The following is a 46,093-nucleotide window of genomic DNA, read 5'->3' as shown; positions in this document are numbered from 1 at the left end:
ATAAAAAATCGATCGCAACCATCTTAAATGGTTTCAAACTAAGAACATACCCAAGACAATTTATTAAAAATTAGTTTTCACACAGTCTGGGCACTCTTCAGCCACTCGACAATATAAAATGTGATAATAATTGGCAAGGTATTTTACTCTGTCGGATGGCGCTTCGCTTATCCGACCTACACTTAAACAAGCCGCTTATTTGGTTTCAGCCCTGCCTAAAACAAAAAGTCTTTACATTTTGCTTGTCTCTCTAAATTACAAAAGCTGACCAACTCTTTAATTTGCATTGGAAATTATAGGCCACTTATCAACTAAGAGGCTATTACCACAATCGTTGTCAGCATTTATTAAATTAGGTTTTAGATTAATTAATTGTGGGAACGAAATGGTGTAATTAACACTATAACCGCAAGAGCCAAAAGCAGAGTATAAGCGCAGAGACTTTAATTCATTCCCTATTTCGGTAATTTCAATACTGCCGGTAAGTAAATTAGTTCGCTTTAGCTCCCACTTATTATCAATAAAAGTAGGTTCTGACCAAGTTATGGGGTAAGCCATGTTAGTTAACGTCTTGACATAATAGGTCAAATAGCTATCTTGATATGCTCCAGTGTTGCAAGCTAATGCAAGCAGTTTATCGCCCGAACTTAGCTTAAAAACTGAGACAAATCGATTGTTATGATGTTCGTCTTTGATAGAACAGTCGTCGTTTTTATTTAGTGAGCCAAGAAGCTTTTTTTGAGTTAATAGTTCAAAATTTAGAGGCAATTTTAGACCAGTTGGTATCTGCATTTTTAAGGGTTTATTATTTTTAATATCTGCAGTGGTCGTCGCAGCACTACTATGGGTGCAGAACAAAAATATTAGAATGATGAACATATGCATGTTTTTCAAAAAATACTTACTCAACATCTATACCTTGCTTTAAAAGGTACTTCACTGCTGCATTAGTATGGGGTTTAAACGCCTTCCAACGGCCGATTGCTTTGCTATTTAATGGTTGGCGTACTTGTACTTTACTAGCCGTAGAGACCGGAGCGGTGTTTAAGTGAAAGTCTATACACTGTGCTTGCCACTCTAAATTACAAAAGCTGACTAACTCTTTAATTTGCTGCTCGGGCTGGGCGACTAGCTCTTCGTATTTTACTAATTTTATATTGCTGTGCAGGGCGCCAAAGTGCTGCATGAGTTTGTAAAAGCGGCTATAAAATTTGGCTGTGTCGAGTAAATCGAGCGAGTATGCGTAGTAGGGGTTATTTATCGTAAATAGCTGGCGGTAGTTACCAATACAGGTGTCCATTGGGTTGCGCAGCATGCAAATAATTTTAGCGTTTGGCAGTGCTTTAGTTATTAAGTCGATATAAAAAAAGTTAAATGGGAGCTTATCTATAAAGTGCTTATGGCTGCCGGTGGTTACGCGAGTGGCGTTTAAATACGTTGTCCCAAGCTGAATAAAATCAAGGTCATACGCTTGAGTGAGTGTTTGAGTATCGAGTACATGCGGTGTTTGGGTTTGGCTTAACTTTTTAACGCTTAGGCCAAAGTCTTGTAATTCTCCGGCTGATTGTACGTCGCTGTGGCTCGATAAAATACGCTCAACCAATGTGGTGCCAGAGCGTGGCATACCTAATACAAAAATAGGTTCGGCTGTTTGGTTACCTTGTGTTAGCGCTTGTGCGTGCTGCTTACTTAGATATTTAATATGTTCAAATAGCTCAGTTGAGCTTTTATGATCAAATGGCTGCATAGCACGTTTTGCTACTTTACCTTGCTCTAACGCGTTAAAAGCCTGAGTAAACTCACCAAGGTCTTGGTACTCTTTTGCTAAGGCATGGCCTATATGTAGTTTTGCATCGGGGTGAGTGATTTGCTCAAACACGTTTTTTAAGCGTTCAATATGGTTATTTTGCAGCGACGCTTTGGTTAAATCGCTTAATGCAAAATGGCTCTGATGATGTAGTGGGTTTAGAGTAATGGCGTTTTCAAAGGCATTTTTGGCTTGTTCAAATTGGCCTAAAAATTTAGCGCTTACCCCTAAATTATAATAAAACTGAGGTTGCGGTTTATTTGCATGGTTAGCCAGTTCAATTGCGCAGTTAAAATAGTTTAGTGCCTCTTTGTGCAGGCCTGCTTGTGTAAGCGCTACACCTAGGGTATCGGCATCAAGACTCTTTTGTATTTGCTGAACCGGTATCGCTAAAGCGGTGTTTTTGGCTTTGGTAAGCTCACCTGTTAATGCGTAACACTTTGCAAGCTGCGCGCTGTATTCAATGCTTTTACCAAGGCTAAGGGCTTTTTCTATTAGCTTTATGGCTTTGTGAATTTGCCCTACGCGTAAATTTACCATGGCCAGTAAAAAGTAGCCATCGGCAAAGTCGCTTTTTTGAGTCACTAATTCAACGAGGGCTTTATGGGCACTTTGTATATTACCTTGGTTTAAATACTCAATGGCGCTTTGATGGAGGTGCTTTAAGTTTGGCTGCATGATGGTTGTTTTATTTATGTGTTAATAAAGAAAAAAGGCTCAAATAAATTTGAGCCTTAAAACATTGTTTAAAAGTAACTATAAATTATATTTCAAATTTGTAGTTAAATTTAACGCCTACCGTAAGTGGGCGATTTATATAGTGGCCGTAGTTACGTTGTATGTCGGCACCGTTTGCAGTTGTTATATCGGCATCTGAACGACGTACTGATGTAACGGCGTATTTATTAAATACGTTATCAATGTATAAAGTAGTAGACCACTCATCAGCCGTTAGCTTAGCAGAAATATTACTTAAGCTGTAACCTGGCAGGGTTTCGCCATTGTCATGCAAACCTACTTTTGAAATTACATCACTTTGTGCGGTTAAACCGTAGTTAATATCAAGGGTTTTGTCGTTAAACACATCTGTTTGATAGTTTACACCCATTGAGAACTGATGCTCTGGCGAGCCCGGTAAACGGTCGCCGTCTTCTGCGCCATCGGTGCCATCAGCATTAAACAAAAATGGTGCGTCTGATGTTAGCTCTGCTTTGGTGTATGCGTAAGTTGCATAAACCGAGAATGAGTCAGATAAAATCGCACGGGAAGAAATTTCAATCCCTTTTGCATTTGCGCTGCCTGCGTTTGAAAGATACGTTAATTGGCCTACATCTGTAGCGCCTGTAATTTGTGCATCATCCCAATCTATGTTGAATAACGCGGCGTTAAAGTGTAGTTGGCTTCTAAACCAGGTACTTTTAAAGCCTAACTCGTAGTTTGTAGTAGTATCTGCATCAAAAAGCCTTTCGTCAGCGTTACCACATCCTGTTTGCTGGTTTTCAGGGATAGGATCAGGGCAAACAGCTAGAAGGTTGGAACCGCCAATTCTAAAGCCTTCACTTACTGTTACATAACCCATTACTGAATTAGTAAACTGGTATTTAGCATTAAATTTGAATAAGTTACCGTTATCGCCTGCTTCGTCTTTTTCGTAAGCAACGGTGATTGCATCAGGGTCTGCATCGCCATAAAGTGTATTTGCAAGCGGGAAGTCAAATGCTGCTTGCGCCTCTACATCGTATTCGTAAAAACGTGCACCAATGGTAATATCTAATTTTTCGGTAACTTGGTAGCCAACTTCGCCGAATAGCGCAGACTCAGTGACTTTACTTTTTGTAAGCTCTAAGTATTCTAATGAGTCAGGTCTTAGCTGAGCGCCACCAAAGTTATCGATAGCGAATTGGTCAAACCCAGGCGTAAACTCTCTACTTGATGCTTCGGTTTCTGTTTTGTTGTAAAAGCCACCCACAATCCAGTTAAAGTCGCTGTCGCTTTGAGACACTAAGCGAATTTCTTGAGTGAAGGTGTCTTCTTCTTCAATTTCACGCGTGAAAGATGAAAACGCTGGAAATTCTTCGTAGCCGTAATCAAGACGAATAAGCAAATCGGTTTGGTCGCGTTGGCCGTCGGCATCAAAGCTTGAAATACCCGTAGCCGATACTAGCTCTGCAAAACCTAGGTCTGCTTTTAGCTCGAGGCTTAGTAATTGATCTTCTTTTTCGCGCGGTTCTTCATAACGATAAGCAGACTCGTATTTACCTACAATATCGCTTAAGCCATTATCATCGTTTAAACTGTTGTAATGAACAATCGAGCGGCCTTCGCTGTCTTGGTTTTGGTAAAAGTAATTAAGTGTCCCTTCAAATGTTTCGCTTGGTTTCCAACGTACAGAAATACGCCCTGTGGTAGTTGTTTCGCCGTTAGCATCTTCAACATTTTTAATATTGTTGTTTACTTCGTCGGCGTTGCTCCAATCAGGGTCCGGTAGAGATACACCTGGCTCACGCACTGTGTAAGCATAATCAATAAAGCCTGGGTCTTCGTATACGTTTAAGCTTGCACGCACTGCAAGTTCATCTTCGATAATAGGAAGGTTAACAATAAACCCGCCTTCGCCACCTAAAGAGTCACTTTCTTGGGTTTGAAACATATCGCCGTAAACTTCAAGCGATGTAAAATCAAGCTCAGGCTCTTTAAGCATGTAACGAATTGCGCCGCCTAATGTGCCCGCACCATAAAGGGTGCCTTGTGGCCCAATTAATACTTCAACGCGCTCTATATCTACCAAGCGCATATCAACCGAAACCGGAATTTCGTTAATGTAAGTTGATACTGTACCGCCATCTGATGATGGGCCAGACGAGTTAGTGTTTAAACCACGAACAATGATAGGAGAGCCTGAGCGGCCACCTTGATCGGTAATTGTTAAACCAGGTACCCAGCGTGCTACATCCGCAAGCTCACTGATATTTTGATCTTTCATAATATCGGCATCGAGCGCTGTAATATTTAGCGGTGCATTTTGCACAGAGCCACTGCGCCTTGTTGCTGTAACTTCGATTACTTCGAGCGATTTGTTGTTAGCTGCAACTTCTTCTTGAGCAAGTGCGGCATTAGGAAATAAAAATACGCCAGATACAGCGCTCGAAATAGCCAAGGTTAACAAGCTTGGTTTAAACATAAAAAGTGATCCCCAGTTCAAATGTTTTACATTAGTAAATTAAGTGAACAGTTTATCAGGGAGTTAAGGGGCAGGGAATAATAAAGTTGAATTTTAATTCACTTTTTTGGAATAAATAGCGCGTTAAAATAAACTTTAACTCATGTAAATACATCTTGCATCCAATGTTTTTAGTAAATTAGGTACATGTTACATACAGCTAGCATGATTGTTTAAAAGTAAATAGCCATTCACGTTTTTAAAATTGCATTAATTGTTGTGTTTGTTAATGCTTCTTAAGCCCTGATAAAAAAACGTTTGAGGTAGCTTTTTTAGTAATGACTTATTCTATTTTTTGCACTGTAAAAATTAAGTTTGATCCCCATTATCGTTAGTTATCGTAAGCTATTTCAATTCGCACATGTGTGCGCGCATCAAGGAGCAAACAATGAGTCAGTTATTCTCGGAGTTAAACATAGGGCAACTCACATTAAACAACCGAATTATTATTGCACCTATGTGCCAGTATTCAGCAAATAATGGTGCAGCTAGTGATTGGCATACCATTCATTTAGGGCAGTTAAGCTTAAGCGGGGCAGGGTTACTTATTTTAGAGGCCACAGCGGTTAATCCTGAGGGGCGTATTAGTTATGGCGATTTAGGGCTTTGGAATAATGAAACCCAGCAAGCATTAGATAAAAGTTTAAAAGCGGTTAGACAATATAGCTCTATGCCTATTGGTATTCAGCTAGCACATGCTGGGCGTAAAGCATCTACAGAAAAGCCATGGGATGGGGGTGGTGCATTAAGCCCAACGGATGAAAACGGCTGGCAAACGCTTGCGCCTTCAGCAGTCGCGTACGACGAAAATAGCCCAGAGCCAAAAGCCATGAGCCAATCCGACATAGACTCATTAATTAAAGACTTTGTAAGCGCCGCTAAACGCGCTGACGAGCTAGGCCTTGATTTAATAGAGTTACATGGGGCGCATGGGTATTTGTTGCATCAGTTTTTATCACCTTTAAGTAACAAGCGCGATGATGAATATGGAGGCAGTTTGCAAAACCGTATGCGTATTGTGCTTGAAGTATTTAAAGCTGTGCGCGCAGAATTTAACAGTAACAAACCCGTGGGTATTCGTATTTCTGCGACTGATTGGGTAGAAGGGGGTTGGGATTTAGAACAATCAGTAGCGCTTGCTAAAGCCCTTGATGAGCTCGGCTGTGATTTTATTCATGTAAGTACAGCGGGTTTAAGCCCTGATCAACAAATACCTGTTAAACCTAACTTTCAGGTGCCATTTGCAACAGCTATTAAAGAGGCTGTGAATATGCCTGTTATAGCCGTGGGTTTAATTACCGAGCCACAACAAGCCGAAGATATTATTAGCGAGCAGCAAGCCGATGGCGTGGCACTTGCGCGTGGTATTTTATATGACCCGCACTGGCCTTGGCATGCAGCAGCAGAGCTTGGCGCTACTGTAACTGCACCTAAACAGTATTTACGCTCAAGCCCGCATGGTAAGCCATCACCAATAAAGTAAGCAAAGTACGAGGTTATAACCCAATGGGCTTTGTACCCATTGGGTTTTATTATTTTTAAACTGTACAAAACAGAGAAATACATGACTCAAACAGGCATTTCACCGCAGCCACTTAGCAATACACTTGTTAGCATTATTGCTTTATGTTGCGGACTTATTGTTGCCAACATTTACTACGCTCAACCCATTATTGAGTTATTAGCACCCGAGGTGGGGTTGAGCCCGCATAGTGCTAGTTTTATTGTGTCGCTTACGCAAATTGGCTATGCCCTTGGGCTATTTTTTTTAGTGCCATTAGCTGATCTCGTCGAAAATAAGCGCTTAATGCTTATAACGCTTGGAGTATCGTTTTTGAGCTTAATAGGCACAGCCCTTGCCGATACACCAAATGTAATGCTTATTTTATGTTTAATGATAGGTATTAGCTCGGTGTCTGTTCAGGTGCTTATTCCGCTTGCGGCGCATTTATCGTCTGACGAAAAGCGTGGCCAAGTGCTGGGTAATATTATGGCAGGTTTATTATTAGGTATTTTACTCGCAAGGCCTATATCGAGCCTAATTGCCGATCACTTTGGTTGGCGTGCGGTATTTTATTTTGCAGCCGGCTGTATGGTGTTTATTGCAAGCGTAATTTATTTTGCCATTCCGCACAGGCATCCAAATCAAAAAACGTCCTATTTTAAATTATTAAAATCGCTTAAGCAGTTAATGATAAGCCAACCTGTTCTGCGACAACGAGCTCTTTTTCAGGCATTAATGTTTGCCTCTTTTAGCTTATTTTGGACAAGCGCCCCCATTGTACTTGCGCGAGAATATGGCTTATCGCAATCACAAATAGCGCTATTTGCTTTAGTTGGCGCAGCAGGCGCTATTGCAGCACCTATTGTTGGGCGCTTAGCCGATAAAGGTTACACACATCAGTTATCGTTATTAGCAAAAGTGATTGCCGCAGTGTGCTTTGTACCTAGTTTATTTGAGTTACCCAACGGGATAATAATTTTAGCTTTAACAGGTGTGTTTATTGACTTTGCTGTGCAAGCAAACATGGTACTTGGCCAGCGGGCTGTGTATTCATTAGAGCCGCAAAGCCGTGCGCGACTAAACGCGATTTACATGACGAGTATTTTTGTAGGTGGGGCTGTAGGCTCACTTATAGCCAGCCCGCTTTATGAGGCCGGAGGCTGGACAAGCGTTGCGTTAGTAGCCGCTGGTATGCCGCTTATTTCATTAATTGGGTATTTGCTAACAAACAGCAAAAGCGCTAAATCGGTTAGTTAATAGATATTATTAAGCACGTAGCCATCGTAATTTATACGATGGCTATTTTGTTTTAACTTGTTAGGTCTAAGATGTTTTTTTGTTTTTTTTGTTTTTTAACACTTGAAAATGAGCTACCAACAGAGGCTATAATCACTAATAAAATAGCCAACCACTGCCACAATGTAAGTAACTCTCCAAGTATTATAAAGCCTGCAAGGGCTGCAAATGCAGGCTCTAAGCTAAGCATAATGCTAAACCCTTGTGCGGGCATATTGCGCAAAGCGACCATTTCAAGTGTATAGGGCAGGGCGCTTGATAAAATGGCAATGCCAATGCCGAGCGGTATAATTCCCCATGTAAATGCACTGCTTTGCGATATGCCACCATAAGGTACAAGTACTAGCGCAGCAATGGTCATACCTAAAGCAACCGTTGCACCACCTGAGCTTTGAGAGCCGGTTTTTTTACCAAATAAAATATACGCCGCCCAGCAAGCTCCTGCTGCAAGGGCAAGTATGACACCTATAGGGTCTAGGCTATCTTGGCTGCTCATATCGGGTAGTAACAGTAAAATACCAGCAATGGCACAGGCTACCCAAAATAAATCGCGCTTGCGGCGAGAGCTAAATAGCGCCACAGCTAAAGGGCCGGTAAATTCAAGCGCAACACCTATACCCAGCGGAATACGCTCTATAGCGTAATAAAATAAAATATTCATACCGCCAAGGCTTAAACCATAAACAATAATAGAGGTGCGATTACCCTGCGTGGGTAAGTGTTTCCAAGGTTTAAAGATTAAACATAAAATAAGCGCAGAAAAACCAAGCCTTAGTGCAGTAGTGCCCTCGGGGCCAACAATAGGAAATAATTGCTTAGCAATAGAGGCACCAGATTGAATGGTGATCATAGCTAAAATTACACAAATAATGGCGAGTAAAAAATCTTTAGTGGATGATTGCATTGAATTCCTTACTTACAATCGGCTGGTTTTGCGCAGTGTATCTTTTTTTAATTACTAGCGAAACATCAATACTCAGTAATTAATACATCTTGAAGCATTGCTTAAAAATAATTAAACCCTTAATACGTTTTAAAGCAAGCTAAATGTATAGCTGCTAGAAAAAGCGTGTTGTTTACTCAAATAGAATAGCTATACCAAGGTGATAAGCAAAAAAATAGCGAGCAAGTAAGACTTGTTCGCTATTTTTCAGTATAAGTAATTAATAAGGGTATTAGTTTGCGCTTTTAACCAAACCGTCTAAAGAGTAAAGTCCTCTTTTCTCATCATTTTTACGTTTAATTTCTTCAAGTGCACGTGATTCTACTGCATCAAATAAAGCATTAATTAAGCGATTAAAATGTTTATGCATTGCTGTGCGTGCGGCACTTGCATCATGAGACTTAAGCGCTTTGTAAATAGCGGTATGTTCGTCCATTACGCAGTCGTTATTGTTTTTACATACGCTGCCATAATCGGTAACAATTTGAGCGTTGTTAAGACGTAAATCCCATAAATTAGATACAGCATATTCAAGCGCTTTATTACGAGTAGCGCGGGCTATAATTTCGTGAAACTCACGGTCAGCCTGCTCAACATAAAGGCCTTTTTCCATAGCGATTAGCGTTTTATTTAATTGCTCTAACTCTTCATCGGTAATAGTTTGAGCTGCCAGTGCTGCAATTTCGCCTTCAATTAAAGCACGCGCTTGAGTAAGTTCAAATGCACTAATTTCTTTAGATTTAATTGGTTTTTCTAGCTGCTCAACAACATAAACACCTGAGCCAGTTTTAACTTCAACTCGGCCGCGCACTTCTAATGCGATAATTGCTTCTCTGATAGTAGGGCGACTTACGTCAAACATTTCAGCAAGTTCACGCTCTGGTGGTAAACGACTTCCAGCAGAAAACTCACCTTGATTTATCAAAGACTCAACTTTATCAACAATGCGCCAAAATAAGCGACGATTACCCATACTTTACCTTCATTACCTTAAGGAATAATGGCCTCTGGGGCCTAATAGTCAAAAACAACAGTTAATACCAGAGGTTACCCCAAAATTCACTATTATGTCAAAATTCTAACGCGATGTTACGCTTGCAAACCACTATACACCAATGGTTGCGTTTATGTATTACCAATTTAGTTTAAAATAATGCAATTGGCCAGCTTGATTGGTAATGTTTTTATGTGTTAGGTTAGTTTTAAGGTTGCAAATATAGATGCATTGGTAATAAGTCAAAGTTGCACTGTAAGTGTTATTTGTTGCAAATTAAGAATTTTATAGTTGATAACTCAAATTGATTGCCCACGGATGGGGGTCGTTATTGTAATAAAAAGTGTAGTCTTAGTTAGTTGTTTTAACTTCCCTTTGGGCGTTAACTGTCGTTGGTTAACGCCCATATATATTTTATTATTTATCGCTTGGGTATATAACACCAAGTTGTATACGCGCATCATCTAGTACGCTCATTACATTAGATGCTAATTGGTGGGTATTAACAGGCGATTCAAGCACGTTTTGCTCAACCAACTCGATAAAGTGAGCTACTTCGTATTTCATAAAATGCTCATCAAACTTACCTGAAATAACTTCTGTTTCACCGTTATTTGCAATAAATTCAATCTGTTTAAGCTGTGATACGGCTTCTATACGCATGCGGCCAAGTTCACCTTGTATCTCGGTTATATTGTCGCCTTGCGAAATTTTTGAATAACTAATAACAGCTTGTTTATCTGCGTAGTTTAGTAATACATCGCCCGCGCCATCCACACCTGTATCAAGTAATACGCCACTGGCACTCACACTGTTTGGCGCTCCCCACAGTGCAATTAATAAATACAATGGGTAAATACCTAAGTCGACCAAGGCACCGTTAGCAAACTCAGGTAAAAATGTATTTGGGCGCTCACCATTTTTGTATTTATCATAGCGAGAAGAGTACTGACTGTATTGACCAATAAATTTACGCGGTGTACCAATTTTAGCCAGAGCACTTTTAAGGTTGGTAAAGTTTGGCAAGTGTGTGGTCATCATAGCTTCCATGTAGAGACGCTGATGTTTTTTTGCCGCTGTTAAAATAGCATTTAGTTCGTTAGTATTAGCTGCTGATGGTTTTTCACCTAATACATGTTTGCCTGCTTTAAGGCACATTACTGCGTAATGTTTATGCAGACTATTTGGCGCTGCAATGTATACGGCATCAACGTTTTGATCTTGGCATACTTGCTCAATTGAAGTGAAAATTTTTGCGTTCGAATTTTGAGGGTGTTTTGTTAAAAATGCTTCCCCACTTGAGACTGCGCGCGAACACACGCCATATAAATTAAAATTGGCTAATGTATTTGCCGCATTGAGTAAGGTGTCGCTAATAAAATTAGTGCCAACAATAACAAAGTTCATGCTCACTCCTTAGCTTTAATAAAAATAATAAGAGCGTTTAGTTTAACATTCTTTTTGCCCTGTATGCGCGTGGAGAATACCCAAACCAGCGTTTAACACTTGCGCATAAGGTTGCCTGTTCGTGATAGCCTAAAAGCATTGAAATAGTACTGATAGAGTATTGTTTTTGAAGCAAGTAATGCGCTGCCAGCGCCCTACGTGTGGTGTCTTTCAGTTTTACAAAGCTGGTGTTATGTTTAGCCAATTCACGGTGCAAGGTACGCTGGTGCATATTAAGTGCCTCGGCAATAGTTTGGTTTGAACACTGATAAATAGGCAGCATTGGCCTTATGAGTGAGCTTACTTGGGCAGGTAATGACTGACTGTGTTCGTTGCGTTTAGCTAAAAAATTAAAGGCCGCGTCGGTTTTATTAAGGTTATTGTGGTTAAGCTTTATCGATAAGTCGGCTTTGTTTATTACAATGCCCGCACTGTTGCGGTGCTCTATTACTTTACAGCCAAAATAGGTTTTGTATGCGAGTGTATTAGTTGTCAGCTTTTGCGGTAAAAACACAGTGCGAGGCTTGCACTGATTATTACTTAATTTTTTAATTATGCTCATGGCTAAGCCAAGCGTGAGCTCTATGGCTTGGTTTATTTGTGGTAGGGGCTTTAGGTTAAATTCAAACGATAAAAATAAGCTCTCGTCATTATCTAATGAGTGCGTTGTTAAGCACAATGCGGGGCTGTGTAAGTGTAAATATTTAACCACCCAGCTAAGCGCTTCTTCTAAATTAGTGCCACTTTTTGCCGCAATAGCAATGTGCCCCAAAATATCAAAATTTTGTTTATTCGCTAATTTAAGCCCAAAGCATGGGCAGTTAAACGTATGGCTACAATACTCTAATAAAAAAGCATAAGTACGATAGGGTAAATATTGATCTTCAAGATTGGTAAAATCTACTTCCACATTGCACGTTTTCATAACACGTAGAGCATTCCCGCCTAGCTCTTCTATAAGCGCATTAATACCTTGTAACGATGTGGCTCTAATTAAATTGCTCAAAACATTGCCAATAGTGAAGTGAGTAGTGGTGTCTAAAAATATCAAGTTTTGAAGGTTTTTTCTATGCACTATAGTGTTAATCACTCTTAAATTAGCTTTAGTAAGGCCTTAATATGAACAACCAATCTTTTGATTATATAGTAATTGGCGCTGGTAGCGCGGGTTGTGTGCTAGCTGCTCGTTTATCAGAAGATAAAAATGTAAGTGTGTGCCTTATTGAATCCGGTGGCAGCGATAAAAGTGCATTTGTGCAAATGCCGGCGGGAATAGCAGCAAGCGTGCCGTATGGCATAAATAGCTGGCATTACAACACGGTGCCACAAAAAGAGCTTAATAATCGCTGTGGTTTTGTGCCGCGTGGTAAAGTGCTTGGTGGCTCAAGCTCTACTAATGCGATGGTGTACATTAGAGGGAATAAATATGACTACGATAATTGGGCGCATCTTGGTAATGAAGGGTGGGACTTTAACAGTTTATTACCGTACTTTATTAAATCTGAAAATAACAAAACCTTTATAGATAATAACTTACATGGCACTAATGGCCCTTTGCATGTTCAAGAGCTTAATAATCCGAGTGTTATAAACCAATGCTTTTTAAATGCATGTGTTGAGCAAGGCGTAAATTTAAATGACGATATAAATGGAGAAAAACAGCCTGGTGCGCGTCTTTCACAAGTTACCCAACATAATGGTGAGCGCTGCAGCGTAGCTAAGGCGTATTTAACTCCCAATTTAAATAGAGCTAACTTAACAGTACTTACAAATTGCCACGTTAATAAAATAAATATTAAAGAAAAAACAGCGCAAGGGGTAGAACTTGTTAAAAACAATAAAGTAACTAGTTTAATCGCAAATAAAGACGTTATTTTGAGTGCGGGTGCTATTAACTCTCCGCAGGTATTAATGCTTTCAGGTATTGGCCCTAAAGCACATTTAACAGCACACAATATTAAAGTAGAGCACGCTCTAGAGGGCGTAGGTGCTAATTTACAAGATCACTTAACCGTAGTGCCGCTTTATAAATCAAAAACAAGTAAAGGTACGTTTGGTATTAGCCCCTTGGGCATTGCAAGTATTTTTAAAGGCTATGTTAACTGGTTTAGTGAGCGAAAAGGGCGATTAATCACTAACTTTGCAGAGTCGCATGCCTTTATTAAATTATTTGAAGACTCAAAAGAGGCAGATGTACAGCTTGAGTTTGTTATAGGGCTTGTGGATGATCATAGCCGTAAGCTACATGTAGGCCATGGTTATAGTATTCATAGCAGTATTATGCGCCCAAAAAGCCGTGGCAGTATTACGCTTAAAAATAGCGACCCGCGCAGTGCCCCCCTAATTGATCCTAACTATTTAAGCCACCCGGATGATTTAAAAATTATGCTAGCAGGACTTAAAAAGACGCTTAGCATAATGCAAAGCCCTGCTTTTGATAAAATACGCGGTAAAATGGTGTATCCACTTGATATTAATAACGATGAGCAACTTATAGAGTTTATCAGGCAAACGGCCGATACCGAGTATCATCCTGTAGGGACTTGTAAAATGGGGCAAGATGAAATGGCAGTCGTGAATACCAATTTACAGGTACATGGTGTGAGTAAGTTACGCGTAGTTGATGCGTCTATTATGCCTACAATAATTACCGGCAACACGAATGCACCGGTAATAGCGATTGCCGAAAAAGCATCAGATTTAATTAAACAAAGTCATAAATCAGGGCTGTGAATGTGTGCTATAAAACTGAGTAAGCCAAGCTTGCCAATCGCTTTCTAGGCGAAGCATTTGCTGATGTTTTTTAGCATTTAAATGCTTTGTTTCATCCTCAAGCGCTATATATGGACCAACACGACACAGCGAGCAATGATTAGGTGTTAAGTAGGTAGGTTTTGAAAGGTATGGGCTTAATTCAAAGACCAACTCAGGACTTGTTTTAGGGCTAAACACATAGGTAATACCACTGGTATCTTTTACATGTTTATCACGGTCTACGTTTCTAATTTTATAGCCTTCAAAGTGGCTAATATCAAATGGCATTTGGCCTAAATATTCAGCCTGTAAGCCTTTGTTTAAAGTGCCTTCAATATTCCACTCTCTGTAGGGCTTTACATCTTTAGAGGTAATATAACAAAGCATGGGGCCGTTAGGGTTTAGCGCAAATTCGTTAGCGTACTTCATAAATTGATGAAGCAAAGCACGGTTAAGTACGTTCATGCTTGATTGGCGGGTATTACTTTCATAGGCTTCGCGGCCAACAAATGCAGGTATAAGCGGAAACTGAAATATAACCACATCAAAGCTGTGCTGGTTTTGACCTAATGCTTGCCAACAGACAGGATTTGTTACATCAAAACTATTAAGTACATCTACGTTATGTGCTTTTAGGGGGCTTAGCGCATTATTTTCGTATTTTTGCTCAATAGTGGCTGCACTATCATAAGTTGAAGCCACTAATTTTGAAGGTTTTATGTGAGTATACAGGGCATTTGAAAACGATAAATCGCCATCACCTACGGTAAGTATTCGCCAATCAGCATTTAAATACATAAATTAAGCGGACTTACTCGGTGTTTGCTCATCATTACTGGCAATGTTTTGAGAGTGAGCTGCGTGTAAACGATGAAATGCAAGGCGGGTTTTAAGCCCTTCAATGGCTATTTGTTTTAAAATTAAATTAAAGGTAATTAAAATAGCAAACACTATATGAATAGGGCCATGAGAAAACCCAGCTTCTGGGTTGTAAAGTGTTAAGCCAAATAGCATGAATAGTACAACTAAAAATATTTCAATTAGTTGGTTTGAATAAAAGCTTAAACGGCCTTCATTTTTGTGATCTTTTTTAATGCTTATAGCGCAAAAAAATGGAATAACTTTAATTTTAAACGCAGCGTTTTTTTCTACGTAGTTTTCGCCAAGTTCATTTAGTTGTTGGCGTAATGTATCAATCATGGTGCGTCCTCAAATATCAGTGCGCGGATGTTACACCATTACGCTCGTTAGGTTAAGTAGCTCGAGGTTATTTAGGGTAAAGGCTCATACCTATGGTAAGTATGTGGCACACAAACACGACAGAGGTAAGCACAAATCGCATTTTTTGATAATCTTTATGGTAGGTTTTCCATTGCGCTGTGGCTTTTTCAAATATAAGTACCAACCAAAAACAGGCTCCTAACCAGGCAAGTGCCCACTCAACAGGCAGAAAAGATAAAAATGGCACCGGGATTACAGGTAAAACTGCTTTTATCGCATCGCTATAGCTTTGCATTCCAGCGCGCCATAAATTACCAGCCATAAAGGCAAGTATGGCAATGCTATAAAAAGTAAAAAACTCTAAGTTTACACTGTTACTTCCAAACACAAGCGGCCATGCTACGCAGCCTAAAAATGGCAATAACCCTAAATAGCCAAGTTGAATGTGATTAATAAATTTTTCCATTGCTGCATGCCTTATGTATAAGTGTTTTTAAGCTCGGTTATTGTAGCAGTATTCTTAAAAGATAAATAAATTAACCACTAATAAATCAGTTACGAAAAATGCTTATGAATAGTTTAATCTTAAAAATCGATTGTTTTAATCTAAACAATCAATTTTATTTAATTTGTCGATGGGCTTATTGTATTAATCAAGCCAACGCGAAAGGCCACACATTTTGGCTGCGTTGAGTAACTTAAAAACACTTTAAATACAAATGAGGAATACTATGAGCACTTCATTAATCAACACAAAAATTCAACCTTTCAACACAACTGCATACCACAATGGTGACTTTGTAGAAGTGTCTGAAAAAGACGTACTAGGTAAGTGGTCAATCTTCTTCTTTTACCCTGCAGATTTCACGTTTGTATGTCCTACTGAGCTTGGCGATGTTGCTGATTACTACGAGCAGCTACAAGAAATGGGTGTAGAAGTTTACTCAGTATCAACTGATACTCACTTCACGCATAAAGCATGGCATGACACGTCAGACACTATTGGTAAAATTAAATTTCCAATGATTGGCGACCCAACTGGCCGTATTACTCGCAGCTTTGGCGTTATGATTGAAGATGACGGCCTTGCACTTCGCGGTACTTTTGTAATGAACCCAGAGGGCGAAATCAAAGTAATCGAAACGCATGACCTAGGTATTGGCCGTAGCGCTAAAGAGTTAGTACGTAAAGTACAAGCTGCACAATACATTGCAACTCACGACGGTGAAGTTTGCCCTGCATCTTGGCAGCCAGGTGAAGACACACTTGCTCCTTCACTAGACCTAGTTGGTAAAATCTAAGTACAGGTTTACCCACTTTTATGAGGGCAGGTAACTGCCCTTAAACCAACATCATTTCGTTTGTTGGTGCCTCCTATCTCAACTCGGACTCATTAGCACATGCATTAGTTGGCATGGGAGGCTTGCTGTTTAAATTTTCCTAAAAAGGGTTAAGCCATGTTAGATAACAACATTAAAAATCAATTAAAAAGCCATTTTGAATCGCTTACTCAACCTGTTGAGCTGCTTATTGCCTTGGATGACAGCAAAAAATCAGCAGAAGTAGAAAGCTTAGCAAACGATTTAGCCTCGCTAAGCGATAAGTTTACGGTAGTGAGCAACCCTGATTCGAGCGCACGTCGCCCATCTATGGTTGTGCATTCACCTGAAAAAAACACCCACATTACGTTTGCTGGCGTACCTATGGGTCACGAATTTACAAGTTTAGTGTTAGCGCTTTTACACACTGGCGGACACGCAAGTAAAGCAAAAAGCGAAGACATTGAACAAATAGAATCACTCAATCAAGAACTTAATTTTGAAGTATACATAAGCTTAAGTTGCCAAACATGCCCGCAAGTAGTGCAGGCGCTAAATACAATGGCAGCAACAAACAGCAAAATTAAAGCAACAATGATTGACGGCGCACTCTTTCAAGACGAAGTAGAAGAGCGCAATATTTTAGCAGTACCAGCTGTGTACTTAAATGGCGAACCATTTAGCCAAGGTGCATTAAGCCTTACCGACATTTTAAATAAAGTAGACACTAAAGGCGCGGCTAAACAAGCTGCAGCATTAAGCGAAAAAGACGAGTTTGATGTATTAGTAGTCGGTGGCGGACCTGCGGGTGCCTCAGCCGCTATTTACTCTGCTCGTAAAGGGTTAAACACCGGTATAGTCGCCGATAGATTTGGTGGCCAAGTTGCCGATACGTTGGCTATCGAAAACTTTATTTCGATTAAAGCCACAGAAGGCCCAAAGCTTGTTGCTCAGCTTGAAGAGCATGTTAAAGAATACGATGTAGATGTAATGCATAACCAACGCGCAGCAGGGCTTGGTCGCGGTAGTAATGGTTATGAAATTACCCTTGAAAACGGGGCTACTTTAAAAGCTAAATCGCTTGTTTTAGCAACCGGTGCACGCTGGCGTGAAATGAACGTACCTGGTGAGCAAGAATATCGCGGCCATGGCGTAGCTTACTGCCCACACTGTGATGGTCCGCTATTTAAGGGTAAGCCTGTTGCCGTTATTGGTGGTGGTAACTCGGGTATAGAGGCGGCTATCGACTTAGCTAACATTGTAGAGCATGTAACTGTGCTTGAGTTTGCTGATACGCTGCGCGCTGACGAAGTCCTTATTCGTAAAGCGAATAGCTTAAGCAACATCACTATTATTAAAAATGCGCAAACCACTGAAGTAGTAGGCGATGGTAAAAAAGTAACCGGACTTAATTACACTGACCGTGTAACAGGTGAGGAAAAATCATTAGCACTTGCAGGTATTTTTGTACAAATAGGTTTGATCCCTAATACCGAATGGTTAAAAGAGAGCGACCTTACACTAAGCAAGTTTGGCGAGATAGAAATTGACGCTAAAGGCGCAACCTCATTACCGGGCGTTTACGGTGCGGGTGACGCGACAAATACGCCGTTTAAGCAAATCATTATTGCAATGGGTAGTGGTGCAACAGCAAGCTTAGGGGCGTTTGATTACTTAATTCGCCATAGCGAGCAAAGCAACCAAGACCAAAATGCAGCTTAATAGGCAAACCTTCTCTTGATGTAACAGCAATAGGTACACCCAAAAGCTGTTTGTTAACCCAAGCCGCCCTCTCCAAAGGCGGCTTTTTTTTAATGTTTATAACAATATCTCTATCAATCACAGCCACCAGAATCCCCACCGCAATCATTATTAGAGTGTGAGTTATTACTAGCATAAATTGAAGAGTCAGTGCTTGTATAAGTTGAACGGCCTTGTGATGCCTTACCACTGATAAACGTAACTAATAGCAATATGCTTGATACAATAACAACGATTATTGATGAACCCCATTGCTCAGTGGAAATGCCTTTAAATATGGCTAACAACAGTACAGTAAAAAGTAATGTTCTTATTATATTTCTCATAGTATGTCCTTACTAAATTAAAGCGAATTTACTTTAGCTGTATGTTCTAAGGCATTAGAAAGCGCTTTTTCTATGTGCGGAAGCTTAAACGGCTTAGAGACAAACATATCCATGCCTGCTTGCTGGCAAGCTAGCTTATCTTGCGACGATGTATTAGCAGTTAGCGCTACAATGTAGGTGCTTTCGCTAGGGCAAATACGTTGCGCTCTCAGCGTTTTAGTGGCTTCAAAACCATCCAGGATTGGCATAATGCAATCCATAAAAATAAGGTCGTAATGCTTTTGCTTACACTTAAAAATAGCGTCTTGGCCATCAATGGCGCAGTCGGCTTTTACGTTTAACTTATCAAGAGAGGCATCAAGCACACGGCGGTTTATATCGTTGTCATCAACAATAAGTACACTGAGCGAATGGCTGTTTAACTCAATTTTTGATTTAATATCGTCTATTATTTGCTCTTTACCAAGCTCTAGCGGAATATTAATGCTAAACGTTGAGCCTTTTTGTAGCTCACTTGTCACCTTTATTGTGCCGCCCATGTATTCTACAAGCTCTTTTATAATTGCTAGGCCAAGCCCTGTGCCCCCTTTATTATTTTTAGCGTCAACCTCTTGTGTAAATGGCGAAAATAAAGACTCTAAAAAGGCAGGGGTCATCCCGCGACCAGTGTCAGAAACTGTGATACCAAGAGATAACGCATCGTTATTATTTATGAGCTGTGTTTTAAGTTTTACATGGCCTTGCTCGGTAAATTTTAATGCGTTACTTAATAAGTTAGAGGTAATTTGGCTCAGGCGTGTACTGTCGCAAAAGGCCCAGCAGCTATCATCAATTGTATTTTCTATGATTAATTCAACATGGGTTTCTTTAAATAACGGGGTATATAAAGAGGCTAAATCACTAAATATGGTTTTAAGCAGTACATCGGTTGGCTCTAGTTTTAATTCACCATGATTAATTTTAGAAAAATCGAGTACTTCGTTGATAATATTTAGTAAAATATCAGCGCTGCGTAGCGCTATTTTTATTTTTTCGTCTCGTTTTTCAGTGTCTTTTTCATCTATTAAGGTGGTGAGCATGCCAGTTATGCCATTTAGCGGGGTGCGTAACTCGTGGCTAATTTTAGCAAATAGCATACTTCTATCTTCTAACATATGCTCTGCTTCGGCTTTTTTCTTTTTTAGCGCTTCTCTAAGTAAGATTGATTCGGTAATGTCTTGAAATGTACCAAATAGCCTTATGCAATTACCTTCGTGAAACTCGGCTTCGCCAAAAGTCGAAATCCAAATTTCTTGGTTTTGTGCTGTGATAACCTCAAGTTCTAAATCCCATTTTTCACCTTTGTTTATAGCGTTTTCTACCGCTTTATTTATGGCTTCTCTGCTGGGGCCCTCTTTGTAAAACTCAATTGCGTTATCAACTATTGGCTGATAGTCATCGGCTACCTGATGAATGCGTTTAGTTTGCTTACTCCAATAAACTTTGTTCTCGATTAAATCGACCTCCCAAGTGCCGATATTCGCGATGTTTTCGAGCTTTGACAGGGTGTAGCTATTTTTTAAAAGTTGCTCTTTAGTGTCTATTTTTGCAAATTCAGATCCTAACCACTGAGCAAATAGCTCAATGTAATCGTAGGCTTCGTCGCTAAATGCAGTTGACTCGTTAGGCGATGAAAAGTTAACCGTGCCAAAAGTTTTATCGGCTACTTTTATAGGTGCGCCAATGTAGGACTCAAGTTGAAAATTTATGTAACAAGGGTGAGTTGCAATCGTACTTTGTGAGGCTTTATGAAACGATAGCGCCGAGCCCGCAGATAACGTATGGACGCAATAGGTGCCATCTAGCTCAAATTGTGTACCGGGTAATAAGGCGTTATCGGGTGTTATAGCATGTAATACTGTGTACGTATTAGCATCAATTTTACTAATTATTGCTACATCAAGGCTGAACACTTCTAGGCCAAACGCGAGTAGGTTTTTAATTTTAGAATTAAAATCCAGAGTTTGGTCTGAGACTATATCGTGAAAACGCCTTAAAAAGTTCACCGCAATTACCTTAATTGTATTTTATATCGTTATGCGTATCGGCAGATAGGCACATTTATTTATATGTTTTTAACAGTTTATACCAACAGGCGTAAACCGTTGAGCAATATATTGAGTAATGGGTGTTAGGCTATCAACACGCGAACTTAATTGTTTTGCTCAATTAGCAAACTTTTCCGATTAATAGGTAGAATTAGGCGTGTATTCTGGGTTTATGTCGCCGCCTACTTCTTCTGGGTCTACATCGTTTATAAGTAACACTTCGCGCACGGCTTCAATATGATCAAGCACTGTTTGATAGCGCTCGCCATATTCGTACTTTGTTACTTCAATTGCTTGCGGCATGTAAGTAAATGCAATTTTTAGTGCGTGTAACGCCTCTGGATTGATTTTATCGCTCATAAATTTCTCTCATTTTATCAATGTATAGTGCTTTGTTTTACAGCTGCTAAAAGAGCCTGCCTAGGGGCAATTAGCTTTTTGCATATGCCCTAACAAAATAACAATAATTATAGAGTTTGTTGACTGTTAAAGTTAAAAATTTGCCTGTTTAGCCGTTATTTTAATTCACTAAGCAGTTAATCACTGATCAGCATGATAACGCAGTTGTTTTGGGATTATTTAAAAACATTTTTAGCTCATCATATTTGCCTACCTAAATACCAAGTATGCTCAAAAAATGTAATTTTATAAATAAACAGGCATTGATTATGCGAATAAAAGGGAGCTTGTTAGCTTATTAAGTAACGATAATATGTTGCATAAATTTACAAATGCGCAATATAATGCAAATAGTTGTTATTTGCATGTGCAGGTGTGCGCGCCTGCTATTTATTAAATGAGCTAAAAATGAATAATAAAAAAACCTTTAGCGCTACAAAGCGTCGCCATTTAATGGCGTGCGTATTGGCATTGGTAACCGCTACGGTGATGATAACCGGGATGACTACCTATTTGCCCTTACAAATGAGTGAACAAATTTTACTGCCTATTTTACTGTTTCCAATTATTTGGGTTGGGCTTTTTATATATGCCTACATTAGCGAAAAAGCATGGCAGCCATTTTTACTCATGATCACTTTGTGTTTAGTGCATGGAATTTTAAGTTATTTTGCATTAATGCAGGGGCAAGGATGAAATCAATTACTTTAAAAAAGCTATTTTTATTACATAGTTGGGTGGGCGTAGTAACCGCCGTTTTATTGTTTGTTGTGGCATTTACCGGCGCGTTAGCAGTACTTGCAAGGCCTGAGCTAAAAATTTGGGCCAACCAATCACTGCAGCAAACTCAACATATTCCTAATAGTGAAATAAGCACATTAGTTAATACATACCACGCTCAAGTGCCCAAAGAGTTTGGTGAAAACATTCATGTGTTTATGCCAACAGGGCATAATTTTCACTTACTGGCTTTAGTATTTGAATCACACCATGGTGATGAAAATTACCAGCAAGAAGTACTTCGGGCATTTGAATTTGACCCAGCAAGCTTAGCATTGGTAAATACCTACTATGGCCCAAGTAAGCAATATTATGCCAATAGAAAAACAGATGCAGCCAGCTACATTGGTGAGTTTCACGCTGACTTACATTTAGGGCGACCTATAGGGCTTATTTTAACTGGGTTTTTAGGTTTAACATTATTAGTAAGTACGGTAACTGGCTTATTTATACATCGTAAATTAATTAAAGAGCTGTTCACCTTAAGGTGGCTTAAAGGCTTTGATGTAACCATAAGTGACGGCCACAAAGTAATGGGCATTTGGGGCAGTATTTTTAATATTGTAATTGGCTTTAGCGGCGCATTTTTGGGGCTCGCAACCGTAATTTTACTACCTGCAGCAGCCTTTGTTAGCTTTGGAGGCGACCAAGATAAGTTGATAGAAACTTTTACAGCTATTCCTGAGCCAATAATTAGTTATGTAAATCAGCCAACTAACATAACCGCTATTTTAAGTGATGCGCAGCAACGCTACCCACATGCAGTTATTTTAGATGCCACGGTAATGGCGCATAACGATGCTAACGCACAAGTGTATTTACGCCTTTTAGGAGGCGAAGCCGTGGCTTCTCAGTTATTGCATTACAATGGGCAAGGGGAGTACATCACTTCAATGAGTAGTTTTGGCGATATAGCTGGGGTATCAATTAAAATTATTGAAATACTCTTCCCACTCCATTTTGGTAATTTTGCTGGCTTATTTGTGAAGTTACTTTGGGTAATGCTTGGCTTAGCATGTGCCTTAATGCCACTTTCTGGCATGATGATGTGGTTAGCAAAGCGTACCAGAGGCAGCACACCAACGCTTAGCGCTGACGCGTATGCAAGGTGGAACCGCTTTATTATAGGCAGTTGCGGTGGTTTAGTGCTTGCTTGTTGTGTGTTATTCCCTGTGCAAGTACTTTTAAACTATGCCGTGGCTGGTGTTGAGCACAATGCATACTTTGGGCCGGTTTTTTTTTATGCGTGGTTAGTATGGCTAGTAATTGCAGCATTTTGGCAAAACTATAAAAACTACTTTAGAGCAACCTTGTTGCTTTGCGCCTTATTCTTAATAAGTGTTTTACCACTTAATAGTATATTGGGCGTTAATAATATTATTAACGCAAACAGTACCCTAGTGGCATTTACAGATATTAGCTTTTTAATTGTTGGACTGGCGTTTTTATGGGGATACTTAAAAACAAAACCTGATGCCATAGCACTTGCAGAGGTAAAAGCAGCATGAACACTGTTATGATAGTTATTGCACTAGGGTGTTTACTGGCCGCTTTATTATTAATGAGAAGTAAGCTCTTCAAAGTAGCCTATAAATGGCTGTATTGTAGTGCTTTAATAGCTATTGCCTTAGCGTTTTTTATACATGTTTACGCTGTGCTAGCGGGCATTGTATGCACCATTGCAGCGTTTACTGTAATGGGCATACTGGTTGCGCTATCTAAAGGGAAACAACACACTTAGCTTAAAAAGGCTTTGGCTGTATCAATTCCCATTTTGTACCCATCGTTAAGGCGTTTAACATTTTTGGTTGTACGGCCCACTCTAAATTGAGGCGGTGGAGCAATAATATTGATTTTGCAATCTTCAGGCGGATTATTAATAAAATCTATGCTGCTGTTATAAACATGCGCTCTGTTAATCGTGCTTTTTACTAAAGCAGGGTAGTTTTTATAAAGTTTTTTAGTTAACCACTGCGATTTACTTGGCTTTTTTCTATAGCCTAGTGGCTGCGAAAGCACCACGGTTATTTCTTGAGCGCCCATTTCGTATGCTTTTATTACGGGAATAGAGTCTGCTACGCCGCCATCGGTCATCGCAATATCATTAATTATAGGGTAGTTACGATACGCAATTGGTATCGCGCACGATGCCTTAAGTTGCTCTACCATCGCATCACTACTTGCTTTGAGGTAATGGGGCTGCCCTGTGGTGATAGCTGTAGAGACGATATAAAATTCGTGAGCCGCCTTTGCAAAGGCTTCTGTATTGAGGGGGATCTCTTTAATGGTTGCTTGCCACAGCCAATCTAAATCAAATAAGTGGCCGCCTTTGATAAAGCGCGCTAAGTTAATAAATTCAGGCCGACACGAAAAATCGGTAATAACATGGTAGTTACGTTTAGGTTGTTGGCATAAATAAGCGGCTATATTGGTAGCGCCAGCAGAAACCCCAAAGTAATTAGTAAAAGGTTGATAGCGCTGCGCTAAAAACTCATCCAGCACTCCGGCGGCAAAAATACCGCGCATTGCACCTCCCTCAACCACTAAAGAATGTTTATTGTTATTATTAATCATACTATTACCTCCCTTTTGATGATATTACCAACTAACCATGTAAAGCGCGATAAAATGCTGAAATAATTATACCCATTTGCCACATTACTTAATTCACTTAAGGGATTAAACTTGGCGCTAACGGCGCTAAAAATTTTGATATAAACAGAGCAATAACGAAGCTTTTATCCTGTAATCAACATGGTTTAGTATTTAAAACTAAATCACTTAATTAAGCTATTTGGTATTAGTGCACTGTTTGGCTTAGCAAAAGCATTTAGCTGCTAATATGCTTTGTTTAATCGTAAGTGTTGGGTATTTCTGATAAAGTATTTATTAATACAAGGCTTTGTTAATATTAAAGAATCGTTATTTATGACTGACTCAAGTGTGACCGTATTTAGTAACATGCAAAATAAGTTAGGTGAAGGCCCGCTTTGGCACCCTTTGCTTGAAACGCTATTTTGGGTAGATATAGAAAAAAACCTGCTGCTAAGTAAGTGTTTAACAAAGCCTGACTCACTAACACAAGTTGAAATGCAAGATACGGTTTCGGCTTTAGCGTGGCTTGATAAAGCACATCTTATTATTGGCACCAGTACGGGTATATATAAATACCATATAGCTTCTGGGGTGCGCCAAACGCTCACATTTTTAGAAAATACCCAGTCCACACGGCGCTCTAACGATGGTCGGGCAGACCCTTGGGGTGGTTTTTGGCTAAGCACTATGGATACAAACGCCCGCTCAGGCGAGGGTAAAATTTACCGTTTTTATCGAAATTCGCTTAATTGCGTGGTGCAAGGTTTAACCATTCCCAACGGGTTATGTTTTGATAAAGCGCGCTCACGTGCTTATTACTGCGACTCAAAAGCCAGCTGTATTTTTACTTTAAATGTAAACCCAGACAGCGGCGAGCCTATATTACCCGCCCAAGTTTTTTATCAATTTAAAAATACCCAAGTAGACCCAGATGGCTGTGTGATTGATGCCCTTGGCAACTTATGGCTTGCGGTATGGGATATGGGCTGCGTTATGTGTTTATCGCCAGATGGGGAGGTTTTAAACACACTGCCACTTGCTGCAACAAAACCTACAAGCGTTGCGTTTGGTGGCAATAACGCACAGTGGCTATTTGTAACTTCTGCAGATGACAGTAATGTAAAAACTAACCAGTCATTACAAGGTAATGTATTTAAAATATCAGGTATAAAAAACGGGCAGCTAGAGCCGCCCGTTACTTTATAATAGATTTAGTTATGTAAATTGGCACACCTTATTACGGCCTGTTTCTTTTGCGGTATAGAGTGCTTGATCGGCTTTGCTTATAAAGCACTGTGGCGTGCTATTTCTATCAGGTGTGGCTGAATAAAAACCGATACTTAATGTTAAGTACTCACTTACGGTTGAATTATTGTGTTTTATGCCTGCCGCGTTAATTGCTTGTTGAATTAAGCGGGTAAATTGTTGGCAGTCTTGCTCACTAGTTGCCGGTAAAATGACCGCAAATTCTTCACCGCCATAGCGCGCGGCTAAATCGCCTTCGCGTTGGCATTGCGACTTAAGCGCAGCTGCCACCTTAACTAAGGCTTCATCGCCTTGTTGATGGCCGTAGCTGTCGTTGTAATTTTTAAAAAAATCTATATCGCACATAATTAAGCTAACGGGTTGCTTAGCACGTGCGCAGCGTTTAATTTCGCTCTCTAGTGCTTTGTCAAAACAACGTCTGTTTGCAATTGCGGTTAGGCTGTCGGTATTTACAAGTTGGTTAAGCTTTTTATTTGCGGTAATTAGCTGTTGTTGAATATGCTGAAGCTCTTGCTTGTAGTTTAAGTTTTTAAACGCATTAGCGATTATTTCACCTACTAGTTTTAACCTAATTAAGTCTAAGTCTGTCCACTCACGTTTTTGCTTTACACAATCACAACCAATAAAGCCTACTAGCCCCTTATCGTAGCGAAGGCCAATACACAGTACAGATTGAATACTTTCACGCTCGAGTTCTTGTTTTTCTTTAGCCGCTTTTTCTGGGAGGCTGGCAACATCATTTACTTTAAATAAATGTGTTGTGCCCATTAAATTAGCAAAGTAGGGGAGAGAGTTTTTTGGTATGTGCTGTAGTTGATCTTTAAATGGCTGAATCCCTTGGTTAACCCACTCATGGGTGTTACGCATTGACTTACCATCGTCAGAAAATTTAAATAAGTAGCTCCTATCGGCATGGCATACAGTGCCAATGGCTTTAAGCGCAAACTCTATATGAGTATCAATATCGTCAATTTGAATATCTATTAAGTCGGTAGAAATTTTTGAAATAATTTTATCAAAGTTATATTGCGCATCTTCGTTGTGTTCAATTATCTCAAACGTAGCAATGTATAAGTGACTATTTAGCGAGGCAAGTTTGGCGTTTAGTAATAGGCCGTGCGTTTGTTTTTGTAAAAATACGTGGCAGTTAGTATTTATAACTAAGTATTTTTCAAACAATTGAGCAACAGTAAATTGTTTTTTACTTTCTGGACTACTTAACGTGAGGTGCTTAAAGTCTGCATCTTTTAAAGTTGGCTGTGAGGGTAAATCAAATATACTCTGCGCTTGAGTGTTTGCATTATAGGCTTGTGTTTTAGCATCATAAAGTACAACGGCAAACGGAATAAGCTTTATAGTACTCCACATATCTTCGATTGGTTTTAAGCCCACTCATTGCTCCAGTTGATTTTACATACAATTTAATTGTTCCTACTATGTTATTTAGTACAACTTTAGCTATTTTGCTAAGTTTTTAGTGCGTTTAAGAGGGCTTCGTATTACAATTGCTACTGTATATCATTACCCTTTTCTACTCTAAGCCACCTGACGGCTTATTTGCATTTTAAGTATAGGTTTTTCAAGCATTTCATGACAGAAATCACTACACACCAGGCGTCTCGTCGTCGGTTACTTATCGCTTTAGCGATAACATGTTCATTTATGGTAATTCAGGTAATTGGCGCTTATTACGCTAATTCGCTTGCTGTACTTGCCGATGCAGGGCACTTATTTGTGCATAATAGCTCGCTATTTATTGCCCTTATTGCCTCAAGCTTAGCAATTCATTTTGCTAAAACCTATAACGATGGCTATCAACGCGCTGAGCTCATTGGTGGTTTAATTAATGGTTTACTGTATTTGGCGATAAGCTCCGTTATTTTATATGAAGGTGTAGAGAGAATTTCCCATCATAACGATGGCCATGATTTAGCAATAAACAGCTTTTTAATGTCGAGTATTGCCTCTGTGGGGTTTTTATTTCATGGTGCTGCAGCGTGGGTACTTTATAAAGGCCGCAAAGCAAGCATTAATGTGTACGCTGTATTTTTACATTCGTTTTTTGACATTATATCGACCATTTCTACGTTTATAGCTGGCGTACTTATTTATTTTACGGGCTGGAGCATTATTGATATTTTATCGAGCATGCTAATTGCCTCGTTTGTGTTATTTACCGGCGGTAAAGTGATCACGAGCTGTATTAAAGGGCTGTTCTTTAATAACGCTAAGTTGCCTAAAGTGAAGGATATTGAGCAGTCAATTACCGATTTAGAACATGTGCATAACGTACATAATGTGACGGTGTCGCGCAAAGACAGCGATATTATTGTCGGCGCTCACGTGGTGTTAAAAGAGCATTGTACAATTGAAAAGCACGATGAAGCCTGCCGCTTAAAAATAGAAAAACTCCTCGCTGCGCGTTTTAATGTTAAAAGCAGCGTACTACAAATAGAAAGCCACGAATGCCAGCATATTCATAGCTAACTTTTTATTAAAGTGTGAATATGCTCATGTGTTTCGGGGTTTTGTAATTGCTCTGCCCGCATTGGTTTTGCAAAATAATAACCTTGTAAAACATGACAACCTAACCCTTCTAAAAAGGCTTTTTGTTGCTTAGTTTCAACGCCTTCGGCTATGCAATAAAGCGCTAAGTTTTGAGCTAAAGTGTAAATGGTTTTGATGATCGACTCATCACTTTTATCCATCCCAATGCTGTTAACAAAGCTTTGATCTATTTTAATGACATCAATAGGGAACTGGCTCAAATAAGTAAGTGATGAGTAGCCGGTGCCAAAATCGTCGAGTAACAGCTTAAAACCAGCCGATTTTAACTTTTGTAGTTGCTTTGCGGCTTTTTGCTTGTCTTCTAGCAGTATGTTTTCTGTTATTTCTAGGCGCAATTGTACTGGGCTCATTTGATGCTGTTTTAATATATTGGTCAGCTTAGTTGCTATATTCGTCCTTAAAATGTGCTTTGGCGACAAGTTAAGTGAAATATAAAACAATGGGTTGCTGGCCAATGTAGGGGCTAGCTCAGTTAGCGCGCGCTCTAAAGCTTGCTCCGTTAATGCTTCTATCAGGCCTGTTTCTTCAGCAATAGGGATAAATAATGCCGGCGAGACAAATTGGCCGTTATTTTCCCAGCGCATAAGTAATTCAACCCCATTTATTGTTTGTGCGTGCGTGTCTATTATGGGTTGATAGTGATTAAATAATAGATTATCTTTCGCGGCGTCTTTTAAATCGTTTTCGAGGATGAGCTTTTGTTTTATTTGCTCGTTCATCGAGTCGTTAAAAAACTTAAACCCGTTTCTGCCTGCTTGCTTTGCATGCATCATGGCTACATCGGCGTTTCTGATCAGTAAATCGGTCGAGCTGGCATCAAATGGGTATAAAGCCACGCCAATACTGGCTGATATATTAATAGAAAAATCTTCGATAATGACCTTATTGGCAAGTTCTGAGCTGATACTTTTGACTATGTTATTAAGTGCGGCTATGTCTTCTACGTTATCAATAAGCACTAAAAATTCGTCACCGCTTTGGCGGCCAAGTGTGGCATTACTTGGCAACATAGCGCTCACTCTTTGGGTAATATTACACAGTAGTTGATCTCCCACTGCGTGACCAAATGTGTCGTTTACCGGTTTAAATTTGTCTAAATCTATAAATAGTAAAGCGCTTTGAGTGAGCTGCTGATGAGCTTTTTTAATCGATTTACCAATTTTTTGATGCATTAAACTGCGGTTAGGCAATTGTGTAAGGGGATCGAAGTTGGCTAAATAACGCAGCTCGTCTTCTGCCTTTTTTTGCTCGGTTAAATCCGAAATAACAATCACATAGTAACTTATGCTATGTGTATCTTTAGCGATTGCAGTGGCACTTATATGTATGGGGTGGTGCGGGTTAGTTGCAGTTTTAATAACGGCATCAGTTCGCCAATTTTGTTTTGCTGTTAAGCTTTTTAATGTGCTGGCATAGCTTTTACATTGCGTTTTACCTATCGCATTAACAAACACTTTTAAGCTAAGCGGATGTTTATGAGTTTGCGAAAAGGTTTTTATAAAACTGTTATTTGCAGAAACCGGCACCAAATTATTATCTAAAATAAGCAGCCAGTCGTTTATTTGCCCAAACGCCTCACCTAAAATGTTGGCTTGCTGCTCATTGGCACGTTGCTCTGTTATGTTGGTATATATGCCAGATACAGATACCGGTTTATTTGTTTGTTCGTCATAAATAATTTGCCCTAAATCTTGATACCACAACCAATGGCCAAGCTTATGCTTTAACCGGTAAGTTGCTTGCCAATGCTCATGCTTTTTTTGTTTGGTAAAATTTAACCAGTGCGAAATAACCCGAGGTTTGTCTTCAGGGTGAATTAAAGCTAAATAATGTTTTAATGGAATACGGTTTGGCAAATTAGTATACCCAAGCTCACTCCCTCGGTTTGTATTTACCGAATCGTCGTTGTAATGGTAATCCCAAATGCCACTTTTATTGTTACTGAGCGCAAGCTCCGTTTGTTTTTGCGAGTGTATTGTCGCTTTTTGCGCATTAGCTATGGCTAGTTGTCTGCTTCTGTATTGCCAAAACAGTAAACACAGCACAGTTATAATAATTAAAATATAAGCCGCATACGCATAAGGAGACTTCCACGGCGCGTATGCCACATTAAAATTTAACAGCGCTGGCTTTGATTCAGTCGCACTATTAAAATTATACGCGCTGGCCTTTAATTGATAATTACCTGGTGGGAGCTTTGTAAAAAATATTTTGTTTGCTTTTAAATCATCATACTCTAGCGAAGTAGGTCCTTGAAGCGTAATTTTGTAACGTGTTTCCGCGCTATTTTGAAAATCAAAGTTAGAAAAGCTGACCTCCAAACCCATATCTTCATGTGTTAATTGCAATGCAGAGGTGGCAAACTGATTTGGCTGATAGTCTAAATCGCGCGACATTAATGTAATATCGGTTATTGAGGTTGCTGTTTGCGTGCTTTGCTGTAAAAACTCAGCGGGGTTAAACGAAATCGCACCATAACTGCTGCCAAACATTACAGTGTTATTTTTAAGCGTAATTGCCCCTAAAGTGCTAAATAAATTAACCGATAAACCATCTTTTACCGTAAAAACTCGCAGTCTTAACGTATCGGTATTTAAGCGGTACAAACCATTTTTACTGCTAAACCATAAATAGTCATACTCATCGCTAATAAGCGAATAAATAGACTGCGTTTTTAAGGCGTTACTTACGTTAAAGTGGTGCTTTTTTTCAAAGCTCTGCGCATCAATACCCACTAGGCCTTCGCTGGTTGTTGCTAACCATAAAATGTTATTTTTATCGGTTAACCAGTTTTCGACTGTGTGGTAATTTTGGCTGTCTTTTTTGCTGGTTTTATAAATAGTGGTAAGGGTGTTTGTTTGCTCGTTAAACCGGTAGAAGTGGGTAGTTGTACTTAATACAAATTCATTTGGGTAATCATCAAAAGGTCGATGAAAAGTATAGGCCTCTAAAGGGTTTACATGTTGTTTTAACCCGTTAATTTCGCGCGTTAAGCCTGTTTTACCATTATAAACATAAAAACTGTGATCATTATAAAAAGCGAATGTGTCGGGGGCTACCTCAGACAAACCATAAATAACCGCACCTTCAGACAGTGCGTTATTTAAATCTTTTTTAGCAACGGCTGTGCCTGTTTCTTTGTCAAATAAAATTAAATTGTAGTACCCCGTTAGCCATAAATACCGCGAAGTGGAATCTAAATGCGCTTTATTAATTGCAAAAATAGCGTATTCACCATAAACCGCTTTAGGGTCTTGCGAAGTAAGGTAGTAGGTTGTTTTGTGTTTAGCATTTACATGAGCAAGGCCATTGTCGGTGCCGTACCACATAGTTAAATCATCGTCTTGGTAAATACTGTTTATATAGTTGTTTTCGGGTAGGGTGATTTTGTTAAAGCGCCGTGTGTTTATTGACCAAGTAAGCACGCCTTGAGTGCGGGACGCCAGCCAAAACACGCCACTTGAGTCGACCATTAAATCGTTAATAGTATTTTCGGTAATATTAAATTTACTTTGATCAAAGCTAAGAATTAACTCAGTGGTGCCCTTTTCTCGGTTAAATTCGAACAAGCCATGCTCTGTGGCAATAAATTCGCCATAGGGTGTATTGCTGTAATCCCAAATATTGTAATCAGCAATCACGCTTTTAGTGCTTTTATCTGCAGCTGCTCCTGCTGAGCTATTTAAACTTAACGCGTACATGCCCTCAACGGTGCCAACTAATAATCCTAGCGCGGGGTCTACAGATAAAAACTTAACATTACTGTTATCGACTGTTTGTTTATCGGGAGTATGTAAATTAAGAGGGGTTAATGACTCTGTTTTTAGGTCGTAGCTAAATAAACCCGTTTGTGTGCCTATAAATAGCGTGTTTTTGTAATATTTTAATGCGCGCACCACGCTGTTTTCATTGCCTATAGTAAACTCTAAAGTAAGTGAATTTGTTTTAGAGTTAAGTGAATACACGTTGTTTAAAATGGCAAGGTAAAAGGTATCTTGGTGTTGGGCTATCGCTTCAATAGAAGCGAAACTAGCTGTATTACCTGCAAGATTGCCCGAAAATATATTACGAGTAGTTAACGTTTTTGGGTTAACTAAATAGGCACCGGCAAGCTCAGTAGAAACAATTATATTGCCTGCATGCGTTTTAAATAGTGTAGTGATGAAGTTTTCGTTAAGAGTAAATCCGCCATCAAAAGGGGTTACCGTGTAGCCGTCAAATCGATTAAGCCCTTGCGCTGTAGCTATCCAAATATAACCTAAATCGTCTTGCAAAATTTTAGTTACGTAATTTTGGGATAAACCTTCATCGGTAGATATTCGTTGTAGTTGTTGAGCATAATTTGTGGAGGCCGATACGCTAGTAATACAAAGAAAACATACAGTGGTGAAGAGAAAAAACAAAATACTCAATCGCACTAATAAACTCGCTCTAGGGCAGGGGATATACATATAAAAGTTAAATATAGCACATTTTTTAAAATGTGGATTACAACTTATAACAACTAAATTAAAGCACTAGTTTAGTTATTTATAACCATTTAAGCTACGCTTACTAATTATAATTACTTAAAAACGGGGTGTTATGGTTAGTCACAAAAATTTATCTGCAAATAACAGCGTGTTATTAGTGATAGATATTCAAGATAAGCTTTCTCCCGCTATTAGCGAATTTTCTGATTTACTAGAGTGGGCAATAAAAATTGCCAAAGTAAGCGCCCTTTTTAAAATTCCTAGCATAGTGACTGAGCAATATCCTCAAGGGCTTGGTGGTACAAACAGGCTTTTAAAAAACACCCTTATAAACGCACAGACTGTTGAAAAAACACATTTTAGTGCGTGTAATGAGCCTGCATTTAATGCTGTGTTTACAAAGCTTACGCGTTCACAAATTATAGTAATAGGCACAGAGGCGCATGTATGTGTGTTACAAACCTGCTTAGATTTAATAGCCCAAGGATTTGAGGTGCATGTAGCGGCAGATGCTGTGGGTTCACGAAATACGATGCATAAATCGCTAGCTCTAGAGCAGTTACAACAGGCAGGGGCAATAATTACAAGCGTAGAAAGTATCATTTTTCAGTGGACAAAAAACGCAGCATTACCTGAGTTTAAAGCGGTTTTATCAATTATTAAGTAAAGTTGGCAAGCTAGGCTATATTGATAATTAAATGTGGTCGTAATTATTAGCTAATACGTACAACCCCTGATTTTGTTTAAAAAAATTTTAATAATTAAAGGTATTTATGAATAGTGTAAGTCGTTTATTCACCATAATATTCATTTTTTTGTTTGTAGAGTCTATCGCCCTAGGCTTGTACTTTGGGACACTTACACAAGCATTCATAGTCGGCCTACCTTTAAGTTTAATGCCTATATGGTTACTTAAAACTCAGAAAAATAACCCAATTACAGGTCATGTTGTTGCTGCGGCAATTATGATGTTTTCTTTTTTGCACATACAACAAGCCTTTGGGTTAATAGAAATACACTTCGAAATATTCATCTTAATGGCCATGTTGATTATGTTTGTACAGTGGCAGGTGTTTATTACGGCCATTATTTTTGTGGCCGTTCATCATTTAAGCTTTTACTTTTTACAAACACAAAACACCGGTTTTTATGTATTTGACCCTGACAGACTGGCGTTTACTACGGTGCTTATACATGCCGGTTATGCAATAGTAGAAGTGTTTGTAGCAGGCTATATTGCTAAAACACTACAACAAGAGCGCAGAGCTGGCGTGTCTTTAACCAAAGCGACCGAAGCCATTATGCAAGACCCTGAGCATATACAGCTTTCGCTTAGGGCCGATGATAAAAATAGCAATGCAGTAGCGGGCTTTAATACTTTATTGGGTTATTTATCAGATGTAATTAGACAAGTGCAAACGCAGTCTCTTTCACTGCAGCAAAATTCGCAGCAATTAATAAACGTACACGATGAGCTAGCAAGCGGGGCAGAGCAAAGAAAGCAACAAACTAATGATATAGCTGACTCTGGTGCTCAAGTTGCACAGGGTTTTAGCTTAGTTGAGCATGAAAGCGAAGTATTAAAGCAGCAAGTAGATAACATTACTCAAGCTGCCAATAGCGCCTTAAATGACGTTATGCAAACAGACACTAAAAGCACGGAGCTACTTAATTTACTTAATCATACAGAAGAGCAAATAAATCATTTAGTGGCCGCTGGCGATGTAATATCAGGGTTGTTAAATGAAATATCAGGCATTGCAGAGCAAACTAACTTACTTGCGCTTAATGCGGCCATTGAAGCCGCAAGAGCGGGTGAGCATGGCCGCGGGTTTGCAGTTGTAGCCGATGAAGTCAGAACGCTTGCTACAAGCAGTAAAGCCACGACAGATAAAATTGCTTTAACATTAAAAGATTTAGTTACAAACAGTAAAACGTCAACCCAATCTATGAGCCAGTGTGTCGATTTTGTTGTTGATTTAACGCATATCAGCACCACCATGAAAGAAAACATAAGCGCCATGAGTGAGCAAATAAAAGCTGTCAGCCAGAGTACTCACTCTGTAGCGCAAGTTGTTGCTGAGCAAGCTGTAAACACAAAACAAATAGCCTCAAGCACAGAACAAATGCAGCAAAGCCAATATCAAGATACCAAAGTGGTAGAAAAGCTAACCGCTAAAGTACAAATGATCGACGTAAGTATTGCGGTATTAGAGCAAAGCATTGCTAAATTTAAGTAACTCATCTATTAAAACGAGTGCAGTGATTGCTCTGTGGTTAGTATTGACGGTTTCTGGTTTAGTTTATTATCAATATAATCAGTTGCGCGTTTTTGACAGTTATGGCGTGCTTGAGCAACCAGGGTGGTTTACTAAATTTAAACAACACATAGGGTTTACAGCAGCAAAGCATAATTCGTTGATTATCGTTACTGACCCTGACTGTGGCTGCAACAAGCAAGCCCTGCCCCATTTAAAACAGTTGGCTGCGTTTTCTAAAGCGCAAAATATTACGCTTATCAATATTGAGCAAACAGCCTCTTTACAAATACTGCTCCCTGCTACACCAGCTGCCGTGGTGATTAACGATAAAGGTGACTTTGTTTATGCCGGCCCACTTTCTCAAGGGCTTGGCTGCGCGCAGGGCAGTGGTTTTGTTGAAACGGTTATAAATAATCTTGTAGCTGGATTTAACAGCGAACTGTTACTTAATAAAACCAGTGGTTGTTACTGCACTGCTTAATAGCGCTATTACTGATTAGCCTTTTATAGGTATTAAAAACGCCACCTGCATAATATTAAGAATATTAGACTGGTAGGTTTGTGGCTCAAATACGAGTAAGCGCTACATATACGGTTTTAGAATACGGTTATAAACAACAAATTTTGATGAATCCTACTGTTAGTAAAATCACAGCAAGTGAAATTTAAAAGTACTTAAATATAGTTATTTCTATAATAACGCTTATTTAACTCTAGCCGCTTATTTTCCTGCTTTCTTGAAAGCGTCCTGCTCAATTACTAAATAGCATTTGAACTGTATCAATGTTTGCTCATGCTTTAACTATTAGCACATGGGTTTAGACAACTAGCAAAATTATCACTGGACTTCCCAGCTTTCACTAGACACCAGCTTATAAACTTACAAAACGGAAGTAAACTTCCGTTTCTAGGACTTCAAAGGTAGTTATCGGAAATATACTTCTGTTTTTTGAAAGCGTTAACCTAGATAGCTATACGAGCCACTTTTCGGGGTCTTATTGGAGCGAAAACAGGACGGTCGTTCAAGCTCGTCTTTGGACAAAAACGTATTAGAGTATTTATTCGGTAACGCTCTATTAAGGGGTGAGCGTTACCGAAGTCACCTCATATCGCCTTAAACACTAAAACCAACGCATAGTACAAATGCCACGCGTTACGAATCCCTCTTGAACAGTTTGTAGGTTTTGGGCTTATTCTCTCAATGAACCCCTGTCTGTTAGATTTAATTGCTTGCGCCTAATGTAGTAGATGGTTGCCATAACTAAACTAAACAATGCGCCAGTAAGTAACGAGATATAAACTGTTTCTAAAACTGGTTTACCTAGCTCGCTCCACACTAGAAACCATTGGAAGATTCCCCAAACCGGAGCAAAAAAAGCCACACAAAGCATAACGTTTGCGAAAAAACTCTGATAATAATGCGGTGGTAAATATAGCCCAAGTTTGCGTAACAACTTTACAAGTGGAGGATTGTAGTTCGGCTTCCAAACACCTTTATCACTTAATTCTTTATGCGCAAGTTGTAGCTTCGTTTCATAATCCATGTAATAGAGGTTGCTGAATTCAATTTGTTTATGTATTCCAGATGATGGCTGTTCTAATTCTAATTATAAAATAACTTTTATTTCAATAAGGTAGCTGTTAGTGTCGGAGTTTTATAGCAAATTAAATGAAGGAATATTGCTTGAAGTATGTTTTAGCTTTTTGTTTCTTCTGTAGTGTTTATTCTTACGCGACAGGAGTTAATAACTATCGGCTACCCCAAGAAATTACTCTAGATTCACAAATCGTCAATTTAGAATTAGATCCATCAAAACCTACCTTTAGTGGCACCACAATTTTATCGTTAGATATTTCTTCACCAACAGATACTATTAGCTACCACAGCCATGGTTTAAATATTCAGTCTGTGGAACTTTTAATGGATGAATTATCAACAAACTTACCGGTTGAAACGGCAAATAACTATGACATTGTTAAGCATAAGCTCGATCACAACGTTAGTGGTCAGGCAAAGTTAGCTATTAAGTTTATTGGGAAATTCTCTAGTCATGGACAGGGTCTATTTGTACAAACAAGTGGTGCCGAAGCAGATTATATTTTCTCACAATTTCAGCCAATGCTTGCTAGGCAAGTCTTCCCTAGTTTAAATGAACCAGATAAAAAAACATCATTTCAGTTTACTTTAACCATCCCTTCAAATTTAACGGCGCTTCACAATACACGTGCTCTTTCTACAAAAATTGATTCAAATAAAAAAACGATTAAGTTTGAAAAAACGGCTGTAATTCCGACAGATGTTTTAGCAATCGCCGTAGGTATGTTTGATAGCAAGAAAATGGAGGAGACTAAATACAAGAGTACTTTGTTTTCGCCACAAGGTTTACAGTATCAATATCATGAAGAATTGCCTCTATTAATCAATAACACAATTGATTATTTGTCAGGCTACTTAGGTAAGCCTTTTCCTTACGACAAATTAGATTTCTTCATCGCACCGTTTGACTCTTCTGCTGCAATGGAGAATGTTGGCTTAATTGCGCTTAGCCCAAAAGAAATTCCCTCGGCCGGAGCAAGTAGCTACGATATGTGCGTGTTCCGAAAACTCGTTGCTCATGAAGTTGCACATATGTGGTTTGGTAACGATATCACTATGCAGTGGTATGACGATTATTGGATGAATGAGTCTTTTAGCGAGTTTTTTGCTGCACAAGTAGTGACTCATTTTTATCCCACAGAAGCACAGTGTACTTATACGCCACAATCAAGTTCATTAGAAAGTGACAACGACATGGATCGAGCTGTAATTACTGAAGTGAAGGTAGCTTCAGAGCAAGATGGAACAGGTCAGCTTGTTTACAGTAAGGGCTTTTCTATACTGGCTATGCTTGAGCAGGCAATGGGGGGGGATGAATTTAAAGAGTCAATTCGCGAGTATGTAAAGACTTTTCAAGGCACAGTTGTGTCATTCGATAGCTTTAAACGCTATATCCCTAAAAACCTAGTAGGAGTGGCCTCCTCATTTTTACAACAGTCATCATATCCATTAGTGACCTTGTATCGTAAAGATGATGCACTTTACTTAAAGCAAGATAACTTCTTTAGGCAAAATAAATTGTGGAGCATTCCGCTTACATTGAAAATTTATAATGTTGGCAATGAGGTTTCTTATAAAAATGTTCTGTTAAATACTCAAGCAATGTTATTGAGTGAAGTTTCGCCTTCATCGCAGGTTTTTATAGACACCAAAGGTGTGGGTTACTTTAGGTATATTGATAAAACAGATAATGCTGAATTTCCACTTCATTTGCTCAGTGATGCAGAAAAGCTGTCTTATATGGAAAATAATGATGCATTGGCAAGCGCAGCGCTCATTGATTATATGGATTATGTTGATACGCTAGTACTAACGCTAAATAGTTTACCTACAGACAGTGTTGAATCCTTAAAAGCACTGAATAGTCTAATAGACTCGTTTATTGAGTTTGTACCAAGCGATTTAAAAGCGCATTACAGCAGTTATTTACAAGCAAACTTACCAAAGATTATTGATTGGCAAACTGTATTTAACAAAGAAAATGGTGGAGCTTGGCTTTCGTTTTATGGTGTTTATTTGAAATCTGACAGTGCAATAGCCTTTGCTAAAGGAAAAATAAAACAAGGTAAAGTTATTGATTTGCCGGCACGCAGTTCCGTGCTACGAGTAGCCGCCGCAAACTCTACAGACAGTGAATATTTAGCGCTTTTAGCTATGTTCAATAGTGGTGACATTACATTTAAAGAAGATGTTTTGGACTCAATTGGCTACACATTAAAAGAGGAGCAAATTAAAGCGTTTTATGAGTTACTGCTCAATGATTCAACTACTGAGTTTGTTATTGATTACCGTTTCCAGTTTCCAGCATTTTTTGCAGAAAATAGAGAGTTTGTTGCTGCATATTTTTCAAAAAATAAAGGCCGTATTTTAAAGCGGATTCCAAAAGAAGGCGCCCAATGGGTTGTTTATAATTTCATGACCGCTTGTTCAAGTGCAGAAAGTAAATTGATACAAGATACTTTTGAGGGATGGAAAAACATAGAAGGTTTATCAAGTAAATTAGAGGTTATTTTAAATAAGGTTGGAGAGTGTGCTAGGAGCTCAAAAGCGAAAGTAAAAAACTTAGAGCAAAGGATTTATGGTAAAGTTTAAAAATTCCCAAACTATAATAACGACCATGTGATTGGGGCTATTAAATTGTCTAAATATTCCCAATCTAAAACTAAAAACTCTATAAAGAAAAATGCGGTCTAAAAAACTGCATTTTCCCCAAACTATAACTCTAGAAAAGGTGAGCAGAAATGTTCGCCTTTTTTATTTGTGAAGATACGACCAGACAAACTCTTTTTGGACAATTATGAGTTAGAGTCGACGGGCGGTTCGGTGCCATGAGCAGACTGAAGATCTTTAATGTCTGGAATCAAGATTTGGGTGATGCCAATCATACTCATTGCTAGGTCACAAAAAGTGGAACGCCAAGAAAAGCTCGCATGGATAGTCGCCTGTTTGTTTATTAGTTGGTTTTGTTTACTCTTATTTATGTTGATTGCACCACTTAAGCCTAATAAAAATAGTAATTTGGTGTTGTTCGCGTGTTAAATTAGGTTTTGATTAATGGCTTTTATAACGGCCTGAGTGCGGTCTTTTACGTCTAATTTGGCAAGAATTTGTGACACATGATTACGAATAGTCCCCTCAGAGTTATCTAATTTTTTGGCAATCACTTTGTTTGGCATACCTAAAGACAAACACTGCAATACGGTTTGTTCTTTGTCCGTTAAGCAGAGCTGAGGGCTTAGTTGCTTTTTGAGTAAAAAATCAGTCACCGCACTTTGCAATACTCGCTCACCTGCAACGACCTGCTTGATAGCGCTAATGAGCTCTTCAAGTTCAATGTTTTTAAGCACATACCCACGAGCACCTAGATTAAGGGCTTTGACTAATACATCACAATCTTCAAATGTGGTGATGATCAGCACAGGGGTTTTATCACCCTTTTCACGCATTTTTTGCAGCACGCCGAGCCCATCTAAATTCGGCATTCTCATATCGAGTAAAGCAATGTCAAAACTATGCTCAGCTAATAGTGTAAGCGCTTGCAAGCCATCTTCAGCTTGGGCTTCGATATTAATGGCGCTATCGAGGTTAAGTAAATTAGCGAGGCCTAAACGAACTAATGTCTGATCTTCAACTAGTAGGCACTTTATCATGGCTTTTTTCTTCTAAATTTAGTGGTAGTGTCATGGTATTGATCAATGTTTCTTGCTCAAGGTGTTGTGAAAATTCACCGCCAAATTGTGCCATTCGCTCATTTAGTCCTGCTAATCCGTTCCCTTGCTTTGGTAAATGGGTCTCTGCTTGATTGTGATACGCTTTTGCAACTAACAGCGGCTGTTCGCCAACGAGGGTGACATTTACATGCAAAGTAAAATGGTTTGCATGGGTATGTTTAAGGGTGTTGCTGATCATCTCTTGGGTAAACCGCAATACACACAGGGCGTAGTCTTGAGGTAGCTGCTCTGTCTCTTTACTTAGTTGGAGATCACAGTGTAAATTAGGTGTCAGTTCGCAAATGGCCTCAAGAGCTTGCTTAAGTATCGTTTTGTCATTGCGCTGAGTGGAAACGATTTCGCGCACTTCAGCCAATACTTCTTGGCTAAGTTGGTGGCAAAGAGAGAGGGTTTCAACGGTGGCTTCATTTGCAGCTCTTTTAGCAAAATCTAAATTAATGCTGAGCGCGGTAAGCTTATGGCCGAGCGAATCATGGAGCTCGCGTGATATGTTTTGTCGCTCTTGCGCTGCATGCATCGCCCCCATCATGTGTTGGGTGGCTTTTAACTCTTTGTAGTTTTGGCGGGATTGGTAATGTGTATTTAAACTTTCGACAATACGCCGGCTAACAAACCAATTCATCAAGCAAAAGAAAAACCAAATTGTAAACGTGATCCAAGGAATGCCATTTTCCCAGCGCGCATAATGCGTTAAACCATACACCAGCATGGCGGCCACAACACAAGCCAGTATCTTAGGAAGCGAAAAATGAGGACTAAAAACCGCGGTAAACATCACTAGGTGGATAAAAACTAAGGATGTTGAACTCAGTTGTATCATTGCCAAAATAAGCAGGAAATAGCCAAGTGCTACGCCGTGAACAAATTTGTTAGGCTGTTTTAACACATACAGCAAAATAGCTAAAATGGAACCACTTACTATGATTTGCAAATATAGCGCTAATTCTGAGTTGGCATAATAGGCACACGCCAATGTCACCCCAAGCCACGATGCCAATGTTGAGAAATGCCAATCGGTTGTATGTCGTATAGTTGATTCCATTACTGTGGCCATATTTTTTTAGCAATTATTGCAGAACTCGCGTTGTAAAAACAGTGACATCTGTCATAGCTCGGGCTATGAGCTTTGTGACTAGTGTCATGAAACCTCATTCATTTATGCTTTATTAATAAAAGTTAGTTGGGCACATTAATGAATAAAGACAGTCGATTACACTACATTGATAATTTACGCAGCCTCGCGCTATTGCTCGGCATCGTATTTCATGCCGCTTTAGCCTACAGTCCGTTCTTTCGCAATATTTGGTTTACGGCAGACCCAAGCACACATGGTCTATTTGATTATATTACGCATACGCTGCACTTATTTCGGATGCCATTATTTTTTATTATTGCAGGGTTTTGCAGTGCACTTTTAATAGATAAATCGAGCAACGCGCGCTTTTTACATCATCGCAGTAAACATATTCTACTGCCTTTTATTGTATTTTTACCGTTCAGCTTTGCCGTTTACTACCATGCCTTGATTTTTGGAGCCGGTATAGCTAATCCAATACCGCCGATTTTTGCTGTGTTTAAAGTTATTAAAGAGCCTGTTGTTAGCACTATGCACTTATGGTTTTTGTGGAACTTATTCCAGTTTTGCCTAATTCACTGGTTGTTGAAAACAACTAACTTATTAGGCAATAAATTTGATGCGCTTAGCGCTCACCCTTTATTTATGTGGGTTGTACTTCCCATCGTGTTAACGTTTTCATTAATGGGGCAATCTATTCCATTTCCTGCTCCTGATAAACTCACGCCACAGTTATGGTCCTATGGTTTTTACGGCAGTTTTTATTGGTTGGGAGTGGGGCTTAATAAAAAACAGCAGCTCATTTGCTCATATCATAAGTACTTATGGCCTCTTATTTTGGGTGTTGCACTATCACTGACTGGTTATTTTTCTTTATTACCAGCCGCGCCAAGCTTAGATGAAGTGATTGCCGCCGCAACTTCGGGGTATTTTGCCGCAGCGGGAGAGCTGAATGTATTGCATGTTTTATCACAAGGACTGAGTGTTATTTTGTTAACCGCCATAACGTTTTTACTTGGGCATCGTTTTTTAAATCACCAAAGTAAGCTCAGTCGCAGCATCTCAAATGCATCATATTGGATTTATTTAATACATGTGCCAGTGCTGATTTATATTCAGATGCCATTGATTAATACTGGTTGGCCAGTTTTAGTAAAGTTTATAGTTAGCGTGGTTGTTACATTACTTATTGGTCAAATAAGTTATTTATTATTAGTTAAAAATACGTGGTTGGGTGCATTAATTAACGGTAGGCGAACCAAGAAAAGGTAATACAGTCAGCTTAAATGTCGTCACTTGGTAATGACTTAAAAGCGATAAAACTGACACATTAATAGCCACATAAAGGAATATTATTATGCAAGCAATAACAATCAAATCGACAACCGCCACAATTCAAAAAGGGACGATTAAAGCCGACGGTAAATTTTGGCTAACCAACACTGATATTCATTTTTCACCGTTTAATGCACAATTTGGGTTAGGGCCTTATACGTTTTCACGGCGTGAAATTGTAAAAGTGAGTAAGTGCACTGGTAAAGTTGCAGGTATTTTGCCTTATACACATGATGCAATTGAAGTCGTATTAAAAGATGGCAATAAATATCAATTCATTGTGTCAAACGCAGATGAATGGATTAAATTACTTACTCATAGTGCATAGTGCATAGCGCAATCGCTGGTAATTCATCAAAATAGCTATTGTTTTAATGTACCTAATAATGCACGATAAAAATATGACGCTATTTTATTTAGGTATTCAGTGAAGTACATGGATTTAATAAATACGCTTTTGCTTAAGCTCGGATTGGATAAAAAAGCTCATCTACTCATCGTGTTAGGGAAAAAACTATCAAACAACAATAACGCGGTAGTTAAGCCGCTTGAGTTATATTGTTTTTCGCCTGATGCGTATTTCGACGATATAAGTGAGTTTGAGAAAGACAATTGTTTTATTGAGTCTTTGGACGATATAACCCCTGTTAACGCATTGGTGAGAGCACTGAGTAGTGCAAATGCCGTTGTTTGTGTTGATAATCGCTCTGAGCCTTTGCTTGTGTTGCCACTATTACAAAAGCTCGTGCCCATTCGTTTTGAAAAAGCCAACGAGGATCAAATCTTTACTTCAGACATCAAAACTTTTGATTGACTGCTTCGCTCAAAGTCGACCTATAGAGTATTTACGTTAACTCGTCTTGGGGCAAAAACGAGCTACGATTGAAGGTCCGCTGGCACAGAGCCGAACTTCGTCAAAGAGCGATAATCGGTCAGTCAGGTGAGTCGTCATTAACTTAGTAAAAATAAGTGAATACTTTCCTCTTTTATAAATGTTTAAATAAGCTACAGTAAGCATAATATTTATAGTTGGCAGTGGCTTACACTATTCGCTAAGAATATAAGTCCATACAATATGGACGTTTTCGCGTTAAAATAAGAAAAATGTTCTCTTATAAAGTTGTTCAAGTGATTATGCAACACAAACTGCGTGCTGCATAAATACTAAAGTGTTAGGCATCAATCGAGGAATCAACATGTTATGAAATGGAAATGTCTTGGTTCACTTAAAGAAGCGAAAAGCTCTGGTTGTAGTGGAATTTATTTGATAGTCCATAAAGGTGCATTAAACCGAATAGTTTATGTTGGTGTTAGTGTAAATGTTGGTATAAGAATGAGTGAACACTACGAAGGTTATCTTCGAGGTAACAGAACGATCTACAACGTAGATGAGTCAGAAGATGTGTATAGCTTGATGTCTTCATATCTTGTTCATAACCATATTAAAGAATACAAAAATTTAGCAAATATTAAAAAAATTTGGGCATCAACAACTATCACATCAATTGAACCAAAAAATTTACTGTCATCAAATCAAAAGTTTTCGAATGAATGGGAACAAATATTACATAATAAATACCTTCCAAACTTATGTGTCTGGGCACTTCCTCTTTCAAACTACACATACGAAAAAGCAACTATAATAGAAAGTTTAATTCAGAGTAGAATAATAAAAACTTTCGACTTGAGAGGTTTTTTTAATTTAAATGATATTAGTATTTTGGGTAAGATTGAAAATACCAAAGTCAGAAAAATAAATATTGATTTTGATTGTTTGCCTGATCTTGATGATGCTTCTAAAATTGTAATCAAAAATATTAATAAGTCTACAACTCCGCCAACCGCTTTTTCTTTAGCTAAGATTCAACTCCAAGATGTTCTTACTGTCAGGGAAATTTCTAGGAAGCAAAGAGTAGAAGTCAGAGAGAAAGCTGCTCTAAAATATAGAAATAACGGTAAACCTTGGAGTACTATCGACTTGGAAAAACTAAGAGTGATGGTTGTTGAATTTGAGATGACAGCAAGTGAGATTTCTCAGTATTTAGGCCGAAGCCCTAGAGCAGTAGCTAAACGAATTGAATATAATGATAGGTTTTCCTTCAAAAAATGGAGAGAAAGTGTAGAGTCGCTATAAATTCCTTACAAATAAATGCAGATCACCTTCGGCAGCGCATAATTTGGGTGTGGGGCGTTAGAATTACTCCTTTTAAAGAAAATAAGCCCGTTTATGGGTTTCAAATGTATTTCCTAATGCCGAAAAAGTGCTGAGGAACGATTACAGGAGCTCGTTTTTACCCATTTTGGCTGTTAAACTTATCCTCCAGCCTCGTTATACGCACAGGAGTTGCGCTTGATTTTTCGATTAACATTTTTTTTATTTGTCTTATATGCCAGTCCAGTCATTGCGGGAACTCAGGAACCAAGATTCTTAGTTATTGATGGCATTCAAATGGAATACATCGATATCGGTGCTGGAAGCAAAACTTTGGTGATTGAATCAGGTATCGGAATGGGCTTAGCTTACTGGCACCCGTTATTAACAGACCTTTCAAAATTAAATATCAGAGCAGTTATATATTCTCGTGCTGGGAATGGAAAATCTCAGGTTGTCAAAGACGTTAGTTTAGCTAGTTCAAATCAACGACTCGAAAAACTGCTTTCGACTATTAACGCAAAAGAAAATCTAATTTTAATTGGTCACTCCTTTGGTGGCTTGCATGTCAGAGCATTTGCTGCTGCTTATCCCGAGCGGGTAAAAGGGTTACTGTTGATCGATCCAAGTCATGAGTTGTTTGATAGTGAATTAAATAAATACGACGCAACGTGGGCGAAACGCGATACTACTAAATTAAACGGAATGATGAATAACCAGCCTGAATGGGATCTCCTACAGGAAATTTATCATCAGAAAATGATTGCTGATGACGATATTGCCAATAAAATTCCTGTAGTTATAGTCACTTCATCAAAATTAAATGAAAGTGACTGGTGGATTGGGCATAGTGTGCAGGGTAAAAAGATCTGGCGGGATTTGCACCAGTCAATGATCATCAATAATGCAAATTCTATCCATATGGTTACTAATAAAACGGGCCATAACGTACCACATGATAACAAGCCTCTGTTTTTTAGCTCTATTAGTGCATTACTAGGCTTTATTGATGGCGTATAACAAACAAATTTTATCACCAGCAAAAAGTCTGGGCTGCGACGTCAAGCCGCTGCGCTGCTTTCCGCGCTAAATTTGGGCGTTACCACTGTCTGCAATTGGCACAGACTGTGTGAAAACTCTGATCACCTTTTGGTCTAAGTATGTTCTGCTTATGATCTATTAAT

General features: G+C 39.0%; 38 protein-coding genes. 19 read left to right on the top strand and 19 right to left on the bottom strand.

Features of this window, described 5'->3' with window-relative positions:
- Window positions 1-276: 276 nt before the first annotated feature.
- The 3 genes from CWB60_RS07355 to CWB60_RS07345 all read right to left on the bottom strand — a co-directional run bounded on the left by CWB60_RS07355 (window position 277) and on the right by CWB60_RS07345 (window position 4,988).
- Window positions 277-894, bottom strand: coding sequence for a hypothetical protein (locus CWB60_RS07355; protein WP_131692521.1), 618 nt, complete (start codon window positions 892-894; stop codon window positions 277-279).
- A gap of 7 nt (window positions 895-901) precedes the next feature.
- On the bottom strand, window positions 902-2,485 hold the full coding sequence (locus CWB60_RS07350; protein WP_138578615.1) for a tetratricopeptide repeat-containing sulfotransferase family protein: 1,584 nt from the start codon (window positions 2,483-2,485) through the stop codon (window positions 902-904).
- Between the two features lie 85 nt (window positions 2,486-2,570).
- Window positions 2,571-4,988, bottom strand: a complete 2,418-nt coding sequence (locus tag CWB60_RS07345; protein WP_058549922.1) for a TonB-dependent receptor — start codon at window positions 4,986-4,988, stop codon at window positions 2,571-2,573.
- A gap of 427 nt (window positions 4,989-5,415) precedes the next feature.
- Here CWB60_RS07345 and CWB60_RS07340 point away from each other — a divergent pair, with 427 nt between their 5' ends.
- Both CWB60_RS07340 and CWB60_RS07335 read left to right on the top strand, forming a co-directional pair.
- Entirely contained in the window at window positions 5,416-6,510 is a 1,095-nt protein-coding gene (locus CWB60_RS07340; RefSeq protein ID WP_138578613.1) for an NADH:flavin oxidoreductase/NADH oxidase, read from the top strand.
- A gap of 81 nt (window positions 6,511-6,591) precedes the next feature.
- The gene (locus CWB60_RS07335; protein ID WP_138578611.1) at window positions 6,592-7,788 is read left to right on the top strand and encodes an MFS transporter; all 1,197 of its coding nucleotides are present in this window, start codon (window positions 6,592-6,594) and stop codon (window positions 7,786-7,788) included.
- A gap of 52 nt (window positions 7,789-7,840) precedes the next feature.
- Here the strand turns inward: CWB60_RS07335 and CWB60_RS07330 are convergent, their stop codons facing one another.
- The 4 genes from CWB60_RS07330 to CWB60_RS07315 form a co-directional block, all read right to left on the bottom strand.
- The gene (locus CWB60_RS07330; RefSeq protein WP_138578609.1) at window positions 7,841-8,731 is read right to left on the bottom strand and encodes an EamA family transporter; all 891 of its coding nucleotides are present in this window, start codon (window positions 8,729-8,731) and stop codon (window positions 7,841-7,843) included.
- Between the two features lie 271 nt (window positions 8,732-9,002).
- Window positions 9,003-9,743 (bottom strand): FadR/GntR family transcriptional regulator, encoded by a 741-nt coding sequence (locus CWB60_RS07325; protein WP_058549918.1) that lies wholly within the window; start codon window positions 9,741-9,743, stop codon window positions 9,003-9,005.
- Between the two features lie 438 nt (window positions 9,744-10,181).
- A complete protein-coding gene (locus tag CWB60_RS07320) occupies window positions 10,182-11,171 on the bottom strand; it encodes a Gfo/Idh/MocA family protein (RefSeq protein WP_138578607.1) in 990 nt (329 codons plus the stop codon).
- A 37-nt stretch (window positions 11,172-11,208) separates the two neighbouring features.
- Window positions 11,209-12,216 (bottom strand): AraC family transcriptional regulator, encoded by a 1,008-nt coding sequence (locus CWB60_RS07315; RefSeq protein WP_138578605.1) that lies wholly within the window; start codon window positions 12,214-12,216, stop codon window positions 11,209-11,211.
- Window positions 12,217-12,329: 113 nt separating this feature from the next.
- On the opposite strand from CWB60_RS07315, the gene CWB60_RS07310 reads away from it, so the two are divergent.
- A complete protein-coding gene (locus CWB60_RS07310; RefSeq protein ID WP_138578603.1) occupies window positions 12,330-13,943 on the top strand; it encodes a GMC family oxidoreductase in 1,614 nt (537 codons plus the stop codon).
- On the opposite strand, the gene CWB60_RS07305 is transcribed toward CWB60_RS07310, so the two are convergent.
- The 3 genes from CWB60_RS07305 to CWB60_RS07295 form a co-directional block, all read right to left on the bottom strand.
- Window positions 13,932-14,762, bottom strand: a complete 831-nt coding sequence (locus tag CWB60_RS07305) for a class I SAM-dependent methyltransferase (RefSeq protein WP_138578601.1) — start codon at window positions 14,760-14,762, stop codon at window positions 13,932-13,934. The two genes, CWB60_RS07310 and CWB60_RS07305, sit on opposite strands and share 12 nt — an antisense overlap.
- A 3-nt stretch (window positions 14,763-14,765) precedes the next feature.
- Complete coding sequence (locus tag CWB60_RS07300; protein WP_058549914.1) at window positions 14,766-15,164, bottom strand: hypothetical protein; 399 nt, start codon at window positions 15,162-15,164, stop codon at window positions 14,766-14,768.
- 67 nt (window positions 15,165-15,231) lie between these two features.
- The gene (locus CWB60_RS07295) at window positions 15,232-15,651 is read right to left on the bottom strand and encodes a DUF3429 domain-containing protein (RefSeq protein ID WP_104643975.1); all 420 of its coding nucleotides are present in this window, start codon (window positions 15,649-15,651) and stop codon (window positions 15,232-15,234) included.
- Window positions 15,652-15,916: 265 nt separating this feature from the next.
- Between CWB60_RS07295 and ahpC the strand changes: the two genes are divergently transcribed.
- Together ahpC and ahpF are read left to right on the top strand one after the other, a co-directional pair.
- Complete coding sequence (gene ahpC, locus CWB60_RS07290) at window positions 15,917-16,486, top strand: alkyl hydroperoxide reductase subunit C (RefSeq protein ID WP_138578599.1); 570 nt, start codon at window positions 15,917-15,919, stop codon at window positions 16,484-16,486.
- A 156-nt stretch (window positions 16,487-16,642) separates the two neighbouring features.
- Entirely contained in the window at window positions 16,643-18,226 is a 1,584-nt protein-coding gene (gene ahpF / locus CWB60_RS07285) for an alkyl hydroperoxide reductase subunit F (RefSeq protein ID WP_054981773.1), read from the top strand.
- A 113-nt stretch (window positions 18,227-18,339) separates the two neighbouring features.
- On the opposite strand, the gene CWB60_RS07280 is transcribed toward ahpF, so the two are convergent.
- The 3 genes from CWB60_RS07280 to CWB60_RS07270 form a co-directional block, all read right to left on the bottom strand.
- On the bottom strand, window positions 18,340-18,591 hold the full coding sequence (locus CWB60_RS07280; RefSeq protein ID WP_138578597.1) for a hypothetical protein: 252 nt from the start codon (window positions 18,589-18,591) through the stop codon (window positions 18,340-18,342).
- A 17-nt stretch (window positions 18,592-18,608) separates the two neighbouring features.
- Window positions 18,609-20,636 (bottom strand): hybrid sensor histidine kinase/response regulator, encoded by a 2,028-nt coding sequence (locus CWB60_RS07275; RefSeq protein ID WP_138578595.1) that lies wholly within the window; start codon window positions 20,634-20,636, stop codon window positions 18,609-18,611.
- Between the two features lie 180 nt (window positions 20,637-20,816).
- Complete coding sequence (locus CWB60_RS07270) at window positions 20,817-21,038, bottom strand: hypothetical protein (RefSeq protein ID WP_055014458.1); 222 nt, start codon at window positions 21,036-21,038, stop codon at window positions 20,817-20,819.
- Between the two features lie 447 nt (window positions 21,039-21,485).
- On the opposite strand from CWB60_RS07270, the gene CWB60_RS07265 reads away from it, so the two are divergent.
- The 3 genes from CWB60_RS07265 to CWB60_RS07255 are packed head-to-tail and all read left to right on the top strand — an operon-like array spanning window position 21,486 to window position 23,598.
- Window positions 21,486-21,773 (top strand): hypothetical protein, encoded by a 288-nt coding sequence (locus tag CWB60_RS07265; protein WP_029774445.1) that lies wholly within the window; start codon window positions 21,486-21,488, stop codon window positions 21,771-21,773.
- On the top strand, window positions 21,770-23,365 hold the full coding sequence (locus CWB60_RS07260) for a PepSY-associated TM helix domain-containing protein (protein ID WP_138578593.1): 1,596 nt from the start codon (window positions 21,770-21,772) through the stop codon (window positions 23,363-23,365). The genes CWB60_RS07265 and CWB60_RS07260 overlap by 4 nt, the downstream gene beginning before the upstream one ends.
- A complete protein-coding gene (locus tag CWB60_RS07255) occupies window positions 23,362-23,598 on the top strand; it encodes a hypothetical protein (RefSeq protein WP_138578591.1) in 237 nt (78 codons plus the stop codon). Before CWB60_RS07260 ends, CWB60_RS07255 begins: the two co-directional genes overlap by 4 nt.
- On the opposite strand, the gene CWB60_RS07250 is transcribed toward CWB60_RS07255, so the two are convergent.
- Entirely contained in the window at window positions 23,595-24,431 is an 837-nt protein-coding gene (locus CWB60_RS07250) for a patatin-like phospholipase family protein (protein ID WP_138578589.1), read from the bottom strand. The genes CWB60_RS07255 and CWB60_RS07250 overlap by 4 nt on opposite strands.
- Before the next feature lie 354 nt (window positions 24,432-24,785).
- Here CWB60_RS07250 and CWB60_RS07245 point away from each other — a divergent pair, with 354 nt between their 5' ends.
- Window positions 24,786-25,658 (top strand): SMP-30/gluconolactonase/LRE family protein, encoded by an 873-nt coding sequence (locus CWB60_RS07245; protein ID WP_138578588.1) that lies wholly within the window; start codon window positions 24,786-24,788, stop codon window positions 25,656-25,658.
- Between the two features lie 9 nt (window positions 25,659-25,667).
- Here CWB60_RS07245 and CWB60_RS07240 read toward each other — a convergent pair whose 3' ends face one another.
- Entirely contained in the window at window positions 25,668-27,110 is a 1,443-nt protein-coding gene (locus CWB60_RS07240) for a diguanylate cyclase domain-containing protein (protein WP_138578586.1), read from the bottom strand.
- A gap of 198 nt (window positions 27,111-27,308) precedes the next feature.
- Here CWB60_RS07240 and CWB60_RS07235 point away from each other — a divergent pair, with 198 nt between their 5' ends.
- Window positions 27,309-28,205 (top strand): cation diffusion facilitator family transporter, encoded by an 897-nt coding sequence (locus CWB60_RS07235; protein ID WP_029774437.1) that lies wholly within the window; start codon window positions 27,309-27,311, stop codon window positions 28,203-28,205.
- Here the strand turns inward: CWB60_RS07235 and CWB60_RS07230 are convergent.
- Window positions 28,202-32,737, bottom strand: coding sequence for an EAL domain-containing protein (locus CWB60_RS07230; protein ID WP_349304172.1), 4,536 nt, complete (start codon window positions 32,735-32,737; stop codon window positions 28,202-28,204). The genes CWB60_RS07235 and CWB60_RS07230 overlap by 4 nt on opposite strands.
- A 133-nt stretch (window positions 32,738-32,870) precedes the next feature.
- Between CWB60_RS07230 and CWB60_RS07225 the strand changes: the two genes are divergently transcribed.
- From CWB60_RS07225 to CWB60_RS07215, 3 genes are all read left to right on the top strand, one after another.
- Window positions 32,871-33,425 (top strand): hydrolase, encoded by a 555-nt coding sequence (locus CWB60_RS07225; protein ID WP_096042859.1) that lies wholly within the window; start codon window positions 32,871-32,873, stop codon window positions 33,423-33,425.
- A 106-nt stretch (window positions 33,426-33,531) separates the two neighbouring features.
- Window positions 33,532-34,998 carry a methyl-accepting chemotaxis protein gene (locus CWB60_RS07220; RefSeq protein WP_064387029.1) on the top strand — a complete coding sequence of 489 codons (1,467 nt, stop codon included), beginning with the start codon at window positions 33,532-33,534 and terminating at the stop codon, window positions 34,996-34,998.
- A complete protein-coding gene (locus tag CWB60_RS07215) occupies window positions 34,982-35,500 on the top strand; it encodes a DUF6436 domain-containing protein (RefSeq protein WP_138578582.1) in 519 nt (172 codons plus the stop codon). Before CWB60_RS07220 ends, CWB60_RS07215 begins: the two co-directional genes overlap by 17 nt.
- A gap of 709 nt (window positions 35,501-36,209) precedes the next feature.
- Here CWB60_RS07215 and CWB60_RS07205 read toward each other — a convergent pair.
- Complete coding sequence (locus CWB60_RS07205) at window positions 36,210-36,563, bottom strand: DUF6404 family protein (RefSeq protein ID WP_138578580.1); 354 nt, start codon at window positions 36,561-36,563, stop codon at window positions 36,210-36,212.
- A 140-nt stretch (window positions 36,564-36,703) separates the two neighbouring features.
- Here CWB60_RS07205 and CWB60_RS07200 point away from each other — a divergent pair, with 140 nt between their 5' ends.
- Entirely contained in the window at window positions 36,704-39,208 is a 2,505-nt protein-coding gene (locus CWB60_RS07200) for a M1 family metallopeptidase (RefSeq protein WP_171036129.1), read from the top strand.
- A 443-nt stretch (window positions 39,209-39,651) separates the two neighbouring features.
- On the opposite strand, the gene CWB60_RS07190 is transcribed toward CWB60_RS07200, so the two are convergent.
- Window positions 39,652-40,266: a response regulator gene (locus tag CWB60_RS07190; RefSeq protein ID WP_024605373.1), complete on the bottom strand. Its 615-nt coding sequence runs from the start codon at window positions 40,264-40,266 to the stop codon at window positions 39,652-39,654.
- Entirely contained in the window at window positions 40,244-41,389 is a 1,146-nt protein-coding gene (locus tag CWB60_RS07185; protein ID WP_138578574.1) for a sensor histidine kinase, read from the bottom strand. The genes CWB60_RS07190 and CWB60_RS07185 overlap by 23 nt, the downstream gene beginning before the upstream one ends.
- 150 nt (window positions 41,390-41,539) lie before the next feature.
- On the opposite strand from CWB60_RS07185, the gene CWB60_RS07180 reads away from it, so the two are divergent.
- The 5 genes from CWB60_RS07180 to CWB60_RS07160 all read left to right on the top strand — a co-directional run bounded on the left by CWB60_RS07180 (window position 41,540) and on the right by CWB60_RS07160 (window position 45,929).
- Window positions 41,540-42,694 (top strand): acyltransferase family protein, encoded by a 1,155-nt coding sequence (locus tag CWB60_RS07180; RefSeq protein ID WP_138578572.1) that lies wholly within the window; start codon window positions 41,540-41,542, stop codon window positions 42,692-42,694.
- Between the two features lie 85 nt (window positions 42,695-42,779).
- A complete protein-coding gene (locus CWB60_RS07175; RefSeq protein WP_138578570.1) occupies window positions 42,780-43,085 on the top strand; it encodes a hypothetical protein in 306 nt (101 codons plus the stop codon).
- A gap of 108 nt (window positions 43,086-43,193) precedes the next feature.
- Window positions 43,194-43,571: a hypothetical protein gene (locus CWB60_RS07170; protein ID WP_024605377.1), complete on the top strand. Its 378-nt coding sequence runs from the start codon at window positions 43,194-43,196 to the stop codon at window positions 43,569-43,571.
- Between the two features lie 387 nt (window positions 43,572-43,958).
- Window positions 43,959-44,891: a GIY-YIG nuclease family protein gene (locus CWB60_RS07165; protein ID WP_054981797.1), complete on the top strand. Its 933-nt coding sequence runs from the start codon at window positions 43,959-43,961 to the stop codon at window positions 44,889-44,891.
- A 216-nt stretch (window positions 44,892-45,107) separates the two neighbouring features.
- Window positions 45,108-45,929 carry an alpha/beta fold hydrolase gene (locus CWB60_RS07160; protein ID WP_054981798.1) on the top strand — a complete coding sequence of 274 codons (822 nt, stop codon included), beginning with the start codon at window positions 45,108-45,110 and terminating at the stop codon, window positions 45,927-45,929.
- Window positions 45,930-46,093: the final 164 nt, after the last annotated feature.

Origin of the sequence: Pseudoalteromonas sp. S327 (assembly GCF_005886415.1) — a bacterium.
GTDB lineage: Bacteria > Pseudomonadota > Gammaproteobacteria > Enterobacterales > Alteromonadaceae > Pseudoalteromonas > Pseudoalteromonas atlantica.
The sequence above is the reverse complement of the archived record's forward strand: the minus strand, read 5'-3'. Positions and strand labels throughout refer to the sequence as shown.

Coding starts and splice junctions, on each gene's coding strand:
- CWB60_RS07350 (WP_138578615.1), bottom strand. CDS start 2,485: ATGCAGCCAAACTTAAAGCACCTCCATCAAAGCGCCATTGAGTATTTA.
- CWB60_RS07345 (WP_058549922.1), bottom strand. CDS start 4,988: ATGTTTAAACCAAGCTTGTTAACCTTGGCTATTTCGAGCGCTGTATCT.
- CWB60_RS07340 (WP_138578613.1), top strand. CDS start 5,416: ATGAGTCAGTTATTCTCGGAGTTAAACATAGGGCAACTCACATTAAAC.
- CWB60_RS07335 (WP_138578611.1), top strand. CDS start 6,592: ATGACTCAAACAGGCATTTCACCGCAGCCACTTAGCAATACACTTGTT.
- CWB60_RS07330 (WP_138578609.1), bottom strand. CDS start 8,731: ATGCAATCATCCACTAAAGATTTTTTACTCGCCATTATTTGTGTAATT.
- CWB60_RS07325 (WP_058549918.1), bottom strand. CDS start 9,743: ATGGGTAATCGTCGCTTATTTTGGCGCATTGTTGATAAAGTTGAGTCT.
- CWB60_RS07320 (WP_138578607.1), bottom strand. CDS start 11,171: ATGAACTTTGTTATTGTTGGCACTAATTTTATTAGCGACACCTTACTC.
- CWB60_RS07310 (WP_138578603.1), top strand. CDS start 12,330: ATGAACAACCAATCTTTTGATTATATAGTAATTGGCGCTGGTAGCGCG.
- CWB60_RS07305 (WP_138578601.1), bottom strand. CDS start 14,762: ATGTATTTAAATGCTGATTGGCGAATACTTACCGTAGGTGATGGCGAT.
- CWB60_RS07300 (WP_058549914.1), bottom strand. CDS start 15,164: ATGATTGATACATTACGCCAACAACTAAATGAACTTGGCGAAAACTAC.
- CWB60_RS07295 (WP_104643975.1), bottom strand. CDS start 15,651: ATGGAAAAATTTATTAATCACATTCAACTTGGCTATTTAGGGTTATTG.
- ahpC (WP_138578599.1), top strand. CDS start 15,917: ATGAGCACTTCATTAATCAACACAAAAATTCAACCTTTCAACACAACT.
- ahpF (WP_054981773.1), top strand. CDS start 16,643: ATGTTAGATAACAACATTAAAAATCAATTAAAAAGCCATTTTGAATCG.
- CWB60_RS07280 (WP_138578597.1), bottom strand. CDS start 18,591: ATGAGAAATATAATAAGAACATTACTTTTTACTGTACTGTTGTTAGCC.
- CWB60_RS07270 (WP_055014458.1), bottom strand. CDS start 21,038: ATGAGCGATAAAATCAATCCAGAGGCGTTACACGCACTAAAAATTGCA.
- CWB60_RS07265 (WP_029774445.1), top strand. CDS start 21,486: ATGAATAATAAAAAAACCTTTAGCGCTACAAAGCGTCGCCATTTAATG.
- CWB60_RS07260 (WP_138578593.1), top strand. CDS start 21,770: ATGAAATCAATTACTTTAAAAAAGCTATTTTTATTACATAGTTGGGTG.
- CWB60_RS07255 (WP_138578591.1), top strand. CDS start 23,362: ATGAACACTGTTATGATAGTTATTGCACTAGGGTGTTTACTGGCCGCT.
- CWB60_RS07250 (WP_138578589.1), bottom strand. CDS start 24,431: ATGATTAATAATAACAATAAACATTCTTTAGTGGTTGAGGGAGGTGCA.
- CWB60_RS07245 (WP_138578588.1), top strand. CDS start 24,786: ATGACTGACTCAAGTGTGACCGTATTTAGTAACATGCAAAATAAGTTA.
- CWB60_RS07235 (WP_029774437.1), top strand. CDS start 27,309: ATGACAGAAATCACTACACACCAGGCGTCTCGTCGTCGGTTACTTATC.
- CWB60_RS07230 (WP_349304172.1), bottom strand. CDS start 32,737: ATGTATATCCCCTGCCCTAGAGCGAGTTTATTAGTGCGATTGAGTATT.
- CWB60_RS07225 (WP_096042859.1), top strand. CDS start 32,871: ATGGTTAGTCACAAAAATTTATCTGCAAATAACAGCGTGTTATTAGTG.
- CWB60_RS07220 (WP_064387029.1), top strand. CDS start 33,532: ATGAATAGTGTAAGTCGTTTATTCACCATAATATTCATTTTTTTGTTT.
- CWB60_RS07205 (WP_138578580.1), bottom strand. CDS start 36,563: ATGGATTATGAAACGAAGCTACAACTTGCGCATAAAGAATTAAGTGAT.
- CWB60_RS07190 (WP_024605373.1), bottom strand. CDS start 40,266: ATGATAAAGTGCCTACTAGTTGAAGATCAGACATTAGTTCGTTTAGGC.
- CWB60_RS07185 (WP_138578574.1), bottom strand. CDS start 41,389: ATGGAATCAACTATACGACATACAACCGATTGGCATTTCTCAACATTG.
- CWB60_RS07180 (WP_138578572.1), top strand. CDS start 41,540: ATGAATAAAGACAGTCGATTACACTACATTGATAATTTACGCAGCCTC.
- CWB60_RS07175 (WP_138578570.1), top strand. CDS start 42,780: ATGCAAGCAATAACAATCAAATCGACAACCGCCACAATTCAAAAAGGG.
- CWB60_RS07170 (WP_024605377.1), top strand. CDS start 43,194: ATGGATTTAATAAATACGCTTTTGCTTAAGCTCGGATTGGATAAAAAA.
- CWB60_RS07165 (WP_054981797.1), top strand. CDS start 43,959: ATGAAATGGAAATGTCTTGGTTCACTTAAAGAAGCGAAAAGCTCTGGT.